Below are 56,753 nucleotides of genomic sequence, written 5' to 3'. Positions count from 1 at the left end.
CACGAACTCCGGCTTGGTGCGCATCTCCAGGATGCTGGTGCAGCCGGTGTAGCCCATGGAGGCGCGCAGGCCGCCCATCAGCTGGTGGACGATGGCGCTCATCACGCCCTTGTAGGGCACGCGGCCTTCGATGCCCTCCGGCACCAGCTTCTCGGCGCCGGCATCCTTGTCCTGGAAGTAGCGATCGGCGCTGCCCTGGCTCTGGGCCATGGCGCCCATCGAGCCCATGCCACGGTAGGCCTTGTAGGTACGGCCCTGGAACAGTTCGACCTCGCCCGGGGCTTCCTCGGTGCCGGCCAGCAGGCCGCCGACCATTACCGAGCTGGCGCCGGCGGCGATGGCCTTGGCCAGGTCGCCGGAGAAGCGCACGCCGCCGTCGGCGATCAGCGGGATGTCGTACTCCTTGAGCGCCTCGGCGACGTTGGAAACCGCGGTGATCTGCGGCACGCCGACGCCTGCCACCACGCGGGTGGTGCAGATGGAGCCGGGGCCGATGCCCACCTTGACGCCATCGGCGCCGGCTTCGGCCAGCGCGCGGGCGGCGGCGGCGGTGGCGATGTTGCCGCCGATCACCTGAATCTGCGGGAAGTGCTCCTTGACCCAGGCCACGCGGTCGATCACGCCCTTGGAGTGGCCGTGTGCGGTGTCGACGATGATGGCGTCGACGCCGGCTTCGGCCAGGGCGGCCACGCGGTCGGGCGTTTCCGGCCCGGTGCCCACGGCGGCGCCGACCAGCAGGCGGCCGTCGGCGTCCTTGGCGGCGTTGGGGAAGGTGCGTGCCTTCTCGATGTCCTTGAAGGTGACCAGGCCGCGCAGGTGGAAGGCATCGTTGACCACCAGCATCTTCTCGACCCGGTGTTCCTGCATCCTGGACTTGATCACGTCGAGTTCGGTGCCCTCGGGCACCGTCACCAGATGCTCGCGCGTCGTCATGATGTCGGAAACGCTATCGCCCTGGTTGGGCTGGAAGCGCATGTCGCGCTCGGTCACGATCCCCACCAGGGTCTCGCCCTCCACCACCGGGAAGCCGGAGAAGCCGTACTCCTGGGCCATGGAAAGCAGGTCCTCGAGCTTGGCTTTGGGCCCCACCGTTACCGGGTCCTTGACGATCACGCTCTCGTGTTTCTTGACCTTGCGCACCTCGGCCGCCTGGGCGGTGATGCTCATGTTCTTGTGGATGATGCCCATGCCGCCTTCCTGGGCCATGGCGATGGCCAGGCGCGCTTCGGTCACGGTATCCATGGCGGCGGAGACAAGGGGGATGTTGAGGTAGAGGTCGCGGGACAGGCGGGTCCGCAGGCTGACGTCCTTGGGCAGGACTTCCGAGTAGCCGGGTAGGAGTAATACGTCGTCGAACGTAAGAGCTTCTTGGGCCATACGTAGCATAGTCGGCAACACCCAGTGCTGGTGGGGGGAGTGGGGAAAGTAATCGACCATTATAGCGCCCCGGCCAAGGGGCGGGCAATGCGAGTACCGGCCGTGTCGATTTGTCAACGCCGCCTGAATTCGCGTCGCCAACGCTGCATGAAGGCATCGCGCCGCTGCGGGTCGACGAACGACAGCAGCGAGGCATCGATCGGGATGGGATAGAGCCGATCGCCGACCTGGTCGCGCAGGCGCTGGGCGGTATAGGGGCCGATCACGTCGGGGCGCACGCTGAACAGCGGCGTCTCGCCGGCGATCACCCGCTGGCCTTCGCGGCTGAGCAGGAAGTCGAGGAACTGCCGGGCCGCGGCGGGGTGCGGCGCATCGCGATGGATGAACGCCATGCGCATCATCACCAGCGAGTAGTCCTGGGGCACCTGGACGATCACTTCGGGATGCTCTTGGGCCCACACCATGGCGTAGGAGCCCAGCAGGTTGTAGCCCAGCCAGTAGCGGCCTTCACTGATGCCTTCGAGCATGTCGCGGGTGTTGGCTTCGAGCACCGCCTCGGCGTTGCCCATGGCGGCGACCAGGTCCCAGAAACGGGTGGTATAGCGGGCATCCTGCTGGAACAGCGTGTAGCCCACGCCGCTTTGGGACGGCGAGTAGGTGGCCACCCGCCCGCGCAGCAGATCCCACTGCTCGGTCAGCAGCGTGTGCAGGTCGGCATGGGTGGCCGGCGGCATCATGTGGCGCGACAGGTCGAGGCGGTAGGCCATGACGATCGGCTCGAAGGTGAAGCCGAACACTTCGTCGCGCCACTTGGCCCATTCAGGCCAAGCCCGCGCCTCGGCCGAATCCAGGCGGCTGGCGTAGCCTTCGTTGACGCGCGCCATCTGCCACGGCATGGCCGAGCTGATCACCACGTCCGGCGCCGGGGCGGCGCCGGCCACGCGCTCGTCGACCTCCAGCGTAGAGCGGTCGCGGAAGTCCAGGTCGATGTCGGGATGCGCTTGCTCGAAGGCTGCCAGCAGCGGTGCGACCACGTCCCTGTCGAGCGCCGCCTCGACCACGAGCGGATTCGCCGCCTGGCCCGGGGCCGCCGCCAGCAGGAGAGCGACGAACGCGAAGGCATTGCAATAGCGGGGCATCATGGCCGGTTCTCCAGGGGGAAGGAAACGCTGATTCGCAGCCCGCACGGCGTGTGCGGCGCTACCTTCAGGCGGGCATCGTGGCGCCGGGCGATGGAATCGACGATCGCCAGCCCCAACCCCGAGCCTTCGGTGTCCTGGCGTCCGCCACGCTCGAAGGGCTGGTGCAGGCGTTCCATCACCTCGGGGGCCACGCCGGGGCCGTCGTCCTCGATGTAGAGCTCCACTTCTCCATCGCGCTTCCCTTCTCCACAGCGCTTCACCAGGCCAAGGGTGATCACGCTATCCGGCGGCGTGTAGCGCAGGGCGTTATCGATCAGGTTGCCGAGCAGTTCCCGCAGCGCCCACGGCTCGCCGTTCACATAGAGCGGGGTCGCGGGAAGCTCGGCCAAGCCCAGGTCATGGTCCCGGGCGACGTCGCGCCCGGCCCAGTCGAATACGGTCTCGCGCAGCAGCGCCGTCAGGTCGAGCCGGTGCATCTCGCCGCCATCGGCGACGTGGCGCAGTCGCGCCAGGCTGAGAAGCTGGCTCGCCAGGCGGCTGGTGCGTTCGGCCCCCTGATGAACCGCCTCCAGCGCCCGGTGCCACTCTTCGGGCCGGGTGCTCTTCAAGGCCAGCTCGCTGGTGCTCTGCAGCCCCGAGAGGGGTGTCTTGAGCTGGTGGCTGGCATCGGCGGTGAAGCGCAGCAGCGCATCGCGGCTCTCGCGCTGGCGGGCGAACAGGGTATCGAGCGTTTCGGCCAGCTCGCGTAGCTCTTCGGGCACCCGCGCATCGAGCGGGCGCATGTCGTCGGCCTCGCGCTGGCGCAGCAGCTGGCGCAGCCGGCGCATGGGCTTCAACGCCACCCGCATCGCCAGCAGCATCAGCAACCCCGCCAGCAACACCATGACCAGGAAGCGGCTCACCGCGCCCTCGAACAGCTCGCCGGTCAAGGCCTGGCGTCCAGCCAGGGTATGGCCGACCCAGATCTGCACTGGGTCCTGGGTTTCCCAACCCGCGGAGTCGAACTCCCAGCCATGCAGGCGCCACTCAGCGCCGCTGTGCGCGGCGTTCGTCCACAGCGGCTGCTCGGCTACCTCGCTACGCCACTCGGCCGATATGGGGATATCCAGATTGGCCGAGACCCGCCGCCCTTCGGCGTCGAGCACGGCGTAGAAGACCCGCTCCTGATGGCGGGTGGCGATGATCTGCAGCGCCGCGGCGGGAATCTCCACCACCGGCTGCCCTTCCTGCCACTGCACGGCCTCGGCAATGGTCTGCGTCGCCGATTCGAGCTGGCTGTCGTAGGCGCGCTCGGCGGCGCGCTGCGAACTGAAGTAGGCCTCGACCAGCAGCAGCGCGCCCAGTGCAGTGACGGTGACGAACAGCCATACCGCGAGGCGCGACTTGAGGGTGCCGTCGACCTCGATCACTCGCGCTCTTCCTCGAGCCGATAGCCCAGGCCGCGAAAGGTGCGGATGCGCAGCCCGCTGTCCTTCAGCCGCTTGCGCAGGCGGCTGATGTAGACCTCCAGGGCATTGGAGCCCACCTCACCGAAACCGAACAGCCGGTTCTCGAGCATCTCGCGCGGGGTGATGCTGCCGGCATGCAGCAGCAGGTCTTCCAGCAGGCACAGCTCGCGACGCGGCAGCTCGAGGGGTTCGTCATGCAGCGTGGCGAGGCCCAGGGCCGGGTCGAAGCACAGCGCGCCCAGGCGCAGGCGGTTGTCGCTGCGCTGCTGGCTGCGCCGCAGCAGGGCGCGCACCCGCGCCTCGAGCTCGGCGAGCGAGAACGGCTTGGCCAGATAGTCGTCGGCGCCCAGGTCGAGCCCGCGCACCCGGTCGTCGATGCCGTCGCGGGCGGTGAGGATCAGCACCGGGGTGGTGTCGCCGCGTTCGCGCAGTTCGCCGAGCAGCGTCAGGCCGTCGCCGTCGGGCAGCCCCAGGTCGAGCAGGATCAGGTCGAAGCTATCGTGGCGCAGTGCCGCGCTGGCCTCGGCATGGCGCGCGAAGCCTTCGACAGTATTGCCCAGCGGTGTAAGGGCCTGGTGCAGCGAACGGGCGATGAGAGGATCGTCCTCGACGACGAGCAGGCGCATACGACCAAAGTCCCATGAGGCGGTGGCGAGATGACAGGTTGGTGAAAGGTTGCGCGCCTAGCATGGCCGTTCTGGCATCCACAGCGATGGCAGGCGGGGAAATCCCTCTCCGCGTTCACAGAACAAGAGAACAGGAGTTCGCCATGAAGATCAACAAGGCTTTCCGTCACTGCTCCGGGCTGGCCCTGCTGGGCGGCATGCTGGTCGCCGGCGGTGCGCAGGCCCAATCCGATTCCACCGAGTGTATCGCCCCGGCCAAGCCGGGCGGCGGCTACGACCTGACCTGCCGCCTGGCGGCCAACGGCCTGCAGGAAACCGGGCTGATCGACCAGCCGATGGTCGTCACCTACATGCCGGGCGGCATCGGTGCCGTGGCCTACAACCACGTCAACGGCGTGCGCACCGACGATCCCAACCTGATCGTGGCGGCCAGCACCGGCGCGGCGGTCAACCTGGCGCTGGGCAAGTTCGGCCAGTACGACGCTACCGAAGTCCGCTGGCTGGGCGCCCTGGGCGTCGACTACGGCGCCATCGTGGTCAATGCCGATGCGCCCTGGCAGGACCTCGACGAGCTGATGGCCGATCTGCGCGACAGCCCCGGCGAGATCGCCTTCGGCGCCGGCGGCACGATCGGCAGCCAGGACTGGATGAAGGCGGCGCTGACCGCCAAGTCCGCCGACATTGCCCCGCAAGACCTGCGTTACGTTGCCTTCGAGGGTGGCGGCGAAGCACTGGCGGCGCTGCTCGGCGACCATATCCAGGTCTTTACCGGTGACCTCTCCGAGCTCAAGTCGCAGCTCGAGAGCGGCAAGGTCCGCGTGCTGGCGGCGCTCTCCGAGGAGCGCATGGGCGGCCCCTACGCCGATATCCCCACCGCCGCCGAGCAGGGCTACGACGTGCAGTGGCCGATCTGGCGCGGCTATTACATGGGCCCTGAGGTCGACGATGAAGCCTACGCTGCCTGGGTCGAGCGGCTCACCGAACTGTCCGAGTCGGAGCAGTTCGCCGAGCTGCGAGAGGCCCGCGGACTGTTCCCGATGTCGCGCTTCGGGCCCGAGTTCGATAGCTACGTCCAGGAGCAGGTCGCGCAGTTCAAGTCACTGGCAGAAGAAGTGGGCCTGAGCCAATGAAGCTTGCCGCCGACCGAGTACTGGGCCTGTGCCTGATCGGTCTGGCGGCGTTCGTCGCCGTCCAGGCCGCCAGGCTTCACGTGCCTTTCAGCTACGACCCCGTGGGGCCCAAGGCCTTTCCACTGCTGCTGTCGATCCTGCTCGCCGGCCTGTCACTGGTGCTGGTGCTCAAGCCCGGCAGCAACGGCCACTGGCCCGACCGCTCCCTGGTCGTGAAGCTGCTGGCAGTGCTCGCCGCGCTGCTGGTCTACGCACTGCTGTTCACGCGGCTGGGCTTCATTGCCACCACTCTGCTGACGGCGTTCGCGCTGGCGCGGGCTTTCGCCGCTCCCTGGGGCAAGGCGCTGCTGACCGGCGTGCTGATGGCCGTGGGCAGCTATTACGTGTTCACCGCCGGGCTGGGGATCTCGCTGCCCAGCGGTGACTGGCTGCGCCCCTTCATCTAGAGGAACGTCATCATGTTTAGAGGAACGCCCTCATGTTCGATTTCCTGATCCAGGGCTTCGGCGTTGCGCTGAGCCCGCTGAATCTTGGGCTGGCCTTCCTCGGCGCCCTGCTCGGCACGCTGTTCGGCGCCCTGCCCGGCATCGGCCCGATCAACGGCATCGCCATCCTGATGCCGCTGGCCTACACCCTGGGCCTGCCGGCCGAGTCGGCGTTGATCCTGCTCGCCGGCATCTATACCGGGGCCGAATACGGCGGTCGCATGTCGAGCATCCTGCTCAACGTGCCCGGCGACGCCGGTGCGGTGATGACCACTCTCGACGGCCACCCGCTGGCCAAGCAGGGGCTCGCCGGCCCGGCGCTGGGTCTGTCGGCGGTCAGCTCCTTCGTCGGTGCGACCATCGCCATTCTCGGCCTGACGCTGTTCGCCCCGCTGCTGGCGGAAGTCGCGGTGATGTTCGGCCCCGCCGAGTTCTTCGCCTTGATGGTGTTCGCCTTTGCCTCGATGTCGGTGATGATGGGTAAGGACCCGACCAAGACCGCCATCGGCGCGGTGCTGGGCGTGCTGATCGGCACCGTCGGCGTCGATTCGGGTACCGGGGTGCTGCGCTACACCTTCGGCATGCCCGAACTCTACGACGGCATCGACTTCGTGGTGATGATCATCGGCCTGTTCGCCATCAGCGAGATCCTGCTGATGCTCGAGCATGCCAACCGCAAGGATTCCGACGGTGACATTCCCCCGCTGGGGCGGGTCTTCGTCACGCTCAAGGAAGTGCTCTTCTGCAAGGGCGCCATGCTGCGTTCGGGGCTGATCGGCTTCATCATCGGCGTGCTGCCCGGTACCGGGGCCTCGGTGGCCGGCGCGGTCTCCTACACCACCGAGAAGCGCCTCTCCGACAAGGAGGGCACCTTCGGCAACGGCGACATGCGCGGCCTGGCGGCCCCGGAGTCGGCCAACAATGCCGCGGCGGCGGGCTCGTTCGTGCCGATGCTGACCCTTGGCATTCCCGGTTCCGGCACCACCGCCGTGCTGCTCGGCGCGCTGATGCTCTACAACATCACTCCCGGTCCGATGATGTTCAGCGAACGCCCGGAGGTCGCCGGCGGCCTGATCGCTTCGTTGTATATCGGCAACCTGGTGCTGCTGGCGCTCAACCTGCCGCTCGCCGGGGTGTTCGCCCGGGTGTTGACCATCCCGCGCTGGGTGCTGGTGCCGGGCATCGCCATCCTGGCCTTCGTCGGCGTCTACCAGCTCCATTCCGACCTCACCGCGATCTACCTGATGCTGATCATCGGCGTGTTCGGCTACCTGCTGCGAAAGCTGGGTTTCTCGCTGGCCCCGGTGATTCTCGGCTACGTGCTGGGCGGGCTGATGGAGCAGAACCTGCGCCGCGCCCTGTCGATCAGCGGTGGCGACCTGGAGATCCTGTGGCGCTCCGGCATCTCGCTCGGCTTGTGGATTTCCGCCGCGGCACTGCTGATACTGCCCTGGCTGCTGCCCAAGCTGTTGAAAGCGCGCCTGGGGCGCGCCTGAACCCGGCCGGGGCCCAGCCCCGGCAATACTCCTTTTCTGATTGACTGATGGCCTGATGCGGATACCGCCCTTGCTCCTCTCGAAGCGAACCCGGTTCGACGCCCTGCGCGCTTTTCTCCCCACCCTGCTGCTGGGCCTGCTCGGCGGCAGCCTCGCTTATTGGGCTGGCCTGCCGCTGCCTTGGCTGCTGGGCGCCATGCTGGCGACGACCCTGCCCAGCCTGGCCGGAGTGCAGCTGCGCAGCCCGGGCTCGGCACGCAAGGCCGTGCTGGCGGTGATCGGCGTCATGTTGGGTTCGGCCTTCTCTCCCGATATGGCCGGCGACGTCATGCCATGGACGATCAGCCTCGCCATGATGCTGCTCGCCACTTCCGTGATGTGGGCCTTTTCGTTCTGGTTCGCGCATCGAGTGGCCGGGTACTCCGTCGAGACCGCCCTGTACGCCGGCATTCCCGGCGGCGTTTCGGCGGTCACCGCCATGGCCATGGAGTCGGGGGCGGATCTGCGTATCGTCGGCCTGACCCACGCCACCCGCATTTTGATCCTGCTGTTATCGATACCCCCGCTGCTGGATGTGCTGGGGCATGTCGAACTCGGCTTGCGCCCCGCAGGCTCCGCCTCCTGGCTGTGGCTTCCCTCCCTCTTCGATATCGCCTGGCTGCTGGGCTCCGGCGTGGTCGGCATCGGCCTGGGCCGCCTGCTGCGTTTGCCCAACGCCTTCCTGTTCGGTCCCGCGCTGGTGTCGGCGGCGCTTCATCTCACCGGCCTGACTCACGCGGTGGTTCCCCCTTCGGTATTGGCCATCGCCCAGGTCATCATCGGGGTATCGGTAGGCATCCGCTTCGGCGGAACGCCGCTTGCCGCAGTGGCCTTCAACCTGTGGATGGCGACGCTGCAAGCCGCGGTGCTGATGCTGATTGCCATCGCGGCGGCCTGGAGCATTCATGCGGTGACCGGGTACTCCATGGCGGCGGCGCTTTTGGCCAATATGCCCGGCGGTGCCCCGGAGCTGAGCCTGGTTGCCCTTTCGCTCGGCATCGACCCTGCCTTCGTGACGTCTCACCATCTGCTGCGTATCACGGCCTTGATGCTCCTGATGCCGCTCATGCTGCGTGCCTTCCGCCGCCTGCTGGCCTAATTACTCTTCGAAACAGTCCGAAACCGACTTTGACTTACAGCAGCAGTTCCGTGATCTAGCTTGTGAAGTACAAAACGGGTCCAACGACGGAAACGGTCGACTCACGGAAGGAGTGACGAGATGAACTGGGACCAGATCGAAGGTAAATGGAAGGAGTACATGGGCAAGGCCCGTGCCAGTTGGGGCGAGTTCAGCGATGAAGAACTCGATCAGATTGCCGGCAAGCGTGAGCAGCTGATCGGCAAGCTCCAGCAGCGTTATGGCCTGGAGCGTGAAGAAGCCGAACGCCAGGCCGATGAATGGGCGCGCAGCCTTTGAAGCCATTGATGAGCGCCCGTCTCAAAGCAAGATCCGAAACCAAGGAAAGGAGAACGATCATGCAAAAGCGCCTATTGACCATCGCAGTCGCCGCTGTCAGCGGTAGTTTGGCCTTCGGTAGCCAGGCGATCGCAGATCAGCATGAGAACGAGAACGGTCAGGACAACGGCCAGCAGCAGAACCAGCAGGAGTCGGTCCAAGCGCAGGGGCTCTACTCTGCTGAGGATCTGATGGATGCGGATGTCTATCTGAGAGACGACCCCGACGAGGATGTCGGCGAAGTCGAAGACATCCTGCTCGACGACGAACAGAAGGTCAGCGCCCTAGTGATCGAAACCGGTGAGATTCTGGGCATGGGCGGCCGTGAGATCGTGGCCGACATCAAGGATGTCCGCGTCGAGACCGACCGCGACGAGAACCGGGCATTCGGTGAAGGCTACGTGAGCCACCGCGTTCTGATCGATGCCAACTCCGAGGATCTAGAAAGTTTTCCGGAGTATGAGCAGAACTGGTTCGACGAGCAGAGCGAGGAGCTGCGCACCAACTTCACCGGGCGTAGCGCCTGGCAAGGTGAAGGTGTCGCTGGCGGCACCTGGGGCAAGGAAGGTGCCGCCGAGGATGATTCGTAGTTAGCTTTACCCCTCCCCATGATGTTTCTTGCGTCGGTTCCTGCCGGCGCTTTTTTTGTTAGAAGACTGCCCGCCTCTCCCACCGTCGCCATGCCGGCACGCTGCGGGCCATGCTAAAGTGCCGGCTTCGTCCGAAAACTGCGAGACCCTGCATGCCCCCACCCGACGCCACTGCCCTCTCCGTCAGTGAAGTGAACCGCCGCGCTCGTCAGCTGCTTGAGTCGGGCATCGGCGAGGTGTGGGTCGAGGGTGAGCTCTCCGGCGTATCGCGGCCAGCGTCGGGGCATGTCTATTTCACGTTGAAAGACGCTTCGGCGCAGCTGCGCGGCGCACTGTTTCGCAATCGCGCCCGCTTCGTCGCGGCGCCCATGCGCGACGGAGACCGGGTGCGGGTTCGCGGGCGGGTGTCGCTGTTCGAGCCGCGCGGCGACTACCAGTTGATCGCCGAGGCGGTGCAGCCGGCCGGCGAAGGCGAGCTGCTGCTTGCGCTGGAACGGCTCAAGCAGCGGCTCACCGCCGAAGGCGTCTTCGCCAATGCGCGGCCCCTGCCCTGCCCGCCGCGCCATCTGTTGGTGCTGACTTCGCCGACCGGCGCGGCGATACGCGACGTGCTGGCGGTGCTCGCGTCGCGCTGGCCGCTGGCACGGGTCACGCTGATCGCCGTGCCGGTGCAGGGCCGCGAGGCCGCCCCAGCGCTGATCGCCGCGCTGGGGCTGCTCAACCGGCAGCAGGCGCTCGATCCCGCGCAGGACGTGATCCTCATCACCCGCGGCGGTGGCAGCCTGGAGGACCTGTGGGCGTTCAACGACGAGCACCTGGCGCGGGCGATCTTTCATTCACGCCTACCGGTGATGTCGGCGGTGGGCCATGAGGTCGATACCACCCTGTCGGATCTGGCTGCCGACCGGCGTGCGCCTACCCCTTCCGCCGCGGCCGAGATACTGGTACCGGATGGCCGCGACCTGCAGCGCCGCCTGGTCGGTCTGGAGCGCCAGCTCGCACGCTGTACCCAGGCGCGACTGGAGCGCGACGCCCAGCGGCTCGATCACCTGCGCGCCCGGTTGCGTCACCCCGGGGAGGTGCTGGCCCAGGAGCGCCGGATCTTCGGTGAACTGGAAGCCCGACTACAGCGCGCCGTGCATGCACGGCTCGCCACCGAGCGCCAGCAGCTGGGCTACCTGCAGCGACGCATGAGCGCCTGCCATCCCCGGCGCGGGGTCGGGCAGGCCGGGGAACGCCTGGCGCTCGCCCGGGCCAGGCTCGAGCAGACCATGCAGCGCGACATGTCGCGCCGCCGCGAAGGCCTGGCCGGCCTGGCACGCCAGCTTCAGGCGGTGAGCCCGCTGGCGGTGCTGGGGCGGGGCTATGCCATCCTTCAGGACGACGAGGGCAAGGTGATACGACGCGCCGCCGATACCCAGCCGGGCCAGGCGCTGACCGCCCGCCTGGGCGAGGGTAGATTGAGCGTCGAGGTGAAGCGCCGCCTCAAGTAGGCGAAGGTATCAAACGCAGAAGAGCCCCGTTTTCGGCTCTCTGTAGTCAGGCCGAAAACGGGGCGCTTCTCGCATGCTGGCCGTGGGCCCGGCCCGCATCACTCGGGCTTGAAGGTGCTCGGCTCCAGCTCGTGACGGCTGAGCAGCTTGTAGAAGTCGGTGCGGTTGCGCCCGGCGATACGCGCCGCCTGGGTCACGTTGCCCTCGGTGATCTTGAGTACCTTGACCAGGTAGCTGCGTTCGAAGCCGGCGCGGGCGTCGTTGAAGGTCGGCAACGCACAGTCCTCCGCCGCCAGGGCCTGGGCCACCAGCGCTTCGGGAATCATCGGCGAGCGGGTCAGCGCCACGCACTGCTCCACCACGTTGACCAGTTGGCGCACGTTGCCGGGCCAGGCACTGGTGGCCAGCAGGTTGAGCGCTTCCGGCGAGAACCCCTTGACGAACGGCTTGTGGCGCTCTGCCGCCTGGGCCACCAGATGGCGCGCCAGCAGCGGCACGTCCTCGGCGCGGTCCTTCAGCGCCGGCAGCTTGAGGTTGACCACGTTGAGGCGATAGAAGAAGTCCTCGCGGAACTCGCCCTGATGCATCGCCTGGCTGAGGTCGCGATGGGTGGCGGAGAGAATGCGCACGTCGACCGGTATCGACTGGGTCGAACCCAGCGGGCGAATCTGGCGCTCCTGAAGCGCGCGCAGCAGCTTGACCTGCAGCGGCAGCGGCATGTCGCCGATCTCATCGAGGAACAGGGTACCGCCTTCGGCGGCCTGGAACAGGCCCTTATGGTCGCTGACGGCGCCGGTGAAGGCGCCCTTGGCGTGGCCGAAAAGCTCGCTTTCCAGCAGTTGCTCGGGCAGCGCACCACAGTTGATCGCCACGAATGGGTGGTTGGCGCGCGGGCTGGCATCGTGAATGGCTCGCGCCAGTAGCTCCTTGCCCGAACCGGAGGGGCCGGTGATCAGCACGCTGACGTCCGAGGAGGCCACCATGCGCGCCTGCTCCAGCACCCGCTCCAACTCGGGGCTACGGGTGATGATGCTGGCCCGCCAGGCCTCGCTGTCTTCGCCGCCACTGGTAGGCATGTGGGCCAGCGCCTCGTCGATGGCTTTGAACAGCTCATCGCGGTCCACCGGCTTGGTGAGGAAGCTGAACACCCCCTGCTGGGTGGCGTTCACGGCGTCGGGAATGGAACCGTGGGCGGTCAGGATGATGACCGGCAGCCCCGGCACCTCGCGCTGGATCGCCTGGAACAGGGCCATGCCATCCATTTCGTCCATGCGCAGGTCGGAGAGCACGATATCGGGACGTTCGGCCTCGAGCCTGCGCAGCGCCTCGGGGCCGCTCTCGGCGGTCGTCACCCGGTAACCGCGGCTTTCCAGACGCATACCGAGCAGACGCAACAGGCTGGCGTCGTCGTCGACCAGCAGAACGTGGGCGCTGCCTGACTTCGCACCCGACGTGCGTGCCGCCGCCGGCCTGCGAGCCTCATTCTTGCGCGTGTCGGTCACTCGAGCCGCTTCCATGACGTCATCTCCCGTGTTTCTCGTTCGCCCCTCAGGGCGATTGTTGTCGCAGGTTCATGTTCTGCTCGATGGCGGTGAGTGCTTCGAGCTTTTCGGAGAGTTCGGCGTTCTGCCGCTGCAGGGTGGCCACCTGGAAACGTGCATCCGCGCTCTGGTGGGCCAGGGCGCGCCGCCCTTCCAGTTCATTGCGCCAGTAAAGCAACAGTGGCTGCAGGTCGGCCGGGGCGGCATGCGTATGCTCCTCGTAGAGCTGCGCTGCCTGCCGCCATTCCCGTTCGCTACCCCAGGACAGTGCCACGGCACGTGCCAGCTCCCGTTCGGCTTCGCTCAATTCATAATCTGCGTCCAGCTCATTCTGCTTCTGCCGGCGCCACTCGGCATCACCGCGCTGCGAAGCCAGGCCGTAATTCACCCAACTGGGCAACAGGCAGGCCTCGTTCTCGAACGTCGGCTTCACCGCACGGCAAGCCGCCGCGCTGGGTGGCGCTTCCGGTGCCGAGCCGAGCATGCCTTGCTCGGGCAGGTACTGGCAGCCGCCCAGCAACAGGACAAGCCCGCCGGCAATGAAAGACGTTCTTGCATCTCGGATTCTTCTTACCCTCATCGTTCCTCGCTCCTTGCGCTGATGCCCACTTGGTAGGGCTCCATATTATTATTTTCTCGGGTGAGTGGCAGCGCCTGGCGCGGCAGCGTCAGGCGGAAACACACTTCGTATTCTCTATCTTCGACCAGCGCCAGCCCTCCGTTCTGGATGCGAGCGCAGTCAGCCGCTACCGAAAGTCCGATACCAGACCCCTTGAGCGGCCCCTTGCGCCTCGAGCGGCCCTGATAGAACGGTTCGAACAGGCGTGCGCGGTCGTGATCGTCGATGGGTTCACCGCTGTTTGCGACATCAAGTATCAGGTGCTCTCGCCCGGCATGCGCGCGAATCATCAGCTCGCCGCCGTCTTCGCCATAGGCAATGGCGTTCGACACCAGATTGTCGAGGATGCGCCCCACCGCGGTACGGTCGACCACCCACTCCAGCGGGCCATCGAAGGCGGTGACCTGCATGCCCTTGTTCTCCAGCGCCAGTCGGTGCTTGGCCAGCGTGGCCTTGACCAGCGTGGCCAGGTCCACCTGTTCGAGTGTGATGCGCTGGTTGTGCTGCAGCAAGTTGTAGTCGAGCAGTTGCTCGATCAGCCGTTGCAGCTCTCGGCCGCTGGCATCGATCAATGTCAAAATTTCGCGCTGGTGGGGGGTAAGCTCCCCGGCGACTTCGTCGGCCAGCAGTGCCGATCCCTCGCGCACGCTGGCCAGCGGGGTCTTGAGTTCGTGCGACATATGGCGCAGGAATTGCTGCTTCTGCGCTTCCAGATCGCTGAGCCGGGTCGACAGCCAGTCGAGCCGATCACCGAGCTGCACCAGTTCGGCGGGGCCCTGAATGGTGTCGCGATCGTTGGTCTCGATGCCACTGCCGATGCTGAGAATTCGGCGCTCGAGTTGGCGCACCGGGCGAATGATCAGCCAACTGAACAACAGCATGAGCAGCAAGCTGGCGGAGACCAGCGCCGTGGTCTGTAGCCACAGCCGCGACTGCACGGCTTCCGCCCGCGCACTGATCATTTCGATGCTGGCATCGATCTCGCGATTGGTGGCCCGGCGCATCGCCTCGGTATGCTCGGCGAACGGCACGAACAGCGACAGCCAGACATTCAGCGACTCGTCATTCGGCTCCGGCAATTGCGAGAGCAGCTCCAGTTGCTCCTCCAGCGCTTGCACATTGGGGTCGCCGGGCAGGAAGCGGCTCTGCCGGGCCAGCAGGTCCTTGAATTCCCTATGGCGCTCGGCATAGAGGTCGAGCAGGCTCTCCTGCTCCAGCACCGCATACTGACGCGCGCTACGCTCCATATCGACGGCCAGGTTGCTCAGCACCCTGGCTCGACGGCTCTCTTCTACCGCCTGGCGGGCACTGACATCCGCCAGATGAGACAATTCGGACAAGGCCTGGCCGGCCTGGTACATCAAGATTCCCAACGGCAGCATAACTACCAGGAATGCCAGCAGCACGAGCTGCAGCAATGAGCGCGGGCGCCAACGGCGCGAGACCCGTTTGGTCATGACCAATGTTCTATTCAGGAGAGGATAAGGAACCGCCATGGTACATTCCTGAAGGATAACAGAGTTCCACGCTCGACTACTGCTCGTCACCAACCCTGTTGAAAAAAAAGAGGCCGGCAGGTGCCGGCCCAATACGCAGGGAACTGAAGGGGTGAAAATATGGGCATCGTTCGCCTGGTCGAGCCATGTCCCATACTTTCAGCGGACCCGAGGGTCCCGAAGCCCCGTTGCCGACCCTTCTGCCACCAGGTGCGGTCGGTACGGGCAGGCGGCGAACCGCCCTGCTTCGTCCTTTGGTGCCAGTGCTAGGTGAGTCTCACCTAGCACTGGCCCGTAATTCGATCCCCCGAGGGGGATGAGGCATCCATGCCGGGGCATCCTTGCCCTTCTGGTACCGTTCCTTGCCTGTCGGCGGCACCCGTCTCATCGCAACCTAAGTTACACATCGCGGAGCGAACGCCGATCGTCGTGGTGCCCGGGGCGCACAGGGCATGGGGGGGTGGTGTTCCCCGAGCCTCTCGACGATCCGAAGTGATTCGAGCCGTTTGAATCACTTCTTCGTTGCTCGACTTGTATAGTGCGAGCTGCGTGCCAAAAAACCTATCAACCAATAAAAAACAATAACTTAAATACAATCAAAGCTTGGCATGCCGCCACCGTGCGGATAAACCGGGATAAAAACCGAGAGCCTGGGTCTTTTTTCGTCATCGTTCGGAGACACCGTTTTGATCTTCTTTTGTAATGCATTTAAAAACAATAATCTACGATGTCACTTTTTAGAGACAAGGTGATAGGCGGCGTTGCCCCAAAGCGACAGCCGCCACCTAGATGGATTCAGGGCAGCGGCTGACCGGGGGGTTGCGTAGGGCTTAGGACCAGGCTCTCACGAGAGGGACTTGACGAGAATCTTCGACTTGCGTGCGTGGTTATAGGTATCGCGCTTGAGCGGCGGCAAGGAGTCGATGTCGGATGCGCGAAAGCCGTGCTCGACGAACCAGTGCGCGGTGTGGGTCGTCAGCACGAACAGTGCACTGAGCCCAAGCCGCTTTGCACGACGCTCGACTCCCGAAAGCAGCAGCGTGCCGCGCGCCCCGCCGCGGTAGTCGACGTGAATTGCCAGGCAAGCCAGCTCGCCCATTTCTGCTTCGCCGAAGCGGTGCAGCGCCGCGCAGCCAATGATCATGCCGTCGCGTTCGATCACCAGGTAGTCGTCGATCTCGTGCTCCAGGCGTTCGCGCGAGCGAGGCACCAGCATGCCGCGCCGCTCCAGCGGCTCGAGCAGCTCCAGCAGACCGGCAATATCGCCGAGTTCGGCCGGTCGCAGCTGTTCGTAGCGATGCCGGGTGATCATGGTGCCCACCCCGTCGCGGGTGAACAGTTCGCCCAGCAGGGCGTCATGGTCTTGCCACGAAAGCAGGTGCGTGCGGGCCACGCCGTGGCGCGCGGCGGCGCAAGCAGCGGCGATATGGCGCGCCTGCTCGCAGCCCGGTTCGATCTGGCTCAGCAGCGGTTCGGCCTCGGCGGGGGTGAGCTGGCGCTGCATGGCGCCGTACTCGTCGTAGAGCCCTGCGGCCTCGCCCAGCAGGATCAGCTTGTCGGCGGCCAGCGCCATGGCCGCATGCTGAGCTACTTCGGCAGCGTCCAGGTCGAACACCTCGCCGGTACTGGTAAAGCCCAGCGGCGGCAGCAAGACCAGCGAACCCCGGTCGAGCAGCCCTTGCACGGCCGAAACCCGCACCCGGCGCACTTCGCCGCTGTGGTCGTAGTCGACCCCATCACGCACGCCCAGCGGCTTGGCCATGACCAGGTTGCCGGACACCACGGTCAGCTCGACCCCATGCAGCGGCGTGTTGGGCAGGCCCAGTGACAGCCGCGCCTCGAGCCACAGGCGTTGCTCGGCGGCCACCCGCTCGACACAGGCCATGATCGCCTCGTCGGCGACCCAGCGCCCTTCATGCCGCTGCGGCACGATGCCGGCTTCGCTCAACGCCTGATCCACCTGGGGGCGGATGCCGAACACCACCACCAGCCGCACGCCAAGGGTATGCAGCAGCGCCAGGTCCTGGATCAGCTGTTCGCCGCGCCCTCGCGCCATCGCCTCGCCCTCGATCAAGATCACGAAGGTTCGGCCCCGATGCGCATTGATATAGGGGGAGGAATTGCGGAACCAGTCGACGAAGGGGAAACGAGTGTCCAAGGCCGCTCTCCGGCAGCAGGTGAGAGGAAGGTGTATCGAGTTCGACTATATCAGAGCGACGAAAACGGCGGCACCATCAAGGTGCCGCCGCGTGCGGTTATAACCCCAGCCAGATTTACGTCGTGGGTGACTTAACCGAAAATGCCCTTGAACATGAAGAAGAACAGTATCGCCAGACCCGCACCTGCCGGTAGCGTGATCAGCCAGGACATCGCGATGGTGCCGATCACGCGCAGGTTGAGCGCCGCCATGCCCCGGGCCAGGCCAACACCGAGAATTGCACCGACCAGCGTATGCGTCGTGGAGATCGGCAGGCCTGTGCCCGAAGCGAGCACGACGGTCAGCGCCGCCGCCAGGGTGGCGGCGAAGCCGCGACTCGGGGTCAGCTCGGTAATGCCGGTGCCTACCGTGGCGATGACCTTGTGACCGTAGGTGACCAGGCCCACCACGATGCCGCCGCCGCCCAGTACCAGCACCCACCAGGGCACCAGTGCCGAACCTCCGATGGCGCCGCCGTTCTGAACGACGCTGATGACCGCCGCCAGCGGCCCCACCGCGTTGGCCACGTCGTTGGAGCCGTGGGCAAAAGCCATGGCGCAGGCGGTGAAGATCATCAGCACGCCGAATACGCGCTCCACCCCGGTGAAACCGAAATGATCGCTCTGACGGCTGCCGGCCTGCACGCGCCGCTCCATCCAGCCACCCAGGGCCATCATGCCCAGGCCGAACAGCGCCGACAGCAGCAGGTTGGTGCCGAAGCCCATATCCAGGCCAATGTGCTTGAGCCCCTTGGTCAGGGTGACCATGCAGATGGCGAAACCGACCAGCAGGATATAGAAGGGCACGTAGCGTTTGGCTGCGACGAAGGGATCGTCGGCCTCGAATATTAGATGCTGCACCGACTTGAACAGCGTGAAGGCGATGGTGCCGGCCAATAGCGGCGAAACGACCCAGCTGGCGGCGATCTGGCCGACCTTGGGCCAGCCCACGGCATCGATCCCCAGGCCCGCCAGGGCGAAGCCGACGATGGCACCGACGATGGAGTGAGTGGTCGATACCGGCCAGCCCTTCAAGGAGGCGATCAACAGCCAGGTGCCGGCAGCCAGCAGCGAGGCCAGCATGCCGTAGATCAACAGTTGGGGGTCACTCTCCAATGCGGCTGGGTCGATGATGCCCTTGCGGATGGTCTCGGTGACTTCGCCGCCGGCGAGCCAGGCGCCAAGAAACTCGAACACCACGGCGATGATTATCGCCTGCTTGATGGTGATCGCCTTGGAGCCGACCGAGGTACCCATGGCGTTGGCGACATCGTTGGCCCCGACCCCCCAGGCCATGAAGAAACCGAAGAGGCAGGCCAGGATGATGAAGGTATACGCGTGCTCTGCAATGATCGACATAGGGGCTTGGATCCTATGTGGCTGTCAGGTTGAAAGAACATTCCCCGGCTATGCCGGAAGGCGATGTCCTACCGGGCAGTGAGAATCTGGAGACGGCTGCCGACGCGCTCGGCGCGATCGGAGAGTTCGCCGACCCAGTCGATGATCTTGTAGAGAAAGACCACGTCCACCGGCTTGAGCTGATCTTCCAGGTCGAACAGCCGGCGCCGAATGTCGATCTGCTGCTGGTCGGCCTTCTGTTCGAGGATGTGCAGCTCGCGTATCAGGTTCTGCATCACGTCCGAGACATGCCGTCCGAAGCCCGATTCGAGCAGATCCTGGAGTTCTTCCAGTGCCTGACGCGCCTGGGCGACGCAGGCCACGGCGGTCTGCATGTAGTCGCGCATGGGCTGGGCCAGTTCCGCGGGCACCTGCATGCGGCGGCCGAGCATGATGCCGGTGATGTCGCGTACCTTGTTGGCGATCTTGTCCTGCACGCTGATCAGGTCGAGCAGGTCGGTACGGGAAACGGGCAGGAACAGCGTATTGGGCAGGTTGAGGCGAAGCTCGGTCTTGAGGCTGTCGGCGTCGTGCTCGAGCTGGGTGACAGTCTCGCGGACCTTGGCGGCCTCGTCCCAGTCACCGACAAGCGTGGCCTCGAAGAAAGGCAACAGCTGGTCGGCACACTCGTTGGACTTGGCGATGTGTGCCAGCAGTGGCTGGAACGGCGAGCGGCCGAACATTGCCGAAAAGGGGTTTGATTTGACCATGGCGTAAGATGCGCTTGTGAAATGGCGGCGTCAGTATAGAGAATGACTCCCTGTCACGTCATTGAAATATTCGTTTCCCTTGAATATCCAGGCGCATGGCAACCATCCAGGCCAGGAGCACGACACACATGAGCTACGAGATAGAGATGAAACTGGCACTGGGCGAAACGGGGCCGGAACGCCTGCTGCAGCACCCCCTCCTACGAGGCGGGGTGGATGGCGCCCAGCGCTTGGCCAATACCTACTACGATACGCCCAGGGGTGAGCTCGAGGCCGCGCGCATGGCGCTGCGCCTGCGTCGCCGCGACGACAGCTGGGTACAGACCCTCAAGACCAGCGGCGAAGGCAGCGGCGGCTACAGCCGGCGCCGCGAATGGGAATGGCCGGTGGAGGGAGGCAGCCTCGACCGCGCCGGGCTTGCCGAGCTGCCCCCCATGGCCGCACTGGGCACGGAGGTACTGGCGCAGCTGGAACCGCGCTTCACCACCGACTTCGAGCGCCGGCTGTGGTGCCTGGAACTGGCCGAAGCCACCATCGAGGTGGCGCTGGACCAGGGCGAGATTCGTGCCGCCGGCCGGCGCGTGACGATCTGCGAACTGGAACTGGAGCTCAAGGACGGCGACCCGCAGGCGCTGTGGAGCCTGGCGCTAGCCTTCGCCGAGACGGTGCCCCTGCGCCCCGCCGATGCCAGCAAGGCCGCCCGCGGCAGCGCTCTGCTGGGCGACCTATGGAAACTGCCGGAAGGGTCCGGTGAAAGCGAGTGGCTGCACCGTGCCATCCTGGCCCTGGATGCGCTGGCCGATACCGGTGACGACGGCTGGAAGGCAGCCGCCAGGGAAGCTTTGCAGACGCTTGGCGAACACGGCCACGACGAGGGCGGCCGGCTAGCCGCCATGCTGGATCATGACGACTGGCTCGGCGTTGATTTCGGCCGCACGGCATTGAAGCTGGCACACCGCCTGTCGGCCTGAACCCAGGCCTCGCGAGCAAGACGAACAAAAATATGTGTAAAGCGCTACAGGGAGTATGGCGATGAGCGAACCGTTTCGGCCGGGTGGCGATGGAATACGAACCCGCCTGTTCCAGATCATCTTCGAATCCGACACGCCGCTTGCCAAGGGCTTCGATATCGCCCTGATCGTGATGATACTGACCAGCGTGCTGGTGGTGATGCTCGATACCGTCGATCACCTCAGCGCGGCGTATGGCGAATGGTTCTACTGGCTGGAGTGGGGGTTCACCATCGCTTTCACCATCGAGCTACTGGTGCGCCTTTACATACTCGACAAGCCGCTGCGCTACCTGCGAAGCTTCTACGGCGTGATCGATGTAGTGGCAATTCTTCCCACCTGGCTGATGCTGGTGATACCAGGCGCCCAGACGCTGGCGATCGTGCGCCTGCTGCGGGTGCTGCGCATCTTCCGCGTGCTGCGCCTGATGCAGTTCGTCGGCGAGGGTCGCCTGCTGGTGGAGGCCCTACAGCGCAGCCTGCGCCAGATCTTCCTGTTCCTGTTCACCGTTTTCCTGCTGGTGACTCTCTTCGCCAGCCTGGTATACGTGATCGAGCCGATCGAGGCCGGCTTCACCAGCATTCCCAAGGCGATCTACTGGGCCATCGTCACCCTGACCACGGTCGGCTACGGTGACATCGTCCCCGTCACGCCCGTCGGCCAGGCAATCTCGGTGATGGTCATGCTGATCGGCTACTCGATCATCGCCATACCCACCGGGGTCTTCTCGGCCGAGGTGATCCGCTCGATCCGCGCCGACCGCTACTCCGATCAGGCCTGCCCCGGCTGCGGCCACGACCGTCACGAGAAGCGTGCGCTTTACTGTCTCAAATGCGGCACCTGGCTCGACGAGGAAACGCCCGACCCGCACCTCGCCGAACACGCGAGCGGCAAGCCCAGCAAGTAATCGGCAGCGGGACGCTCACTCCCGGAAGGGGCTGAGGTCGCCGCGCCCTTCGCGGACGATGGTCGGCGGCAGTTCGCGCAGGTCGATCACGCTGGTGGGCTCCAGGTGACAGGCGCCACCGTCGATGATCAGGTCCAGGTGGGCGACGTAGCGGTCGCGGATCTCCTCCGGATCGGTCATCGGCAGCTCCTCACCCACCGGAATCAGCGTCACGCTCATCAGCGGTTCACCCAGGGCCTCAAGCAGGGCCAGGGTGATGCGGTGGTCGGGCACGCGCACCCCGATGGAGCGCCGCTTGGGGTGCAGCAGCAGGCGCGGCACTTCGGAGGTGGCGTTGAGGATGAAGGTGTAGGGGCCCGGCGTGTTGGCCTTGAGCAGGCGGAACACGCTGTTGTCGACCTTGGCGTAGGTACCGATGTCGGAGAGGTCGGAGCACACCAGGGTGAAGTTGTGCTTGTCGTCCAGCGAACGCAGCCACTTGATCTTCTCGATCGCCTTCTTGTCCCCCAGATGGCAGCCCAGGGCATAGCCGGAATCGGTGGGATAGGCGATCACGCCACCCTGGCGGACGATCTGCACCGCCTGGTCGATCAAGCGCTTCTGCGGGTTTTCCGGGTGGATCTGGAAGAACTGACTCATGGTGAGATTTCCTGACGTTTTCGTTTTTCGCTGCCCACTATAGCGCGTCGGAGGCGGCCGCGTCGCAGCCCGCCGCGACAAAGCCGGCCAATCGCGGGTGGGTCCATACCGGGGGCACGACGGTGCGTGGTGGCGGGCTCATGCTACCCGGGGCCAAGTGGCCGCCGGGAAAATGAAAGTCGCTGCCGAGCGAAGCATACAGCTCCCGCTCGGCGAGCTGGCGGGCCAGGTCGCGGGTGACGTGGGCATTCTGGAAGCCGCTGACCAGCTCGGCGGCCTGGCCACCGGCGGCGGCGAAGTCGTCCAGCAATTGCCCCCGCTTGCGCCGGGTCAGGCCGTAGCGCAGGGGATGCGCCAGCACCGACACGCCGCCCGCCTCGACCACCCAGCCCACCACTTCGGCCAGTTCGGGCCAATGCGCCTTGACGTCGCCCGCCTTGCCGCTGCCAAGGTGCTTGCGAAACGCCGTGCCCACATCGGGTACCAGCCCCGCCGCCACCAGGGCACGGGCGAAGTCGGGCCGTCCTAGCGGGCGATAGGGCCCGGCCTGCTCGCGAGCCTTGGCCAGGGCGTCGTCGAGCCCGATTTTCTCCATGCGCTTGGCGATCACTTCGGCGCGCGCATCGCGCGCCCGAGCCTGCGCCTCGAGGCCTTCGCCAAGCGCACCGCGAGCCCCTTGCGGCAACAGCCCGACCACATGGATGCCGATGCCATGCCAGCGGGTCGAGAGTTCCGCCGCCGGCAGCAGGCCCACGCCCAGGCGTCTCGCCGCCTCGCTGGCCTCGGCCACGCCGGCCACGGTGTCGTGATCGGTCAATGCCATCAGCGCAACGCCGCGTTCGGCACACAGGGCCACGACCTCGGCGGGCGCCAGGGCGCCGTCCGAAGCGGTGGAATGCATGTGCAAATCGACTCCCAGGGGGGCGGGGTCACCGACGAAACGCTCGGGCAGGCAGGGCTTTGGCATGACGCAGGCAGGCAACTTTGTCAAAATGATGGCCCAATGGTGCGCGCCCGACGACGGTCGGTCAACGCACCTTGAGTCCGCGGTACTACCGTGCTTGCTAGAGGAAACGTTGCGATGCTGTACGCCATCATCAGTGAAGACGTGAAGAACAGCCTGGAGCGCCGCCTGGCCGCCCGCCCCGACCACCTGGCCCGCCTGGAGAAGCTGCGCGACGAGGGCCGCCTGGTGCTGGCCGGCCCGCATCCCGCGGTGGATGCCGAGAACCCCGGCGATGCCGGCTTCAGCGGCAGCCTGGTGGTGGCCGAGTTCGACAGCCTCGAAACCGCCCAGGCCTGGGCCGACGCCGACCCTTACATGATCGCCGGCGTCTATGCCAAGGCGACCGTGAAGCCGTTCAAGAAAGTGCTGCCCTGACGCCTCCTCCCGCCGAGACCCGATTATCCACAGGAGAGTTGCTCACAGCTTCTGTGGATAACGCTGTTGAAACGCCGCGGATGGCTTGCTCGATGCGCCATTCCACGCCGCCGTAAGAACATCGATCAATATTTGAGCAGCCGCGCCAGGCTCTGGAGAAGTTCGTGACCGTTAGTGCACTTCCGCCATTGGCCGGTCTCGAGTCCGCTCGACTCGACTGGCGCGGCGACGATACCGGCGAGAGTGCCCCGCTCTCGACGCAGTTCGATGACGTCTACTTCTCGCGCCATGACGGCCGGGCGGAAACCGAGCATGTCTTCATGCAGGCCAATGCTCTGCCCCAACGCCTCGCCGCCTGGACGGCCAGGCGCCCCTTCGTGATCGGCGAGACCGGTTTCGGCACCGGGCTCAACATGCTCTGCGCCTGGGCCTGCTTCGATGCACACGCACCGGCCGGGGCACGGCTGCACCTGATTTCCACCGAACGCTATCCGCTGCGCCGGGACGACCTGAGCCGCGCTCTGGCCGCCTGGCCGGACCTGGCCCCCCGTGCCGAACGGCTGGTGCACCAGTGGCCCCAACCGGTCGCGGGGGTACACCGGCTGTGGCTCGATGAGCGGGTCACGCTGGACCTGCACTTCGGCGATGCCGCCGAGCGCCTGGCGCTGCTCGAAGGCCAAGTCGATGCCTGGTTTCTCGACGGCTTCGCCCCGGCCAAGAATCCGGAGATGTGGCGCCCGGAACTGTTCGCTGCCATGGCGGCCCGCTCCAGGCCGGGAGCGACTTTCGCCACCTTCACCTGCGCCGGGGTGGTGAAGCGCGGGCTGGCCGAGGCCGGCTTCGCCTGGCGCAAGGTGCCGGGCTTCGGGCGCAAGCGCGAGATGCTGGCGGGCGAGATCGCCTCGCCGCCTGCCGACATGCGCCGCGAGCAGACGCCCTGGTTCAGCTCGTCGTCGGCACGGCCGCCACGCCACGTGGCGGTGATCGGTGCCGGCATCGCCGGTGCCAGCGCCGCCGCCGCCCTGGCCCGTCGCGGCGTAGAGGTGACGCTGATCGACCGCTTCGACCGGGCGGAGCTGGGCACCACTCACCTGCAGGGGGCGCTCTACGTCAAGCTGGCGGTCGAAACCAACCTGCAGAGTCGCGCTTACCTGGCCGGCCTGCTCCACAGCCGGCGCTGGCTGGAGCAGCTCGATCCCGATCGGACGCTATGGCAACCCAGTGGCGTGCTGCAGCTGGCCCTGAGCGAGAAGGAGCAGGTACGCCAGGCGCGTTTCCTGGCCAACCATTGCCTGCCGGAGAGCGTGGTGCGCGGGCTCGATGCCGAGGCGGCCAGCGCCGCCGCCGGCATTCGTATCGACACCCCTGCGCTCGACTATCCCGATGCCGCCTGGGTCAGGCCACTGGCGCTGTGCGTGCGTCTGGCCCGGACACCGGGCGTCAGCTTTCGCCTTGGCGAAGTGACGGCGCTGCAACCTCATGATGCGGGCTGGACCCTGGCGCTGGCCGACGGCGAATGCATCGAGGCCGACCAGGTGGTGGTCGCCGCCGCCAGCGAAGCGGCCAGGCTCACCCAAACCGCGGCGCTGCCCCTGCAGCCGGTGCGCGGCCAGGTCAGCCAGCTCGCGTTGCCGGAAGGAGCCCCGGCGCTGGGTCGCGTGGTGTGTGCCGGCGGTTACGTACCGCCGCCGGCGGACGGCGTGCTCAATTTCGGCGCCACCTTCGGACCGGGCGACACCGACACGGCGGAGCGCGAGGCCGACCACACCGCCAACCTGGCCGAACTGGAGCGGGGCCTGCCCCACTTCGCGGCGGCGCTGCGCGAGGCCGGTGCCGACTTGTCGCCCGGGCGGCTCACGGGACGCGTCGGCGTGCGCGCGGCAAGCCCCGACAAGTCGCCCTATGCCGGGCCGGTGCCCGACGTCGCCGCCTGGCGCGAGGATTACGCCGTGCTGACCAAGGACGCCACGCGGGTGCCGGCCATTGCCGGACGCCACCACCCCGGCCTGTGGATCAGCGCCGCCCACGGCTCGCGCGGCATGGCCAGCGCACCACTGTGCGCCGAGCTGATCGCCTCACACATCTGCGACGAACCGCTGCCGCTGGAGTGGCCGCTGGTGGATCACCTGCATCCGGGACGGCGGATTGTCCGCGAGCTGATCCAGGGCAAGTAGCGCGGCAAGGCGCGCCTACCTTTCGACGAGCACTTGCTGGAGGTGGGTAACGAAGCCAGGCCCCGGCCGGCCCAGATGGAAGCCCTGACCGAAGTCAATGCCGAGCGCCTTCACGGCGTCGAGCACGTCCTCGTCCTCGATGAACTCGGCGACCGTGCTCACGCCGAGGCTCTGGGCCAGAGTGACGATGCTCTTGACGAAGGCCATGTAGGTCTCGTCGTTGAGCATGTTGCGGATGAACTCGCCCTCGATCTTGATCACGTCGATGGGAAACTGCTTGAGATAGCGGAACGAGGAGTAGCCGGAGCCGAAGTCGTCGATGGCAAAATTGAAGCCTTCGAGCTTGAGGTCGAGGACGAATTTCTCCAGCAACTTGAGGTTGCTCACCGTCTCGCGCTCGGTCAGCTCGAAGACGATGCGCTCCGGCAGGATGTCGTAGTCGATCGCCAACTGGTGGATATGGCCGATGAACTCGCCGATGATCAGCGACTTGGGCGAGAGGTTGATGAACAGCATGCCCTCGTAGCCTTGCTCGCGGATCTGCGCGAAGGCCTTCTCGATCAGTTGGTAGTCCATCTTGTGAATCACGCCGATGCTCTCGGCGATATCGATGAATTCGCCGGCCGGCACCAGGCGGTCGTCATGCTGAATGCGCATCAGCAACTCGTGGATATTGACCTCGCCGGTACGTACGTTGGCGATGGGCTGGAAGTAGGGCACGATGCGCTGCTCCTCCAGCGCGCTGAGCACCATCTGGTTCTTTTCGCCGACTTCACGGAAGACTTCCGCCACCTCCTCCTGCGCCGGCACGGCCACGCAGTTCTTCCCCTTGCGCTTGGCCTTGTACATCATGTTGTCGGCCATCAGGAAGAGATCGTGAGGGTTGGTGGCATGGTTGGGATAGCTGGCGATGCCGATCGAGGTCGTCGCCCGTACCGTGCTGCCGTCCGGCGCGGTGAGCACCTGGCTCGCGAGGTTGCTGGCGATGCGCTGCGCCACCGAATAAGCCTGCTGCTCCTCGGTCTCGGGCAGGATCACGGTAAACTCGTCGCCGCCATAGCGGGCCAGGAAGTCGCCGGGGCGTACCGAGTGGCTCAAGGTGTCGGCCACGGCATTGAGGAACTGATCACCGAAGGCGTGGCCGTGGCGATCGTTGACCGTCTTGAAGTTGTCCAAGTCGAGCATCAGCAGGCTAAAGTGGTCCTGGTGACGTGTCGCCCGGCCCACCTCGTAGGTCAGCATGTCCTTGAAGATACGCTGGTTGTGCAGGTTGGTCAGGGGGTCGCGGGTGGCGTAGAACTCGAGATCCTGGGTGTACTTGTAGATCGCCTTGACCGAGCCCACCAGATTGAGCAGCGTCGACAGGATGCCGTCGATGACAATATGGCGAATGGGGTCCTGGGCCAGGTCGGATTGCACGCCGATGCCGACGATGCCGCCGATCTTGGGCGCCTCGAGCAGCAGGGACTTGGTCTGCAGGCGAATGTCCTCCGGCGAGAGGTCGGCTACCGCCTCGCCGCCACCGGCGCCGGCAACCATTACCGTATGGTGATGCACCTTGAGCACGCTGCCCCCCGGCTGCCCCTCCGGCTTGTTCTCCAGCAGTTGGGTCAGCAACGCCTCGAAGGTGGTGCGGGTTTCAGGCGCCACCTCGCGGTACCAGAACACCTCCAGTTCGTAGCCCTCGTCTTCCACCTGAAAGATCGTCACCAGGGTATGCGCCTGGATGATGGTATTGATGTCCGCCAGCAGTTCCTTGATGAACTCGCGCCAGTCGCGCACGACTTCCGAAGTGATGATGAACTTGCTCAGCAGGCGGATCTCGAACTCGAGGATGTCCTTGTCCACCGCCACGTTCCTGAGCCGGTCGACCAGGGCATTGACCTGCTGCATGGCGGCATTGAGCTCATTGAAGCCGACCTGGGTGTGGCTGACATCGAGTTTGCGAAAGTCCTCGACGGAGTTGACCGCGCTCAGGCGCTTGCGGAACTGATCGAGAGTGCCCTGAATACGTGCGGCGAAGAGCTTCGACATACCCAGCGCCAGCAGCAGGATCAGCATGGCGGCGACAATGAACAGGGCCAGGTAGTTGAACCGCATCTCGCGGCTGATCGGCGCCAGGTCGTGCTGGATGTCGATCACGCCGAGCACGTCGCCGGTCGCGGCATTCTGGTGGCACGCCAGACAATCGGGGCGTGCTACCAGCGGCATGATGCGGCGTACCGTGCCGTCCTCGCGCCATACCCGCTCATTGCCCGACTCCAGAGCGGAGCGGATGACGATGTCCATGGCGGGCTGGTCGATCGGCCCGAAGCGCTCCGAGACCCGTTCGCCACGATAGAACTGGAAGCGATAGCCGGAGCCTTCGTGAGCGTGACGGGTCTCTTCGATGAAGGCTTCCATCTGCTCGCGGGTCCAGCCCTGGCGCATCACCTGCAGCATGGCGTTGAAGCTCTGCCGGGCGAGGGTCTCGGAGGTCTGCTCGGCCTGGCGCGCGAGAATGTTCTCGTAGAGCAGCGAGGACACTGCGGAGACCCCCAGGAAGACAGTCAGCGAGGCGGAAATGATCGCTACCAGCACGAACCCCTGCAGGGATTTCAGGCAAGCGAGAAAAGCGCGGGCGTAGGTCAGCATTACGATACTCGACAGGCGCGACGTGAGGCGCCAGCCCGTCCCTAGAGGAGCCGCCGTCAGCGGAAGAATCAGAAAACTCATTCTTGCCGCATGGGGTTTCTCAGCCTCTGACCTGGATCAATTTCCCGTTACATTTACGCTCGGCCACTGTTGGACATTGGTAGTGCAGCGCAGCATTCGCGCCGAAACTCCACCGCACCGGTTTCTGCCTAGCCCTCCTCCTCGTCGTCGGCCAGGTCGCGCCCGAAGGCGCGCCACTGGACCAGCGTCATCACTTCGGTGGTCTCGGTCTGCAGGTCGTGGGCGATGAGCAGCTCGCCACGCTCGAGCTGCTGCTTGAGCTGGGCGACCCAGCCACGCATGCCCTCGCCGGTGTCGGTGGTGTCATAGCCCTGGCGGGTGACGAAGGCCTCGAGCAGGCTGTCCAGGGTCTCGCCCGGCAGCATGCGGTAGGGCACCTCGATAAAGCGGCCATCGTTCATTGCCCCTCCTTACTGTTCGCTTCACTGCCTTCACCGCTTTCCCAGGCTTCGAGGCGCTTCAAGAAGCCCTCCTCGCCGAGCACTTCCACGCCGAGCTCCTGGGCCTTGGCCAGCTTGCTGCCGGCGGCCTCGCCGGCGACCACCGCGGCGGTCTTCTTCGATACACTGCCGGCCACCTTGGCGCCCAGTGCCTGCAAGCGCGCCTTGCCCTCGTCGCGGGTCATGCCCTCGAGGGTGCCGGTGAGCACCCAGGTCTGGCCGGCCAGCGGCTGCGGGCGCTCGCCGACGCTCTCCTCGGCCCAGGTCACGCCCAGCTCGCGCAACGCCTCGATGGTCTCGCGGTTGTGCTCCTGACGGAAGAAGGTGTGCACGTGGGCGGCCACCACCGGCCCGACGTCTTCCACCGCCTCGAGTTCGGCCAGTTCGGCTTCCATCAGCGCATCCAGGGTGCCGAAGTGGCGTGCCAGGTTGGCCGCCGTGGCCTCGCCCACCTCGCGGATGCCCAGTGCGAAGATGAAGCGCGGCAGCGTGGTTCTTTTGGCCTTCTCCAGCGCGGCCACCAGTTTCTCGGAAGATTTCCGGGCCATGCGCGGAAGCTCCGCCAGGCGCTCGGCATCGAGCCGGAACAGGTCGGCCGGGGTCTTGACCCAATCGAGTTCGACCAGTTGATCGATCAGCTTCTCGCCCAGGCCGTCGATATCCATGGCCCGGCGCGAGGCGAAGTACTTGAGCGCCTCCTTGCGCTGGGCGGGGCAGTAGAGTCCGCCGGAGCAGCGCGCCACCACTTCGCCTTCGAGACGCTCGATCTCGGAGTCGCACACCGGGCAGCGGCCGGGGAAGACGATCTCGCGAGCATCCGCGGGGCGCTGCTGCTCCAGTACCCGCACCACCTGGGGGATGACGTCGCCGGCCCGGCGAATCGCCACGGTATCGCCGATCTTCACGCCGAGACGCGCGATCTCGTCGGCGTTGTGCAGGCTGGCGTTGGAGACGGTGACCCCGGCCACCGAGACCGGCTCCAGCCGCGCCACCGGGGTAATCGCCCCGGTGCGGCCGACCTGGAACTCGACGTCGTTGAGCCGCGTGGTCTCCTCCTGGGCGGGGAACTTGAAGGCGATGGCCCAGCGCGGCGCGCGGGCAACGAAGCCCAGCTCGCGTTGCCGGCGCAGGTCGTCGACCTTGATCACCACGCCGTCGATGTCGTAGCCGAGGCCGTCGCGCCGCTCGCCCAACCGACGGCAGTAGTCGATAACCCCCTGGCTGCCCGTGACTACCTGGAGTTCGGCGCTGCTGCGAAAACCGAAGATCTTGAGATGTGCCATCAGCTCGCTGTGGCTGGCATCGCCCGGAGCCGGCTCGATGCGTGCCACCTGGTAGGCGCTGAACTCGAGCGGGCGGGTGGCGGTGACGCTGGGGTCGAGCTGACGCAGGCTGCCCGCCGCGGCGTTGCGCGGGTTGGCGAATACCTTGCCGCCCTCCTCACGGGCACGGTCATTCAACCGCTCGAAGCCGGCGTGGCTCATGATGACCTCACCGCGCACCTCGATCAGCTCGGGCACGTCGCCGCGCAGCTTGAGCGGGATCGAGCGCAGCGTGCGCAAGTTGGAGGTAATGCCTTCGCCGGTGCGGCCATCGCCACGGGTCGCACCGCTTATCAGCACGCCCTGCTCGTAGACCAGCGACACGGCGGCGCCGTCGAGCTTGGGTTCGCAGCAGAATCGAATCGTCTCGCCGTCGGTTTCCAGCCGCTCGGCCACCCGCTTGATGAAGGCTTCAACCTCCCCCTCGTTCAAGGCGTTGTCGAGCGACAGCATGGGCACCGCGTGTTCAACCTCGGGAAAGCCGGCGTCGGGTGGTGTCCCGACCCGCTGGGTCGGCGAGTCGGGCGTCACCAGTTCGGGGTAATGGGTTTCCAGCTCCTGCAGGCGGCGCAGCTTGCGGTCGTAGTCGGCATCGGTGAGCTGCGGCTCGTCGAGCACGTAGTAGCGGTAGTTGGCGTCGTCGAGCTCGGCGCGCAGCTTGGCGACTTCATCGAGAGTTTTCTGTTCGGGCTGGCTCATGCGTCTGTCTGTCTCGAAGAGGATTTCTACCGCCCTCAACACGACAACCCCGTGATCGCTCACGGGGTTGTCGACGGGTGCGGCATGGCACGCGGTCAGGCGTCAGTTCACCTGGTAACGGTTGAGGCGGTTACGACGTTCGAACTCCTGCACGCGCTGGCGGGCGAACTCCACGGTCTGCGCGGTCATCACGCTGCGGTTCTCGTCCTTCAGCTCGCCGCCCAGGTTGCGCACGATGACCATGGCGGTCTCGACCATTGCCTCGAAGGCGGCGGCCGTATCCAGCGCTCCGGGGAGCGGCATCAGCAGGGTGATGCCCGGCGTGCGGAACTCGTCCATCGCTTCGATCGGGAAGGTGCCCGGCTTGACCACGTTGAGCATCGAGAATTGCAGCTCGCTGTCGGGGTCCTCGGTCTCGAAGCGGTGGAAGATGCCCATGTCGCTGCTGTAGCGCAGGCCGCAGGCCAGCATCAGATTGAGCAGCGCCTCTCCCGAGAAGCCTTCCTCGTCGCGCGACAGCACACTGATGACGATGATCTCGTCGGCCTGGCTCAGAGTGTCGCGGGCGCGCTCGGCGTTGACGTTGTGGCGCAGCGCCCGGGCCAGTGTGGGATGGGTGCGAACCACGTCGTCGTCGTTGATCGCCTCGGCTGCCGCGGTCGTCGGTTCGCCATGATCGGACGCCGCCGGCTCGGCATAGGCCGAGCGGTCGCGCTCTGCCGCCCGTGAGCGCGGCGGCGCGAACAGCGGGTCGTCGTCGTCGGCCAGCTCGATGGCCTCGGCTTCCAGGCGCTGGCGCTCGGCCTCTCTGGCGGCCTGGGCCTCGGCGGCCTCGCGGCGCTGATTAGCTTCACGCGCGGTCTTCTCGGCACGTGCCTGCTCGCGGCGCTCCTTCTCCTCGCGCTTCTGCTCGCGGCGTTTGGCCATGCGCTGCTGCATGGAGAGCCCGAAACGCTGAACCGACTCGCCCATGCGGCGAGAACCGCTCTTGAACGAATCGCCCATGCCCTCGAGATCGACCAGCCGATAGCGCTCGTCGTCGTCATGGTGGGGATCGTGGTCGGCGGGATCGGCAGCCAACGGCTCGGTCTCGGCGACCGGTGCCTCTTCCTCCAGAGCGGAAAGGGTCGGCTCTTGGCGCGCCTGTGGTTCGTCCTGTGGCGGCGAAGCTGCTGCGGGCGCTTCCTCTACATCCCTTCCTTCATCTCTTCCACTCGCCTGAGCAGTGACGGGCTCGGCCGAGGGCGACTCTTGCGGCATGGCTGAAGCCACCGGACGCGTCGTCGCGGTGGCACCGGAGTCGGGGTTCGGCATAGGCCTGGGCTCGATACTGCCACCCTTCAGACCAGCGAGCACCCGCGAAGGCCCGGGATGTTCCTGGCGTTCGAGCTTGGGTTTCGCTTGCACCTGGGTGTAGCTGGCAGGCTTGACGATACGGGCGCCGCCATTGGGCAACTCCGGGTTGTCGTTGCCTTCAGCATCGGCCACTGCCTGGCCATTACCTGGATTGTTGTTATCCCCTACCTGGTCCAGGCGGGGCACTCGGCGCTGACGCTTGAGGCGACGCACACCATCTATCACGATGAGCGTTACCAGGGCCAGCCCCAGAATGATCAGCCATTCTCTAAGTTCCATGGGTCGTATTGCCTATCACTAGGGCGCCATGCCGGATGGATGTTCGTGAACAGCATAGCGCGATTGGCAGAAAAAGGGCCACTTTTTTTGTTTGTCAAGCCCCGGCATTATCGCCTGAGAGTCAAATCGACCCTGCGCCTTTCCCTGTCAATTCGCTTTTTTAATCTGCGGTATGACCGTGATGTGCCTTCTGATATCGCGTTTGTCGCCCGCTTGCAAGTCCTTTCAAGCCTCGGCCAGCGCCGCCGCCTCTTCTACACCGACGGCTACCAGACGCGAGACCCCGGGTTCTTGCATGGTGACCCCCATTAGTCTTTCGGCGGCCTCCATGGCGATCTTGTTATGGGTGATATAGATGAACTGCACCGACTCGGACATGTCCTTCACCAGTTTGGCATAGCGTCCGACATTGGCATCATCAAGCGGTGCATCGACTTCGTCGAGCATGCAGAAAGGCGCCGGATTGAGCTGGAAGATAGCGAAGACCAGCGACAGAGCCGTCAATGCCTTTTCCCCACCGGAGAGAAGATGAATGGTGCTGTTCTTCTTTCCAGGAGGGCGCGCCATGATCGCGACCCCGGTGTCGAGCAAATCCTCACCGGTCAGCGTCAACCATGCGGTTCCACCACCGAAGACTCGCGGAAAAAGCGACTGCAGGCCTTGGTTGACTCGCTCGAAGGTGTCGCGGAAACGGGTACGGGTCTCCTGGTCGATGCGACGTATAGCCCGCTCCAGCGTATCCAGCGCCTCGTTGAGTTCCGACTGCTGCGCCTCGAGATAGTTGCGTCGCTCGGCCTGCTGGTCGTACTCCTCGATCGCCGCGAGGTTGATGGCGCCGAGGCGGCGGATGCGCTCGCCGACTTCCTCCAGGCGGGTCTGCCAGGCCGATTCGGTGGCGTTGAGATCCAGGTTCTCTTCCAGCGTCGCGGCCTGATGACCCAGCTCGGCGAGCTGCTCGTCCTGGGTCTCGGCCTTGAGCGCCAGCGCCTGCACCTGCATGCGCGCCTCCTGCAGGCGCTCGCGGATACCCTCCAGGTTGCGCTCGTGGTTCTGCCGCGCCAGCTCGTCCTCGCGCAGCCGCTCCACCAGTTCGGCGGCACGCGCCTTGGCCTCGTTGAGCGAGCGTTCGTCACCTTCGCGCCGGTGTAGCAGCTCGTCGAGTTTCTCGCGCTGCTCCTCGTCGGGCTCGCGCAGTTGCTCGAGGGTCTCGGTCAGCTCCTCGCAGCGCACCAACAGACGCTCGCGGACATCACCACTGCGCCCCTGCTGCTCGGCCAGGCCGGCGCGCTCGGTCGAGAGCCGCTGATGCTCCAGCGCCAGCTGCTGCACCCGTTCGTTCAGCGGGCGCTGCCGCGCGCGCAGGCCGGCCAGGCGTTCGCGAGCTTCACTTCGCGCCCGCTCCAGCCGCTCGCGCTGCTCGGCGCCCTCCTCCAGCCGCGCCATGGCCTGCTGCCACTGCTCGCGCGCCTCTTCGATGGTCAGTCGCGCCTCCTCGCGGGCCTCGTCCAACCCCGCCAGCTCCTCGGCCAGCTCTCCGGCCCGGCTCTGCAGATGCTCCAGACGGCTGCCCAGGCCGCTGTCCTGCACCGCCAGTTGCTGCTGTTCGCCGGCCAGGTGTCGCTCCTCCTGACGTATGGCATCGAGTTCGCGCTCGGCTTGCTCGGCGCGTTCGCGTTCCACTTCGATCGCCTGATCGCGTGCTGCCAGGCGAGTCTCGATCTCGTCGAGCTCGAGCGCCGCCTCCTCGAATCGGCGACGGCTGACCAGCAGTGCATCGGGCCCGGCCCCCTGGCCGCGATGGCGCACCCAGTCGCGCCCCAGCCACAGCCCCTGCGGCGTGATCAGGCTCTCGCCGGCCGCCAGGCTTCCACGCTCGGCCCAGGCCTGCCGGTCTTCGTCCACGCAGCGAATCGGCGCCAGCCAGGCCGCGGCGGCGCCGGCACCGCGCACCCGGGCGGCCAGGCTGTGTGGCTGGAATTCGGCCGTGCCATCGGGTGACAGCGCGCCCAGCTCGGCGGGCGGCATGGCGCTGGCCTCGCGGGCTCTATCGGGGTCGGCGAGGCGCGCCTTGAGCCAGAGTGCCAGCACCCAGGAGACGCTGGTTTCCCAGCCGGGGTCGACGTCGAGTGCCTCGCCCAGCCGCGGCGCCTCGCCCAGGCCATGGGTCTGCAGATGCTCCGCCAGCGCTTCGTCGGGATCGGTGAGTGCGGCCTGGATCAGCGCCTCGAGCGAGGCCAGTTCGCCCTGCAGCGTGCTCCGCCGGGCGCGCTCGGTTTCGCGCTCACGCTCCAGCGTGGCCGCCGTCTCGCGGGCGCTGTCGCGACTGCTCTGGAGCTGCTCACGGCGGGCTTCGACGCTCTCCTGCTCGAGAGCGAACTCGGCCAGGCGCTCCTTGAGCTCGTCGCGCCTGGCGGTCAGCTCGCCCAGGTCCGGCAGTTCTTGCTGCTGTTGGCGGCGACGCTGGGCATCGGCCTCGAGCCGGGCCAGGCGGTTCTCGAGTTCGCGCAGGCGGTCCTGACTGCGCTCGGCGTCGCGGCTGGCCTCGCGCCAGCCTTCGCTGAAGGTCTCGAAGGCCTGTTCGGCCTCCTCGGCGGTAGGCTCGGCCTCTTCCAGCATCGCTTCCAGCTCGGCGAGCTGTTCGGCAAGCTCTTCCTGCTCCGGCACCAGGGTCTCGAGCCGTTCGTCGAGCCGCACCAGGCGTTCACGGTCGTCCTCGCCCAGGCGGTCGAGCTCGGCAAGTTCACGCTGGGCGCTCTCCAGGTCGCGGGCCAGTTGCCACTCGCGACTGCGTGCGTGCTCCAGGCTCTGCTCCAGCCGGGCGATGGCGCCCGAGGTCTCGAAGAAGCGCGCCTGGCGCGCCTCCAGGGTCTCGGCCAGCTTGTCGTGATCGGCGCGCGCCTCCTCGAGGCGGGTCTCGCACTGGCGCAGGCCAAGGATCTCGCGCTCGACGGCGGTTTCCAGCTCGCGAACGCGATGCTCCTCCTCACGCTGGCGGGCGCGCAGGGCTCGGCCGCGCAACAGGGCCAGCTCGCCCTTGAGTCGGTGCTCCTCTTCCTTGAGGGTCTGGTAACGCCGCGCGGCCTCGGCCTGGCGGCGGAGGCGTTCGAGCTGCTTGTCGAGCTCCTCGCGAATGTCATCCAGGCGCTCGAGGTTCTCACGGGTGCGGCGCATGCGGTTTTCGGTCTCGCGGCGGCGCTCCTTGTACTTGGAGATGCCGGCGGCCTCTTCGAGGGTGGCGCGCAGCTCCTCCGGACGCGCCTCGATCAGCCGCGAGATCATGCCCTGGCCGATGATGGCATAGGAGCGCGGGCCGAGACCGGTGCCGAGGAAGAGATCGGCGATGTCGCGACGGCGGCACTTCTGGCCGTTGAAGAAGTAGTTGGACTGGCCGTCGCGGCTGACCTGACGCTTGACCGCGATCTCGGCGTACTGGGCGTAGATACCGCCCATGGTGCCGTCGCTGTTGTCGAAGCGCAGCTCGATGGCGGCCTGCCCCACCGGCTTGCGCGCGGTGGAGCCGTTGAAGATGACGTCGGTCATAGATTCGCCGCGCAGGGTCTTGGCCGAGGATTCGCCCATGACCCAGCGCACGGCGTCGATGATGTTCGACTTGCCGCAGCCGTTGGGACCGACGATGGCGGTCATGTTGCCGTCGAAGGGCACCGTGACCGGGTCGACGAAGGATTTGAAGCCGCTCAGACGGATCGAGGTGAGTCGCATCCCGGCTATTCTATGACACGGTCGACCACGACCTGCACGGGTTCCTGATCCTCGACGTCACCGACCGGCACGCCTTCCTTGTCGCCGTACATGTCGCCGGTCTCGGGCGTGGCCCCGCCGCTCTTGGTCACGCGCACGATCAAGCGCACCTCGCTGGCCTGGGACAGGCTGGCGGCATCGGACATGGCGTGGCGGTCGTCGAGCACCAGCGTGGTCGGCAGGTCGCCGAGCGTCATCCGGGCGACCGCCAGCGGCGGCAACTCGCCCGCCATATCGCGGGCCACGACGAACACGCGAGTGTCCTCGTCGAGCAAGCCCTCGAGGCTTTCATCGAGGCTGACGCGCACTCGCACACCGGGCCCTTGGGCAACCGCCTCCTGCTCGTCGGGAGAGACGCCGAGGCGTTGCTGGGCGACCTGGATACCTTGGCGCAGCGCCTGCGCGGAACCGGAGTCGGACATGCCGGCGATGGCCCGACGCCAGTGTTCGATGGCCTGCTCGTAGTCGCCCCTGTCGAAGGCGTGCACGCCCAGCATGCCGAAGATGGTCGGTTCCCGGGAGTCGCGTTCGACGACTTCGTCGACCAGCGCCTGGACCTCGTCGGTGAGGGTGCGGTCGGCCATGAAGAACATCAGCTGGGCCTTCTGTGCCAGCAGCGAGGGTACCCGCCCCTCGAGTGCGATCAGGCGGTCCAGCGCTTCGATGGCGGCTTCGCCCTGGCCCGAGTCGCGATAGAGCGGGTAGAGCGAGGCCCACACGTTGGCGTTGTCCGGCTGACGCTGGGCCTCATGCTCGAGACGCTCCAGCAGGGCCGGCAGCGAGTCGCTCTGCTGGTACGCGTCGAACAGGCGCAGGTCGCCCTCGGCGCCTTCGTGCTGGTACCACAGCATGGCCGAGATCACCAACGCCAGCGCCACGACAGGCACTGCGAAGCGCCCGGCCGTGGGCGAATGCAGCGGGGGGCGAGACAGGTTCTCGGTATCCTCGAGCAGGCTGCGGTCGAGTTCGAGGCGATCTTCGTCGAACTGCGCGCGGTCTATGTCGCCACGCTCCAACGCCGCCTCCAGCGATGCCAGCCGGCGCCGATAGATCGCCACGTTCTGCTCGGCTGCGCGGTCGTTGGCTTCGAAGCTGGCCTGGGCGTCGTGTACCAGACGCGCTCGCCTGAGCGGCGCCACCAGCAGCCACAGTGCCGGCAGCAGCAGCAGGCCGAAGGCTAACCACAATGCAATCATTGGTCATTTCCCCGGTTGATCAGCGATTCCAGGCGCCGGCGCTCGTTGTCGTCCAGGGCGCGCACCGAGGCGTTGCGCCGCGCACGTACCAGCAGCATCACCAGGATACCGCCGGCCACGACCAGAGCGGCAGGCAGCCCCCACAGCAGGTAGGTGCGACCTTCCAGGCGCGGGTTATAGAGCACATAGTCGCCGAAACGCTGCACCATGTGGTTGCGAATCTCGATGTCCGAGCGGCCATCCTGCAGCATGGCATAGACCCGCTCGCGCATGTCCTTGGAGATCGGGGAGTCGGAATCGTCGATCGCCTGGTTCTGGCATTTAGGGCAGCGCATCGAGGCCGTCAGGCTCTGGTAGCGCTGTTCGAGTACCGGATTGCTGAACTCGCGTACCTCGACGGCACCGCCATGAGCCATGCCGGCGGCCAGGAGCAGCATCACGAAGAGCAGTCGTATCACTGCCATTTATCCACCTCCGGCAGAATCACGTCGTGAACATCTTCCGGCTTGATGTAACCGGTATGGTGATAGCGGATCACGCCATCCCGATCGACCAGGAAGGTTTCCGGTGCGCCATAGACCCCCAGATCAAAACCCAGGGTGCCCTCGGCATCGAAAACATTGACTTCGAACGGGTTGCCGAATTCGGCGAGGAATTCCTCCCCCTTCTCGCGGGTGTCCTTGTAGTCGACACCGACCAGACGCACGCCGCGATCGGCCAGGTCGAGCAACTGCGGCATCTCCTGCTTGCAGGTCGGACACCACTCGCCCCAGACGTTGACCAGCGTCACTTCGCCCTTGAGCAGGGACTCGTCCACGACTCGCTCGGGGTCCTCCAGGGTGGGGAGCTCGAAAGCGGGAAACTCCCGCGCCATCAACGCCGATTCGCGTTCAAAGGGATTCAATGACAGGCCCTGATAGAGAAACGCGCCCAGCACCAGGAAGCCGATGAGCGGCAGCATCAACAGCAGGCGACGCTTCATGCCGTGGCCTCCCGTTTCGCGCCTTCGCGGGAACTGTCCTCGGGGTCGCGTGACGTGGCCAGACGCCGGTAGCGCCGGTCGACCACGGCGAGTACGCCGCCGATCGCCATCAGCAGAGCACCGAGCCACAGCCAGCGCACGAACGGCTTGTACTGCACGCGCATGGCCCAGCTGTCGTCTCCCAGGTCCTCGCCCATGGCGACGTAGAGGTCGCGGAACAGGCCGGGGCTCAGCGCCACCTGGCTCATGGGCATGCCACGTGCAATGTAAACGCGCTTTTCCGGATTCATAAAGAAGCTGCGCCGGCTGTCGCCGCGGCGCACCTCGATCTCGGCGCCGTCGGCAATGTAGTTGGGCCCGCGGCGGCTGGTCAGCTCGTTCATGGTGAAGGTGTAACCGGCGACTTCGACGCTGTCGCCGGGCGCCATGCGCACGTTGCGCTCGATCTCGAAGTTGGACACCACCGCCACGCCGATGATGGTGACCGCTACACCCAGGTGACCGAGTTGCATGCCCCAGTAGGCCAGCGACAGCTTGCGCAGCCCGGCGCCGAACGACTCGGCGCGGCGGGTCTTGTCGTAGAGATCGCGCAGCGTCGGCAGCACGATCCACATCGCTGCCACCAGGCCGAGGGCGACCCAGGCGTTCCACTCCCCGCCGATGACGAACGGCATGACCGCCGCAATGACCAGTGCCACCACGCCGGCGAGCCACAGCCGCTTGATCAGCAGGCGCGGGTCGGTCTGCTTCCAGCGTGCCGTCGGCCCCATGCCCATGAACACGCACATGATCACCGTGAGCGGTACGAACAGGGCGTTGAAGTACGGCGGGCCCACGCTGATCTTGCCCAGGTCGAGGGCGTCGAGCAGCAGCGGATAGACGGTACCCATCAGCACGGTGACGGTCATGATCACCAGCATAATGTTGTTGATCAGCAACAGGGCATCGCGCGACAGCCAGTTGAAGCCGGTACGGTGGCTGACGCGCGGCGCACGCAGGGCGAAGATCAGCAGCGACAGCCCCACGGTGATGCCCAGCAAGATCAGGATGAAGAAGCCACGCGCAGGGTCGTTGGCGAAGGCGTGCACCGAGGTCAGCACGCCGGAGCGCACCAGGAAGGTGCCCAGCAGCGACAGCGAGAAGGTGAAGATCGCCAGCAGCACGGTCCAGCTCTTGAACGAGCCGCGCTTCTCGGTAACCGCCAGCGAATGCATCAGTGCAGTGCCCGTCAGCCAGGGCAGCAGCGAGGCGTTCTCGACCGGATCCCAGAACCACCAGCCGCCCCAGCCCAGCTCGTAGTAGGCCCACCAGCTACCCAGCGCGATACCCACGGTGAGAAAGGCCCAGGCCAGGTTGGTCCAGGGTCGCGCCCAGCGGGTCCAGGCCGCATCGAGACGGCCACCGAGCAGGGCGGCAATGGCGAAGGCGAAGACCACCGAGAAGCCCACGTAGCCCATGTAGAGCATCGGCGGGTGCAGGATCAGGCCGATGTCCTGTAGCAGCGGGTTGAGATCGGCGCCGTCGCTCGGCACGTTCGGCAGCAGGCGCTCGAAGGGGTTTGAGGTGACCAGCACGAATGCCAGAAAGCCCACCCCGACCAGGCCCAGCACACCGACCACGCGCGCCACCATGTCGCGCGGCAGCTCGCGGGAAAAGCTCGCTGCCATGAACCCCCAGCCGGCCAGCATCAGGCTCCACAGCAACACCGAGCCCTCATGGTTGCCCCACACGGCACTGAGCTTGAAGTACCACGGCAGCATCGAGTTGGAGTTGTTGGCCACGTTGGCCACGCTGAAGTCGTCGAACAGATAGCTCGCCGTGAGGCACAGGTAGGCGATGACCACGAACAGGAACTGACCGGCGGCCATGGGCCGGGCATAGGCCATCCACAGCGGCCGGCGCAGCGCGGCGCCGGCCAGCGGCATGACGCCCTGCACCGCCGCCATCAGCATGGCGACGACCAGGGCGAAATGGCCGATTTCAGGGATCAAGCGAATGAACATGTCGTCTCCGGATCAATTCTGGCTGGCGCCGTCCCGCTCTTCGACGCGCTCGGCCACCTCGGCGGCCTTGGCCTGGTAGTCGGCGGGCGAGTAGCCGGCCGCTTCGAGCGCCTCGGACACCTCGGGGGGCATGTAGTTCTCATCGTGGCGCGCCAGTACCTGGTCGGCCCTAATGTAACCGTCGCGCTGCAGCTGGCCGACCACCACCACGCCCTGCCCTTCGCGGAACAGGTCGGGAAGGATGCCACTGTAATGCACGCGTACCTCTTCGACATAGTCGGTCACGGTAAACTCGACATCGAGACTGTCGGGGTTACGCCGTACGCTACCCTCCTTGACCATGCCGCCGGCACGCAGCTGGCGTTCGAAAGGGGCATCTCCGGCAACGATCTGAATCGGGCTGAAGAACAGATTGATATTGGCCCGCAGCGCATAGAGCGTCAGCCCCACGGCAATCGCTGCGAGGGATACCAGGCCCAGGGCCATGAACAGCTTCTGTTTACGTTTAGGCCTCATTGGTGTTTCTACCCCTGCTAGTTTGAATCGGTTGGGCCCCGGCATTGTGCCCGGCCTGATGGGCCTCGCGGCGCACGCGACGGCGCAGCTGGCGCAGTACCTGGCGGCGCTCGAAGCGGGCGTGCAGTACGGCACCCAGCAGCAGCACGGCGGTCAGGCCCCAGGCCGACCAGACGTAAGTGGCGTGTCCGCCCATGGCGAGTAATTCACGGAAGGTCTCGAACGCCATCAGTTCGCCTCCTCGGCCAGCTCACGCACCCAGCGCTTGCTGGATTCGCGACGCAAGATCTCGCTGCGCGTGCGCATCAGGGTCAGGGCGATGAAGAAGCAGTAAAAGCCCAGCACCATGATCAGCAGCGGCAGCCACATCTCCATCGGCATGGCGGCACGCCCGGTGACGGTGAAGGTGGCGGGCTGGTGCAGGGTGTACCACCAGTCCACAGAGTACTTGATGATCGGGATGTTGATGACCCCGACCATGGCCAGCACCGAGGCGGCGCGCGAGGCGCTGTCGCGGCTGGCGAAGGCGCCGCGCAGGGCGATGACGCCGAGGTAGAGGAACAGCAGGATCAGCATCGAGGTCAGACGTGCGTCCCACATCCACCAGGTGCCCCAGGTGGGCACGCCCCACACCGCCCCGGAGAACAGCGCGACAAAGGTCATGGCGGCGCCCAGCGGCGCCATCACGGTGGCCGCCATGTCGGCGATCTTGATCTTCCATACCATGAACACCAGGCCCGTCACTGCCAGCGAGACGAAGATCGACTGGGCCAGGAAGGCGGCCGGAACGTGCACGTAGATGATGCGGAAGCTGTTGCCCTGCTGGTAGTCGGCCGGGGCGAAGGCGAGTCCCCAGATGGTACCGGTCACGATCAGGATCAGCGCCGCCAACCAGAACCAGGGTTGCAGGCGTGCACTGATGGCGTAGAACCACTTGGGGGAACGCAGCTTGTTAATGAAAGCCCACATGCCTCGTCAACCTCTCAACCATTGATGCTGATGCGCAGCGATGCCGCGATTGCCAGCGGCGCCAGGATCAGGGCCAGCGCCAGCAGCGCGCCGAGAATCGCCAGATGCGCCAGTACGCCATCCCCGTAGATGGCCGCCTGGACGGCCCCGGCGCCGAAGATCAGCACCGGGATGTAAAGGGGAAGCACCAGCAGCGACAGCAGCACGCCGCCACGCGAGAGCCCCACCGTCAGCGCCGCTCCGATGGCACCAATCAGACTGAGACTGGCACTGCCCAGTGCCAGCGAGACGCCCAAGATGACATAGCTACCCGCCGGCAACGCCAGCATGATTCCCAGCACGGGAGCCATCAGCGCCAGGGGCAGGCCGGTGAGCAGCCAGTGCACTGCCACCTTGGCCAGGGCCAGCAGCGCCAGCGGCTGCGGCGTCAGCAGCAATTGCTCCAGCGAGCCATCGTCATAATCGGCGCGGAACAGGCTATCCAGCGACAGCAGGGCCGCCAGCAGCGCCGCCACCCACAGCAGACCGGGGGCGATGGCCGCCAGTAACGCGGGATCGGGGGAAATACCGATCGGAAACAGGGTAATGACGATGGCGAAGAATACCAGGGGGTTCAGTACTTCGCTGCGGCGGCGCAGCAACAATACCAGATCCCGCTTCAGCGTTGCCCACACTGCGACAGCGAGACCGCCTCGAGGTTCCTCGCGAGCCACCTCGACCTCCTCGCTCAGCGAGCCTTCAGATGCCGGCATCCCCCCCTCCCCCGCCGAGGCGAACGCGGCGCAGTTCGGCACACGGCGTCAGTTCGTGATGGGTAGTGACCAGCACGCAGCCGCCGCCGCGGGCGTGTTCGATCAACCGCCGCTCCAGCGCCGCAACACCGTCGCGGTCGATGGCGGTGAAGGGCTCGTCGAGCACCCACAGCGGACGCGGTGTGAGCACCAGCCTGGCCAACGCCACACGACGCTGCTGCCCGGCGGAGAGTTGTCCGGCCGGCACGTCTTCGAAGCCGACCAGGCCGACCTCTTCCAGGGCTCTGAAGCGTGCCGCTTCGCCCCCCGACTGACCGGCCAGCGCCTGGTACCAGGTCAGGTTCTCCAGTGGCGTGAGGGCGGCCTTCACGCCGGGCGCATGGCCCATATAGAGCAGGCTCGCGAGAAAGGAGTCGCGCGCCTTGCGCATCGGCCGTTCATCCCAGAACAGTTCGCCCTCGTAATCGGCCAGCTGGCCGGAGAGGATCTTAAGCAGAGTGGTCTTGCCACTGCCGTTGGGGCCTTCCACACGCACGATCTCGCCCGCACGAATATCCAGATCCAACCCCCGGAACAGCCAGCGGTCATCACGTTCGCAGGCCAGGCTTTGCGCTTGCAGACGCAGGCTCAACGGCACTCTCCAGAAAGGCTGAATTCGACGGAAATGCTACACGGAAAGGCTTGTAGCCGCTAGCGAACCGGGTGCGTCACGGCGCCACCCTTGCCACAGGTCAAGGCGAAGATACGTCTGCAAAACTTGCCACTCGCCGTTCGCTTGGTATGATGCAAGATACCTGTACATTTCAACAGGGTCGCAAAGAGGGGGGAACGACAATGCCAACGCCTTCCATGCAGTACCTGTACCGACGCCCCAACCTGCCCATCGCCACCTCCTGGGCCAGCGTGGATGCCACCGATCTCACCGAGATTCCCTTGCTGGGAGACGTTTCGGCGGGCCTACCGATCGAAGCCTGCCCCAGCGGCGGCACCGTTTATGCCCCCGCCTGCATGGTCCGGCGTAATACTTATGCCCTGCGAGTACGCGGCGACTCGATGATCGACTGCAATATCTTCGATGGTGACGTGATCATCATTGAGCGCCAGGAGAGTGCGGAGAACGGCGAAACCGCCGTGGTGCTGATCAACCAGCAGGAGGTCACGCTGAAGAAGCTCTACATCGAGAAGAGTGGCGTCCGCCTGCAGCCGGCCAATGAGAACATGGCGCCCATCTATCTCAAGAACAGCGACATTCAGGTACTCGGCATGGTAATGGGCGTGGTGCGCCAGCAGGATCGGCACGAGCTGACCCACTGATGCGCTATCCGGTGCCCGATCTGCCACCCGGCCAGTGGTGGGAAAGCGTCACCGAAGTGGAGAAGAGCCGCTTCATCGCCTGGCTCTGCCACGTCCCGGATGCGGCCGCCTTCGAGGCGGTCCTGGCCGAGGCCCGGCGTACCCACCCCAACGCCAGCCATCACTGCAGCGCCTTCATCGCCGGCCCGCCGGGGGAGCAGAACGCCATCGGCTTTTCCGACGACGGCGAACCGGGCGGCACCGCGGGGCGCCCCATGTTCCAAGTACTGGCGGGCGCCGGGCTGGGCCAGGTGGGCTGCGTGGTGACGCGCTATTTCGGCGGCACCAAGCTCGGCACCGGCGGCCTGGCCCGCGCCTACGCCCAGGCCGTAAGCCAAGGACTGGAAACCCTGCCCCGTCGCGAGGTAGTCGAGCGCTACTCGCTGCGCCTCAGGGTCGACTTCGCCGGCGAGGCAGAAGCCCGCGCCTGGTTGGAGAGCCATGACGTGCCGGTCGAAGCGGTCGACTACGCAAGCGATGGGGTGCTGCTCACCGTGGGCTGGCCAAGTAACGTCGTGGTCGACGTGGCACCGTTGGAGGCCCGCCTGCGCGGCAGGCTTGCCTTGATCGAAGACTAGCCCCGGCCCGGGCCACCCTACCATTTGCGCGTCACTGAGCGAGTAGGGTAGACCTTCCGAAGCAACGACCATGCACTTCGTCCCCGTGAATGAGGAGTCTCCATGACGCCGCCTGCCAAGGCGCCACTCGGCGCCCTGTTCTGGGCTTTCGCCCGCATCGGCCTGTTCGGCTTCGGCGGCGGCCCGGCGATGATCCCCCTGGTGCAGCAGGAGGTGGTCAAGCGTCACGCCTGGCTCAGCGACGAGGAGTTCGCCGACATCCTGGCCATTGCCAACACCCTGCCCGGCCCCATCGCCACCAAGATGCCCGGCTATATCGGCTTTCGGCTGGCCGGCACGCTCGGCTGCGCGGTTGCTGTCGGCGCCGTGATCCTGCCCATGATCGTGGCGATGATCGTTTTGCTCACTACCCTGAACCGCTATCGCGACGTGGCCTGGATCCGAGGCATGGGTCAGGCGGTCGTGCCGGTGGTGATGGTCATGATGGGCCAATTGACGCTGGATTTCTGGAACAAGTCGCGGCTCGCCCTGGGCTGGATCGCCAGCCTGGTCATGGCGGCGGTGGCCGCCACCTTGATCTATCTGGCAGGAGTTCACCCCGGTCTGATCATCGGCGCACTGCTGGCGGTTGCCCTGCTCTGCCCGCTGCCCAAGCGCCAGGCAAAGCACAAGGAGACGAGCCCTTGATCTACTGGCAGCTGTTCCTCGCCTTCTTCATTCCCAACATCGTAGGCTACGGTGGCGGCCCGGCGATCATTCCCTTGATCGAAGCGGAAGTGGTGGGCCGCTATGGCTGGATGAACGCCCAGGAGTTTGCCGAAACCCTGGCCTTGGGAAACACCCTGCCGAGTCCCATCGCCACCAAGATGGCCGGCTATGTGGGCTACGACGTGGCCGGCGTCGGCGGCGCCCTGATCGCCGTGCTGGCCACCGTGGTGCCATCGCTGCTGCTGATGCTGGGGGCGCTTGGGCTGCTCTATCGCCATCGCGACTCGCCGCGCGTCAAGCGCATGAGCCAGTGGGTACGCCCGGTCATCGCCGTGATGATGGCCTGGCTGACCTGGAGCTTCTTCAGTACAGGACTGGAAGGTGCCGGTCCGCTGCACACGCTGCTGATCGCCGCGGTGGCCGCTATCGGCCTGCTGCGCTTTCGCACCCACCCTGCCTTCGTGATCCTGGCCGCACTGGTCTATGGCGGCCTCTTTCTCGGCTGACCCGGTGCCGGGGCGGCGCTGGCATAGCGTTTCGGCAAGCTGGCCTTCGCCGACCTGCTGGCCCCGGCTATCGCCTTGGCAGAACAAGGCTTCCCCGTCTCGCCGACCGTCAGCCGCATGTGGGAAGACGCCTTCGAGGCCTATCGCAGCAGCAACGATTCCGCCCTGCGTCCCTGGTTCGATACCTTTGTCCCCGACGGCCGCGCACCTCGGGCCGGCGAGCGCTGGGCGGCACCCGACCACGCCGACTCCCTGCGCGCCATCGCCGCAACCCACGCTGAAGCGTTCTATCGCGGCGAACTGGCCGAGCGCATCGATACCTTCATGCGGCAGCATGGCGGCCTGCTGCGGCGCGAGGATCTGGCCGCCTTCGAACCCGAGTGGATCGAACCGATCGGTACGCGGTACCGGGGTTACGATATCTAGGAGCTCCCGCCCAACGGCTGCGGGCTGATCGCGCTGCAGGCGCTGGGCATGCTCGAGCGCCTGGACGAGGAGGGGCGCGACCCGGTCGAGACCCTGCACCGGCGCATCGAGGCCACCAAGCTGGGCTACGTCGACGGGCTGCGCTATGTCACCGAGCGCAAGGCCATGGGGCCGAGCGTGGAGCAACTGCTGGCCGACGATTATCTCCAGGCCCGCGCGGGCACCGGCATCAGCCTGCAGAATCGCGGCTTCTCGTTCTCCCTCGAACCCGGCCATGCCAATGCGCTGGCGCCGGGCAAGCGTACCTACCACACCATCATTCCGGGCTTCATCACCCGCGACGGCGTGGCAGTGGGGCCGTTCGGCGTGATGGGCGGCTTCATGCAGCCGCAGGGGCACGTTCAGGTGGTCACCGCCATGATCGACGATCGCCTCAACCCCCAAGCGGCTCGACCTGCCGCGCTGGAAGTGGGCCCGGGGCAGGACCGTCGAGGTCGAGCCGCACTTCCCCGACCACCTCGCTCAGGCCTTGGCGCGGCGCGGCCACCGCATCGTCAAGCGCACCGACTCGCTGAGCTTCGGCCGTGGCCAGGTGATCCTGCGCGACTGCGACAGCGGCGTGCTATGCGGCGGCACCGAGCCGCGTACCGACGGCGCCGTGCTGGCCTGGTAGCGATGTCCTGCCCGTAAATACCAACGGCGCCCCGTGGGGCGCCGTTGGAGTTCTCAGCCTTCTCTCGCTTAGCTGAGGTACTTGATCATCACCCCCGCGGCCACCGCCGAACCGATCACCCCGGCGACGTTGGGCCCCATGGCGTGCATCAGCAGGAAGTTGTGCGGGTTGGCCTCGAGCCCCACCTTGTTGGAGACCCGCGCCGCCATCGGCACCGCCGAGACGCCGGCCGAACCGATCAGCGGGTTGATCGGCATGTGGCTGACCAGGTTCATCAGCTTGGCCATCAGCACCCCGGCCGCGGTACCGATGCCGAAGGCCACGATCCCCAGCCCCAGGATGCCCAGCGTCTCTACCGCCAGGAAGCTCTCGGCCATCAGCTTGGAGCCCACCGAGAGACCGAGGAAGATGGTGACGATGTTGATCAGCGCATTCTGCGCGGTATCGGAGAGGCGCTCGACCACACCGCACTCACGCATCAGGTTACCGAAGCAGAACATGCCCAGCAGCGGCGCGGCGTCGGGCAGGAACAGCGCCACCAGCAGCAGCAGCGATACCGGGAAGACGATTTTCTCGAGCTTGGACACTGGGCGCAGCTGCGTCATGGCGATCTCACGCTCGCGCTGGGTGGTGAGCAAGCGCATGATCGGCGGCTGAATCAGCGGCACCAATGCCATGTAAGCGTAGGCCGCCACGGCGATGGCCCCCAGCAATTCCGGCGCCAGCACGCTCGACACATAGATCGAGGTGGGGCCGTCGGCGCCGCCGATGATGCCGATGGCGGCGGCCTGGTTGAGCGAGAAGTCCATCCAGCCGAGCGCCGAGAGCCCGACTGCACCGAGCAGGGTGGCGAAGATGCCGAACTGCGCCGCCGCCCCCAGGAACAGTGTCCGCGGGTTGGCCAGCAGCGGGCCAAAATCGGTCATCGCCCCGACACCCATGAAGATCACCAGCGGTGCGATGCCGGAGGCGATCGCCACACTGTAGAACTGGTACAGCATGCCGTTGACGTAGCCGGCGTCCAGCGCCACGTCGCTGGCCGCCCGATAGGCCTGGGGCGTGATATCGCCATGCAGTGCCGCGCTGATGGCATGGCGCCAGGCGTCGATGGAGGCGCCGGTGGTCAGCTCCACGTCGAGCACTGCGGCTAGTTGCTCCAACACGCCGGGGCGTGCCAGGTGCGCCGCCTGTTCGGCCGCCGACAGCGCCAGCCCGGCCTCGGGGATGTTGGCCAGGATGCCGCCGAAGCCGATCGGCACCAGCAGCAGCGGCTCGAACTTCTTGTAGATGGCCAGGTAGAGCAGCAGCAGGCCCACCACGAGCATGACCGCCTGGCCCAGCGTCAGGTTGTAGAGGCCGGAGCCCTCCCACAGGGTCACTAGCTTGTCCATTGGTATCGACCCTTAGAGAACGATCAGTGTGTCGCCGACGGTGACGCTGTCACCTTCGCCAACCTTGACGTCGGAGACGGTCCCGGCACTCGCCGACCGCACCTCGGTCTCCATCTTCATGGCCTCGAGGATGATCACCACATCCCCCTCCTTGACCGTATCGCCGGGGCGCACGTTGACCTTGAAGATATTCCCGGCCAGCGGTGCGGCGATCGTCGCCCCGGATGAGGCCGGGGCGCTCTCGACAGGCTGGGCAGCCGGCTGGCCTGGCTGCTCGGTCACGGCGCCGATCTCGCCACCTTCGGCGACCTCGACCACGTACTGCTTGCCGTTGACCTTGACGGTATAGGTCTCGGGGCCGGCAGGTGCTGCGGCCTGTGCCACCGGCGCCTTGGCCTCGGCCCCACCCGCCACCGGCAGGCCGGCACTGGCCGTCTCCTTGCCCGGCGCCTGGGGCGCCGGCTCGAAGGCGTCGGGGTTGTCACGATTCTTGAGGAATTTCAGCCCGATTTGCGGGAAGAGCGCGTAGGTCAAGACGTCGTCGATCTCACGCTCGCCCTCGGCGAGGCGGATGCCGTCGGCCTTGGCCTTCTCCTTGAGCTCGACCGTCAAGCGCTCCATCTCGGGCTCGAGCAGATCGGCGGGGCGGCATGTAATCGGTTCGCCGCCCTCGAGCACGCGGTTCTGCAACTCCTTGTTGAACGGTGCCGGGGCAGAGCCGTACTCGCCCTTGAGCAGCGCCTGGACCTCCTTGGAGATCGACTTGTAACGCTCGCCCATCATCACGTTCATTACCGCCTGGGTGCCGACGATCTGCGACGTCGGCGTGACCAGCGGGATGAAGCCCAGGTCCTCGCGGACGCGCGGTATCTCGCTGAGCACGTCATCGAGCTTGTCGCCGGCGCCCTGCTCCTTGAGCTGGCCTTCCATGTTGGTGAGCATGCCACCCGGCACCTGGGCGATCAGGATCCGCGAGTCGATGCCCTTCAGCGAGCCTTCGAAGGCGGCATATTTCTTGCGCACCTCGCGGAAATACCCGGCAATGTCTTCGAGCAGTTCGAGGTCGAGATTGGTGTCGCGCTCGGTGCCCTTGAGGATCGCCACTACCGATTCGGTGGGGCTGTGGCCGTAGGTCATCGACATCGAGGAGATGGCAGTATCGACGTTGTCGATGCCGGCCTCGACCGCCTTGAGGATGGTAGCGGTGGACATGCCGGTGGTGGCGTGGCACTGCATATGGATGGGAATCGACAGCGCTTTCTTCAGCCGCGAGACCAGCTCGAAGGCGTCATAGGGCGCCAGCAGCCCGGCCATGTCCTTGATCGCCAGCGAATCGGCGCCCATGTCGGCGACGGTCTCGGCGAGCTCCACCCAGCTATCCAGCGTGTGCACCGGACTCACGGTGTAGGAGATGGTGCCTTGGGCATGACCGCCCGCCTTGCGCACGGCCTTGATCGCCCGCTCCAGGTTGCGCGGGTCGTTCATGGCGTCGAACACACGGAACACGTCGACGCCGTTGGTCCTGGCGCGCTCGACGAAGCGGTCGACCACGTCGTCGGCATAATGACGGTAGCCGAGCAGGTTCTGGCCGCGCAGCAGCATCTGTTGGGGCGTGTTGGGCATGGCCTCCTTCAACGCCCGTATCCGCTCCCACGGGTCTTCGCCGAGGTAGCGGATACAAGCGTCGAAGGTAGCGCCGCCCCAGGATTCCAGCGACCAAAAACCGACGCGGTCGAGCTTCTCGGCGATCGGCAGCATATCGTCGAGCCGCATGCGGGTGGCGAACAGCGACTGGTGGGCGTCGCGCAGTACGACGTCGGTGATGCCCAGCGGGCGCTTGGTCTCACTCATGAAGATGACCCCGTAGATGGCGTGTTGTGTAGTAGTATTACCCTTCGCGGCGCCGGTCAGCGGCGATGGCGACGGCGATAGCGATGGACGGCGGCGCTGATGACGGCCGTAAGCTGGGCGTCATCCGCTGTGCCGGAGGAAGTCGATGTCGGCATGGGGGCCGGAGGCACGGGAGCTGGCGCGAAGCGGCAGACGATCCTCGACATCAGAGTCGTGATCAGCACGAGAATCGTAAGAAAAACAAAAACGAACCCCATGCCGACCCCCATCAGGGCCAGGCCGTCGAGTAGCAACTGCTTGTCCTGCATGCTCACTCCTTCTTCATCCTTCGCGACCTGCCTGCGAAATGACGCAAACATGTCGCCAAGCGGTAAATGTCGGCCATATAAACTGCCACACTCTGGATATATTGCAAGCGCGTCATGGTGGAAGACAAAGTTGTTGTTTTACTACAAGGTCGGATCGGACTCGCCCCCATGGAGGGGGTGATTGATGCCCATACCCGCGATCTGCTGACCCGTCGCCCCGGCTTCGACTGGACGGTGACAGAGTTCGTCCGCGTCGTCGATGCGCAACTGCCGCCGCGCGTTTTCCTGCGCCACTGCCCCGAGCTCGACCAGGACGTGACGACGCCCTCAGGCGTTCCGGTGGCATTGCAGCTGCTGGGCAGTGACCCGGCGGCGCTGGCAGCCAACGCCGAGCAAGCACTGCGTCTCGGTGCCCGCGAGATCGATCTCAATTTCGGCTGCCCGGCCAAGCTGGTCAACCGTCATGACGGTGGTGCTTCGCTATTGCGCGACCCGCGCCGCGTCCAGGCTGCCGTGTCGGCCGTTTACGATGCCGTGGGCAACCAGGTACCGGTCACGGCCAAGATCCGCCTAGGCTTCTCCCATCGACGCCTGGCACTGGACTGCGCCAAAGCCGCGGAAGACGGCGGCGCTTCGCGACTGGCCGTGCACGCGCGCACCCGCGACGAGGGCTATCGCCCTCCGGCCCACTGGGAGTGGATCGGCCGCATCCGCCGGCACCTGCGCATCCCCATCGTCGCAAACGGCGACATCTGGAGCCTCGAGGACTATTGGAAAGCCCGCACTCTCTCCGGCTGCCGCGACGTCATGCTAGGGCGCGGCGCTCTCGCCGACCCATGGCTGGCACCGCGCATACGCCACTGGTTGGCGACCGGAGAGTCACTTCCTGCCACGCCGTGGCAGGCACGCGCCGCCATTCTGAGCGAATTTGCTGCATTGCAGCGTATCACAATTCCCGACCGGGTTGTCACGTCCCTGATCAAGCAATGGCTGAATCACATGCGCCAGCGAGATGCCGAGGCGGCCAGACGCTTCCAGGCGATCAAGCGCATCAATGAGCTTGAGGCACTGCTGGCCGGGCTTGGCTCCGAGCGGTCGGAATGCAAGCACTACAGCCTCGAACCCGCCTGAGGCCAACTACGCAGTAAGGCGACGACAGCTCCGAACAGACAGGCCAGAAGGACAGAAGGATAGGCCAAAAAAAGGTGCCCATCGATTCGCGAGGGCACCCAAACGATCGCACGACCGGCACCATCCATGCCGGCTCGGCTAGTCGATACGCATGCCCCAGCGAAAAAGCGCAGGGCCCAAAGCAGAAGACCCGCCCTCGAAACGAGGACGGGTCGCAATCTGGCGCGCCCGGGAGGATTCGAACCTCCGACCACCTGATTCGTAGTCAGGTACTCTATCCAGCTGAGCTACGGGCGCTGACGACAAGAACGACGTTCTTGCTATTGATGCCTTGCTTCGAATCGCATGACGAGAACCCACACATCCAAACTCGAACGTACATGTTCACTTCGTCATTCGTGGCGCGCCCGGGAGGATTCGAACCTCCGACCACCTGATTCGTAGTCAGGTACTCTATCCAGCTGAGCTACGGGCGCATCATCACGCTTCGAACTATCCCACGCTTTTAACCACTTCGCGCTTCGAATTACGGCAACGTGTCGCATGGCGGAGAGGGAGGGATTCGAACCCTCGATGGGGCTATAAACCCCATACTCCCTTAGCAGGGGAGCGCCTTCAGCCACTCGGCCACCTCTCCCTCAACGACACGGCGCATATCCTATCGTTTTCGTGCCCCTTTGTCCAGCGTATTCAGCTATTTGTTTCTCTACACCAAACGACTGCAAGCGGGCACGTACTCACGTAGAGGAGCTGTTGCCCCCCTCTCCCTCGGACTTCTCACGCTGAATGCGCTGGTAGATCTCTTCTCGATGTACGGCGACATCCTTGGGCGCATTGACCCCAATGCGGACCTGATTGCCCTTGACGCCAAGGACGGTCACGGTGATGTCATCACCGATCATCAGCGTTTCACCGACTCGGCGGGTCAGGATGAGCATGACTGATCTCCTTCTCAGACGACTAGCAACGGGATGCGCGTCGATCCCCGACGCTTAGTTGCTGCTTGCATTATGTAACATTTAGGCCACCGTGCACCACCACCAACCCCACCATGACATCATGACAGCGTTGAAGGGAAGCCGGGCCGCTCAGCGTAGCGGACTTCCCCCAGCGTAGAACAGGCATCCGCGGCTAGTCGTCCCTACATTGTTAAAATACTTGTTGATTCCCTATTCGCTTTCGATGTCGCTCTTGTCCAGACCGAAAGCGGTATGCAGGGCACGCACGGCGAGTTCCATCTGCTTTTCGTCGATCACTACGGATATCTTGATTTCCGAGGTGGAGACCATGCGGATGTTGATGTTCTCGTCCGCCAGGACGCGGAACATCTTGGAGGCGACGCCTGCATGCGAGCGCATTCCGACGCCGACCAGCGAAACCTTGGCGATGTTGTCGTCGCCGTTGACCTCGCCACCACCCAGGTCGGGGATCACCTGCTCCTCGAGGATCTTCAAAGTCTTCTTGTAGTCGCCCTTGGCCACGGTGAAGGTGAAATCGGTGTAATCACCGGCCGGCGCCACGTTCTGCACGATCATGTCGACTTCGATGTTGGCATCGGCGATCGGGCCGAGAATACGCGAGGCGACACCCGGCACATCCGGCGTATTGAGCAGGGTCAGCTTGGCTTCGTTGGCGGTGAAGGCGATGCCTGAGATCAGCGGTTCTTCCATGGAGTCCTCGTCTTGGTCGGATTCAGCAACGATCAGGGTGCCGGGGCCATCCTGAAAACTGGACAGCACACGCAGCGGGACATTGTACTTGCCGGCGAACTCCACCGAGCGGATCTGCAGCACCTTGGAGCCGAGACTCGCCAGCTCAAGCATCTCTTCGACGGTGATGCTGTCGAGGCGCTGGGCCTTGGAGCACACGCGAGGATCGGTGGTGTAGACGCCATCCACATCGGTGTAGATCTGGCACTCGTCGGCGCCCAGCGCGGCGGCCAGCGCCACCCCGGTAGTATCGGAGCCGCCGCGACCGAGGGTGGTGATGTTGCCCTCCTCGTCGACGCCCTGGAAACCGGCCACCACCACCACCTTGCCTTCGTCCAGATCGTCGCGCATCTCGTCGGTCTCGATACGCTGGATACGCGCCTTGGTGTGGGCGCTGTCGGTGAGGATGCCGACTTGGGAGCCGGTATAGGAGGTCGCCGGCACGCCGAGCTTGTGCAGGGCGAGCGCCAGCAGCGAGATGGTCACCTGCTCGCCGGTGGAAACCAGCATGTCCATCTCGCGCGGCGTAGGCTCGTCGTTGATCTCGTTGGCCATGCCAATCAGGCGGTTGGTCTCGCCGCTCATGGCGGAAACCACGACCACGACCTGATGGCCATCGTCACGGAAGCCCTTGACCTTCTCGGCTACGGCCTTGATGCGCTCCACGGAGCCCACCGAGGTGCCGCCGAATTTCTGTACGTATAGTGCCATCTACGGTTTTCCCTCGCTTGTCGAGCGAAGCACGCTCGTATGAGTGAAAGTCGTCCAAAGTCGAAGGGCCGGGACATGTCGGTCGCCGGCCCTGCATCGCCTTACTGCAGCTGCTGTTCGACCCAGGCGGGAACGCTCTCCAGCGCTGCCGGCAGGGCCGCGGCGTCACTGCCCCCGGCCTGGGCCATGTCGGGGCGACCGCCACCCTTGCCGCCGACCTGGGAGGCCACGTGGTTGACCAGCTCGCCGGCCTTGACCCTGGCGGTCAGGTCGTCGGTGACACCCGCGATCAAACTTACCTTGCCGGTCTCCTTGTCGCTCACGCCGAGCACCACGATGCCCGACCCAAGCTTGTTCTTGAGCTGGTCCAGCACGCCGCGCAGCTCCTTGGCGGAAACGCCCTCGAGCCGCGTGGCCAGCACCTTGACGCCGCCCACTTCGCGCGCCTGGCTGAGCATGTCACTGCCGGCGGCACTGGCCAGCTTGGCCTTGAGCCGCTCCAGCTCCTTCTCCAGGCTGCGGTTACGCTCCACCAGCGACTCGACACGCTCCTCGACCTGCTCCGGCTTGGCCCTGAGGCGCTCACCGACGCGTACCAGGCGAGCCTCCTGTTCGTGGAACCAGGCCAGCGCGCCCTCGCCGGTAATCGCCTCGATGCGGCGCACGCCCGCGGCGATACCCTGCTCGCTGACGATGTGGAAGCAGCCGATGTCGCCGCTGCGGGCGACATGGGTGCCACCGCACAGCTCGATGGAGAAGTCGTCGGCGCCGATGGTCAGCACCCGCACGCTGTCGGCGTACTTGGCCTCGAACAGCGCCGCCGCGCCCTTGGCCTTTGCCTGGTCGAGAGTCATCTGCTCGATACGCGTCGGCGCATTGGCGAGTACCTGTTCGTTGACCAGGCGCTCGACTTCTGCCAGCTGCTCGGGGGTCATCGCCTCGAAATGGCTGAAATCGAAGCGCAACCGCTCGGGCGTGACCAGCGAGCCCTTCTGCTGCACGTGATCGCCCAGCACCAGGCGCAGTGCCTTGTGCATCAGGTGGGTCGCGGAGTGGTTGCGCAGGGTGGCCCCACGCAGTTTGGCGTCGACCTGGGGACGCACCTCGGCACCTACGTCGAGGCGGCCTTCCAGCAGCACACCATGGTGCAGGTGGTGGCCACCCTGCTTCTGGGTATCGGTGACCAGGAAGCGGCCGCCCTCGAGGTGCAAGTAACCGGTGTCGCCTACCTGGCCGCCCGATTCGCCGTAGAAGGGCGTGCGGTCGAGCACCACGATGCCTCGCTGCTCGGGCTCGAGCGCCACCAGGGCATTGCCTTCGCGGTCGACGATGGCGGTGACGGTGGCGCTATCCTCGAGCTTGTCATAGCCGGTGAAGGTGGTCTCGCCCTCGAGCTCCAGCGCTGCAGCGTAGTCGGCGCCGAATTGGCTGGCGGCCCGGGCGCGCTCGCGCTGGGCCTCGAGTTCACGCTCAAAACCCGCTTCGTCGAGAGTCACGCCGCGCTCACGGCAGACGTCGGCGGTCAGGTCATAGGGGAAGCCGTAGGTGTCGTAGAGCTTGAACACCGTCTCGCCCGGCAGCACGTCGCCGGCGAGAGCGGCAAGCGCCTCCTCGAGCAGACCCATGCCGTGCTCGAGGGTGCGGGCGAACTGCTCCTCCTCCTTGAGCAGAATGCGCTCGATCTGGTGGCGTGCCTCGCGCAGCTCGGGATAGGCATCGCCCATCTCGGCGTCGAGCGCCCCGACGAGCTTGTGAAAGAAGCTGCCCTGGGCGCCCAGCTTGTGACCGTGGCGAATGGCGCGCCGGATGATTCGGCGCAGCACATAGCCGCGCCCCTCGTTGGAAGGCAGCACGCCGTCGGCGATGAGGAAGGCGCAGGAGCGAATATGGTCGGCGATGACGCGCAACGAGGGCGCGGTGGTATCGCCATGACCGGTGTGACGGGCCGCCGCCTCGAGCAGGTTCTGGAACAGGTCGATCTCGTAGTTCGAATGCACGCCCTGCATCACCGCGGAGACCCGCTCGAGGCCCATCCCGGTATCGATCGAGGGCTTTGGCAGCGGGTTCAGCTTGCCGGTGGCATCGCGGTCGAACTGCATGAATACCAGGTTCCAGATCTCGATGTAGCGATCGCCATCCTCCTCGGGGCTGCCGGGAGGCCCACCCCATACCTCGGGACCATGATCGTAGAAGATCTCCGAGCTCGGCCCGCAGGGACCGGTATCGCCCATCTGCCAGAAGTTGTCCTCGTCGAGCTTGGAGAAGCGCTGCGGGTCGACGCCGATCTCCTCTTTCCAGATTTTCTCCGCTTCGTCGTCGCTGACGTGCACCGTGACCCACAGCTTTTCGGCCGGCAGACCCAGGCGTTGGGTCAGGAACTCCCAGGCAAAACGGATGGCATCTTGCTTGAAGTAGTCGCCGAAGCTGAAGTTGCCCAGCATCTCGAAGAAGGTGTGATGGCGGGCGGTGTAGCCGACGTTGTCCAGATCGTTGTGCTTGCCTCCAGCGCGCACGCAGCGCTGTGCCGAGGTGGCACGCACGTAGGGGCGCGGGTCACGGCCGAGGAAGACATCCTTGAACGGCACCATGCCGGCATTGGTGAACAACAGCGTCGGGTCGTTGCCCGGCACCAGGGAGCTCGACGGCACGATGGTGTGGCCGTGCTCTTCGAAGTAACTCAGAAAGGCCTGTCTGATGTCTGCGCTTTTCATGGCATATCCGTGGCGATGAGCGTGGTCACCCGATGGGCAGGCGCGCTCGGCGTCGCTTCGCATGGCCGAAATCGCACGCCTTGGCGTGTCAGGAGCGCCACCAAGGGCGTTCGCAAAGGGAGGCATTATAGCGCAGTTGTCAAGCGACTAAAGGGGAAGCACTCAAGCTGGGATTCATTCTTCAGCGCCGAGACGCTCCAGAGCATGGCGAATCTGCTCGAAAGCGAAGCCGCGAGAGGCCAGGAAGCGCTCGCGGCGGGCGCGCTCGCGCGGGGAGTCACCGGGATGTGTGAAGCGCCGGGACAGTGCCTCGGCAGCCAGTTCGAACCAGTCGACCTCGCCTGCCTGCTCGGCCT

The 56,753-nt window shown here is 65.7% G+C and carries 49 protein-coding genes, 3 tRNA genes and 1 pseudogene (2 of these 53 cut by a window edge); 17 read left to right on the top strand and 36 right to left on the bottom strand.

The window, feature by feature from the left end; all coding sequences use genetic code 11:
• The 4 genes from guaB to HNO52_RS03135 all read right to left on the bottom strand — a co-directional run.
• Positions 1-1,386 carry the 5' portion of an IMP dehydrogenase gene (gene guaB / locus HNO52_RS03150; RefSeq protein ID WP_197567694.1) on the bottom strand. Its footprint begins 84 nt before the window's first position, so 1,386 of the gene's 1,470 nt are visible here — the first part of the coding sequence; it begins with the start codon at positions 1,384-1,386; the stop codon falls past the left edge of the window.
• Between the two features lie 104 nt (positions 1,387-1,490).
• Positions 1,491-2,519 carry an ABC transporter substrate-binding protein gene (locus HNO52_RS03145; RefSeq protein ID WP_232090499.1) on the bottom strand — a complete coding sequence of 343 codons (1,029 nt, stop codon included), beginning with the start codon at positions 2,517-2,519 and terminating at the stop codon, positions 1,491-1,493.
• Positions 2,516-3,928 (bottom strand): sensor histidine kinase, encoded by a 1,413-nt coding sequence (locus HNO52_RS03140; protein ID WP_197567684.1) that lies wholly within the window; start codon positions 3,926-3,928, stop codon positions 2,516-2,518. Before HNO52_RS03140 ends, HNO52_RS03145 begins: the two co-directional genes overlap by 4 nt.
• Positions 3,925-4,593, bottom strand: coding sequence for a response regulator (locus tag HNO52_RS03135; protein ID WP_197567682.1), 669 nt, complete (start codon positions 4,591-4,593; stop codon positions 3,925-3,927). The genes HNO52_RS03140 and HNO52_RS03135 overlap by 4 nt, the downstream gene beginning before the upstream one ends.
• 143 nt (positions 4,594-4,736) lie before the next feature.
• Between HNO52_RS03135 and HNO52_RS03130 the strand changes: the two genes are divergently transcribed.
• From HNO52_RS03130 to xseA, 7 genes are all read left to right on the top strand, one after another.
• The gene (locus HNO52_RS03130) at positions 4,737-5,723 is read left to right on the top strand and encodes a Bug family tripartite tricarboxylate transporter substrate binding protein (RefSeq protein ID WP_197567680.1); all 987 of its coding nucleotides are present in this window, start codon (positions 4,737-4,739) and stop codon (positions 5,721-5,723) included.
• Entirely contained in the window at positions 5,720-6,169 is a 450-nt protein-coding gene (locus tag HNO52_RS03125; protein ID WP_197567678.1) for a tripartite tricarboxylate transporter TctB family protein, read from the top strand. The genes HNO52_RS03130 and HNO52_RS03125 overlap by 4 nt, the downstream gene beginning before the upstream one ends.
• A gap of 32 nt (positions 6,170-6,201) precedes the next feature.
• A complete protein-coding gene (locus HNO52_RS03120) occupies positions 6,202-7,704 on the top strand; it encodes a tripartite tricarboxylate transporter permease (protein WP_197567676.1) in 1,503 nt (500 codons plus the stop codon).
• 70 nt (positions 7,705-7,774) lie between these two features.
• Positions 7,775-8,842, top strand: coding sequence for an AbrB family transcriptional regulator (locus HNO52_RS03115; protein WP_232090498.1), 1,068 nt, complete (start codon positions 7,775-7,777; stop codon positions 8,840-8,842).
• A 120-nt stretch (positions 8,843-8,962) separates the two neighbouring features.
• On the top strand, positions 8,963-9,160 hold the full coding sequence (locus tag HNO52_RS03110; protein WP_197567666.1) for a CsbD family protein: 198 nt from the start codon (positions 8,963-8,965) through the stop codon (positions 9,158-9,160).
• Positions 9,161-9,219: 59 nt separating this feature from the next.
• Entirely contained in the window at positions 9,220-9,789 is a 570-nt protein-coding gene (locus HNO52_RS03105; protein WP_197567664.1) for a PRC-barrel domain-containing protein, read from the top strand.
• A 152-nt stretch (positions 9,790-9,941) separates the two neighbouring features.
• Positions 9,942-11,282, top strand: a complete 1,341-nt coding sequence (gene xseA, locus HNO52_RS03100) for an exodeoxyribonuclease VII large subunit (protein ID WP_197567662.1) — start codon at positions 9,942-9,944, stop codon at positions 11,280-11,282.
• 98 nt (positions 11,283-11,380) lie between these two features.
• On the opposite strand, the gene glrR is transcribed toward xseA, so the two are convergent.
• The 6 genes from glrR to HNO52_RS03070 all read right to left on the bottom strand — a co-directional run bounded on the left by glrR (position 11,381) and on the right by HNO52_RS03070 (position 19,242).
• On the bottom strand, positions 11,381-12,661 hold the full coding sequence (glrR, locus tag HNO52_RS03095; RefSeq protein ID WP_232090739.1) for a two-component system response regulator GlrR: 1,281 nt from the start codon (positions 12,659-12,661) through the stop codon (positions 11,381-11,383).
• Between the two features lie 169 nt (positions 12,662-12,830).
• Entirely contained in the window at positions 12,831-13,403 is a 573-nt protein-coding gene (locus tag HNO52_RS03090) for a hypothetical protein (protein ID WP_197567660.1), read from the bottom strand.
• Positions 13,400-14,899 carry a sensor histidine kinase gene (locus HNO52_RS03085; protein WP_197567658.1) on the bottom strand — a complete coding sequence of 500 codons (1,500 nt, stop codon included), beginning with the start codon at positions 14,897-14,899 and terminating at the stop codon, positions 13,400-13,402. Before HNO52_RS03085 ends, HNO52_RS03090 begins: the two co-directional genes overlap by 4 nt.
• A gap of 883 nt (positions 14,900-15,782) precedes the next feature.
• The gene (gene argA, locus HNO52_RS03080) at positions 15,783-17,096 is read right to left on the bottom strand and encodes an amino-acid N-acetyltransferase (RefSeq protein WP_197567656.1); all 1,314 of its coding nucleotides are present in this window, start codon (positions 17,094-17,096) and stop codon (positions 15,783-15,785) included.
• A gap of 131 nt (positions 17,097-17,227) precedes the next feature.
• Positions 17,228-18,493, bottom strand: a complete 1,266-nt coding sequence (locus HNO52_RS03075; RefSeq protein ID WP_197567654.1) for an inorganic phosphate transporter — start codon at positions 18,491-18,493, stop codon at positions 17,228-17,230.
• A gap of 68 nt (positions 18,494-18,561) precedes the next feature.
• Positions 18,562-19,242, bottom strand: a complete 681-nt coding sequence (locus HNO52_RS03070) for a TIGR00153 family protein (RefSeq protein WP_197567652.1) — start codon at positions 19,240-19,242, stop codon at positions 18,562-18,564.
• Positions 19,243-19,370: 128 nt separating this feature from the next.
• On the opposite strand from HNO52_RS03070, the gene HNO52_RS03065 reads away from it, so the two are divergent.
• Positions 19,371-20,213 (top strand): CYTH domain-containing protein, encoded by an 843-nt coding sequence (locus HNO52_RS03065; RefSeq protein ID WP_197567645.1) that lies wholly within the window; start codon positions 19,371-19,373, stop codon positions 20,211-20,213.
• Positions 20,214-20,274: 61 nt separating this feature from the next.
• Entirely contained in the window at positions 20,275-21,159 is an 885-nt protein-coding gene (locus HNO52_RS03060; protein ID WP_197567643.1) for an ion transporter, read from the top strand.
• Positions 21,160-21,174: 15 nt separating this feature from the next.
• Here the strand turns inward: HNO52_RS03060 and HNO52_RS03055 are convergent, their stop codons facing one another.
• Positions 21,175-21,798 carry an L-threonylcarbamoyladenylate synthase gene (locus HNO52_RS03055; RefSeq protein WP_197567641.1) on the bottom strand — a complete coding sequence of 208 codons (624 nt, stop codon included), beginning with the start codon at positions 21,796-21,798 and terminating at the stop codon, positions 21,175-21,177.
• A 37-nt stretch (positions 21,799-21,835) separates the two neighbouring features.
• Positions 21,836-22,765 (bottom strand): PHP domain-containing protein, encoded by a 930-nt coding sequence (locus HNO52_RS03050; protein ID WP_197567633.1) that lies wholly within the window; start codon positions 22,763-22,765, stop codon positions 21,836-21,838.
• 114 nt (positions 22,766-22,879) lie between these two features.
• Here HNO52_RS03050 and HNO52_RS03045 point away from each other — a divergent pair, with 114 nt between their 5' ends.
• Together HNO52_RS03045 and mnmC are read left to right on the top strand one after the other, a co-directional pair.
• Complete coding sequence (locus HNO52_RS03045; protein WP_111412979.1) at positions 22,880-23,179, top strand: YciI family protein; 300 nt, start codon at positions 22,880-22,882, stop codon at positions 23,177-23,179.
• A gap of 164 nt (positions 23,180-23,343) precedes the next feature.
• On the top strand, positions 23,344-25,353 hold the full coding sequence (gene mnmC / locus HNO52_RS03040; protein WP_197567631.1) for a bifunctional tRNA (5-methylaminomethyl-2-thiouridine)(34)-methyltransferase MnmC2/FAD-dependent 5-carboxymethylaminomethyl-2-thiouridine(34) oxidoreductase MnmC1: 2,010 nt from the start codon (positions 23,344-23,346) through the stop codon (positions 25,351-25,353).
• A 15-nt stretch (positions 25,354-25,368) separates the two neighbouring features.
• Here the strand turns inward: mnmC and HNO52_RS03035 are convergent, their stop codons facing one another.
• The 14 genes from HNO52_RS03035 to ccmA form a co-directional block, all read right to left on the bottom strand.
• Positions 25,369-28,068: a putative bifunctional diguanylate cyclase/phosphodiesterase gene (locus tag HNO52_RS03035; protein WP_232090497.1), complete on the bottom strand. Its 2,700-nt coding sequence runs from the start codon at positions 28,066-28,068 to the stop codon at positions 25,369-25,371.
• 128 nt (positions 28,069-28,196) lie between these two features.
• The gene (locus tag HNO52_RS03030) at positions 28,197-28,469 is read right to left on the bottom strand and encodes a YheU family protein (protein ID WP_197567629.1); all 273 of its coding nucleotides are present in this window, start codon (positions 28,467-28,469) and stop codon (positions 28,197-28,199) included.
• Positions 28,466-30,529, bottom strand: coding sequence for an NAD-dependent DNA ligase LigA (ligA, locus tag HNO52_RS03025; RefSeq protein WP_197567627.1), 2,064 nt, complete (start codon positions 30,527-30,529; stop codon positions 28,466-28,468). Before ligA ends, HNO52_RS03030 begins: the two co-directional genes overlap by 4 nt.
• A 102-nt stretch (positions 30,530-30,631) precedes the next feature.
• Positions 30,632-32,164: a cell division protein ZipA gene (gene zipA / locus HNO52_RS03020; protein ID WP_197567625.1), complete on the bottom strand. Its 1,533-nt coding sequence runs from the start codon at positions 32,162-32,164 to the stop codon at positions 30,632-30,634.
• A 225-nt stretch (positions 32,165-32,389) separates the two neighbouring features.
• Entirely contained in the window at positions 32,390-35,884 is a 3,495-nt protein-coding gene (gene smc / locus HNO52_RS03015; RefSeq protein ID WP_197567623.1) for a chromosome segregation protein SMC, read from the bottom strand.
• Positions 35,885-35,889: 5 nt separating this feature from the next.
• Positions 35,890-37,119, bottom strand: coding sequence for a c-type cytochrome biogenesis protein CcmI (ccmI, locus tag HNO52_RS03010; RefSeq protein ID WP_197567616.1), 1,230 nt, complete (start codon positions 37,117-37,119; stop codon positions 35,890-35,892).
• Positions 37,116-37,583 carry a cytochrome c-type biogenesis protein gene (locus tag HNO52_RS03005; protein WP_197567609.1) on the bottom strand — a complete coding sequence of 156 codons (468 nt, stop codon included), beginning with the start codon at positions 37,581-37,583 and terminating at the stop codon, positions 37,116-37,118. The genes ccmI and HNO52_RS03005 overlap by 4 nt, the downstream gene beginning before the upstream one ends.
• A complete protein-coding gene (locus HNO52_RS03000) occupies positions 37,574-38,101 on the bottom strand; it encodes a DsbE family thiol:disulfide interchange protein (protein WP_197567607.1) in 528 nt (175 codons plus the stop codon). Before HNO52_RS03000 ends, HNO52_RS03005 begins: the two co-directional genes overlap by 10 nt.
• On the bottom strand, positions 38,098-40,104 hold the full coding sequence (locus HNO52_RS02995) for a heme lyase CcmF/NrfE family subunit (RefSeq protein ID WP_197567605.1): 2,007 nt from the start codon (positions 40,102-40,104) through the stop codon (positions 38,098-38,100). Before HNO52_RS02995 ends, HNO52_RS03000 begins: the two co-directional genes overlap by 4 nt.
• 12 nt (positions 40,105-40,116) lie before the next feature.
• Positions 40,117-40,620, bottom strand: coding sequence for a cytochrome c maturation protein CcmE (gene ccmE, locus HNO52_RS02990; RefSeq protein WP_197567603.1), 504 nt, complete (start codon positions 40,618-40,620; stop codon positions 40,117-40,119).
• A complete protein-coding gene (gene ccmD / locus HNO52_RS02985) occupies positions 40,610-40,849 on the bottom strand; it encodes a heme exporter protein CcmD (protein ID WP_197567601.1) in 240 nt (79 codons plus the stop codon). Before ccmD ends, ccmE begins: the two co-directional genes overlap by 11 nt.
• Complete coding sequence (locus HNO52_RS02980) at positions 40,849-41,589, bottom strand: heme ABC transporter permease (RefSeq protein WP_197567599.1); 741 nt, start codon at positions 41,587-41,589, stop codon at positions 40,849-40,851. The genes ccmD and HNO52_RS02980 overlap by 1 nt, the downstream gene beginning before the upstream one ends.
• A 14-nt stretch (positions 41,590-41,603) precedes the next feature.
• A complete protein-coding gene (gene ccmB, locus HNO52_RS02975) occupies positions 41,604-42,341 on the bottom strand; it encodes a heme exporter protein CcmB (RefSeq protein ID WP_167112238.1) in 738 nt (245 codons plus the stop codon).
• Positions 42,328-42,972 (bottom strand): cytochrome c biogenesis heme-transporting ATPase CcmA, encoded by a 645-nt coding sequence (gene ccmA, locus HNO52_RS02970; RefSeq protein WP_197567597.1) that lies wholly within the window; start codon positions 42,970-42,972, stop codon positions 42,328-42,330. Before ccmA ends, ccmB begins: the two co-directional genes overlap by 14 nt.
• A gap of 203 nt (positions 42,973-43,175) precedes the next feature.
• On the opposite strand from ccmA, the gene HNO52_RS02965 reads away from it, so the two are divergent.
• The 5 genes and pseudogenes from HNO52_RS02965 to HNO52_RS02945 form a co-directional block, all read left to right on the top strand.
• Complete coding sequence (locus HNO52_RS02965) at positions 43,176-43,655, top strand: LexA family protein (RefSeq protein ID WP_232090495.1); 480 nt, start codon at positions 43,176-43,178, stop codon at positions 43,653-43,655.
• Positions 43,655-44,272 (top strand): IMPACT family protein, encoded by a 618-nt coding sequence (locus HNO52_RS02960; protein ID WP_197567596.1) that lies wholly within the window; start codon positions 43,655-43,657, stop codon positions 44,270-44,272. Before HNO52_RS02965 ends, HNO52_RS02960 begins: the two co-directional genes overlap by 1 nt.
• 102 nt (positions 44,273-44,374) lie before the next feature.
• Complete coding sequence (locus HNO52_RS02955) at positions 44,375-44,959, top strand: chromate transporter (RefSeq protein ID WP_197567595.1); 585 nt, start codon at positions 44,375-44,377, stop codon at positions 44,957-44,959.
• Complete coding sequence (locus HNO52_RS02950; RefSeq protein WP_197567594.1) at positions 44,956-45,486, top strand: chromate transporter; 531 nt, start codon at positions 44,956-44,958, stop codon at positions 45,484-45,486. The genes HNO52_RS02955 and HNO52_RS02950 overlap by 4 nt, the downstream gene beginning before the upstream one ends.
• A gap of 27 nt (positions 45,487-45,513) precedes the next feature.
• A pseudogene (locus HNO52_RS02945) lies at positions 45,514-46,585 on the top strand (gamma-glutamyltransferase family protein); the annotation flags it as partial.
• Positions 46,586-46,653: 68 nt separating this feature from the next.
• Here HNO52_RS02945 and HNO52_RS02940 read toward each other — a convergent pair.
• Genes HNO52_RS02940 through HNO52_RS02930 form a run of 3 tightly spaced genes read right to left on the bottom strand, consistent with a single transcriptional unit; the run spans position 46,654 to position 50,135 of the window.
• Positions 46,654-47,976 carry a sodium ion-translocating decarboxylase subunit beta gene (locus HNO52_RS02940; RefSeq protein WP_197567593.1) on the bottom strand — a complete coding sequence of 441 codons (1,323 nt, stop codon included), beginning with the start codon at positions 47,974-47,976 and terminating at the stop codon, positions 46,654-46,656.
• 12 nt (positions 47,977-47,988) lie between these two features.
• Positions 47,989-49,827: a sodium-extruding oxaloacetate decarboxylase subunit alpha gene (gene oadA / locus HNO52_RS02935; RefSeq protein WP_197567592.1), complete on the bottom strand. Its 1,839-nt coding sequence runs from the start codon at positions 49,825-49,827 to the stop codon at positions 47,989-47,991.
• A 56-nt stretch (positions 49,828-49,883) separates the two neighbouring features.
• Positions 49,884-50,135 (bottom strand): OadG family protein, encoded by a 252-nt coding sequence (locus HNO52_RS02930; protein ID WP_197567586.1) that lies wholly within the window; start codon positions 50,133-50,135, stop codon positions 49,884-49,886.
• A gap of 168 nt (positions 50,136-50,303) precedes the next feature.
• Between HNO52_RS02930 and HNO52_RS02925 the strand changes: the two genes are divergently transcribed.
• On the top strand, positions 50,304-51,266 hold the full coding sequence (locus HNO52_RS02925) for a tRNA dihydrouridine synthase (protein ID WP_197567584.1): 963 nt from the start codon (positions 50,304-50,306) through the stop codon (positions 51,264-51,266).
• Between the two features lie 220 nt (positions 51,267-51,486).
• Here the strand turns inward: HNO52_RS02925 and HNO52_RS02920 are convergent.
• The 7 genes from HNO52_RS02920 to HNO52_RS02890 all read right to left on the bottom strand — a co-directional run.
• Positions 51,487-51,563 (bottom strand) — tRNA-Arg (locus HNO52_RS02920).
• Between the two features lie 102 nt (positions 51,564-51,665).
• Positions 51,666-51,742 (bottom strand) — tRNA-Arg (locus HNO52_RS02915).
• A gap of 68 nt (positions 51,743-51,810) precedes the next feature.
• Positions 51,811-51,903 (bottom strand) — tRNA-Ser (locus tag HNO52_RS02910).
• Between the two features lie 100 nt (positions 51,904-52,003).
• Entirely contained in the window at positions 52,004-52,204 is a 201-nt protein-coding gene (csrA, locus tag HNO52_RS02905; protein WP_197567582.1) for a carbon storage regulator CsrA, read from the bottom strand.
• A gap of 231 nt (positions 52,205-52,435) precedes the next feature.
• Positions 52,436-53,686, bottom strand: coding sequence for an aspartate kinase (locus tag HNO52_RS02900; protein ID WP_167112299.1), 1,251 nt, complete (start codon positions 53,684-53,686; stop codon positions 52,436-52,438).
• A 101-nt stretch (positions 53,687-53,787) separates the two neighbouring features.
• A complete protein-coding gene (gene alaS, locus HNO52_RS02895) occupies positions 53,788-56,397 on the bottom strand; it encodes an alanine--tRNA ligase (protein ID WP_197567580.1) in 2,610 nt (869 codons plus the stop codon).
• Positions 56,398-56,571: 174 nt separating this feature from the next.
• A protein-coding gene (locus HNO52_RS02890; RefSeq protein WP_197567574.1) for a regulatory protein RecX crosses the window boundary here: on the bottom strand, positions 56,572-56,753 show its 3' end. Its footprint extends 298 nt past the window's final position; the window shows 182 of its 480 coding nt (coding positions 299-480); the start codon falls outside the window, past its right edge; the stop codon is at positions 56,572-56,574.

This window comes from Halomonas sp. MCCC 1A13316 (assembly GCF_014931605.1).
GTDB lineage: Bacteria > Pseudomonadota > Gammaproteobacteria > Pseudomonadales > Halomonadaceae > Halomonas.
The sequence above is the reverse complement of the archived record's forward strand: the minus strand, read 5'-3'. Positions and strand labels throughout refer to the sequence as shown.

What these genes read in the sequence shown, in the direction of transcription:
- HNO52_RS03135 (WP_197567682.1), bottom strand. Translation starts at nt 4,593, where the DNA reads ATGCGCCTGCTCGTCGTCGAGGACGATCCTCTCATCGCCCGTTCGCTG.
- xseA (WP_197567662.1), top strand. Translation starts at nt 9,942, where the DNA reads ATGCCCCCACCCGACGCCACTGCCCTCTCCGTCAGTGAAGTGAACCGC.
- HNO52_RS03055 (WP_197567641.1), bottom strand. Translation starts at nt 21,798, where the DNA reads ATGAGTCAGTTCTTCCAGATCCACCCGGAAAACCCGCAGAAGCGCTTG.
- HNO52_RS03145 (WP_232090499.1), bottom strand. Translation starts at nt 2,519, where the DNA reads ATGATGCCCCGCTATTGCAATGCCTTCGCGTTCGTCGCTCTCCTGCTG.
- oadA (WP_197567592.1), bottom strand. Translation starts at nt 49,827, where the DNA reads ATGAGTGAGACCAAGCGCCCGCTGGGCATCACCGACGTCGTACTGCGC.
- HNO52_RS03060 (WP_197567643.1), top strand. Translation starts at nt 20,275, where the DNA reads ATGAGCGAACCGTTTCGGCCGGGTGGCGATGGAATACGAACCCGCCTG.
- smc (WP_197567623.1), bottom strand. Translation starts at nt 35,884, where the DNA reads ATGCGACTCACCTCGATCCGTCTGAGCGGCTTCAAATCCTTCGTCGAC.
- HNO52_RS03000 (WP_197567607.1), bottom strand. Translation starts at nt 38,101, where the DNA reads ATGAAGCGTCGCCTGCTGTTGATGCTGCCGCTCATCGGCTTCCTGGTG.
- HNO52_RS02900 (WP_167112299.1), bottom strand. Translation starts at nt 53,686, where the DNA reads ATGGCACTATACGTACAGAAATTCGGCGGCACCTCGGTGGGCTCCGTG.
- HNO52_RS03035 (WP_232090497.1), bottom strand. Translation starts at nt 28,068, where the DNA reads ATGAGTTTTCTGATTCTTCCGCTGACGGCGGCTCCTCTAGGGACGGGC.
- zipA (WP_197567625.1), bottom strand. Translation starts at nt 32,164, where the DNA reads ATGGAACTTAGAGAATGGCTGATCATTCTGGGGCTGGCCCTGGTAACG.
- HNO52_RS02930 (WP_197567586.1), bottom strand. Translation starts at nt 50,135, where the DNA reads ATGCAGGACAAGCAGTTGCTACTCGACGGCCTGGCCCTGATGGGGGTC.
- HNO52_RS03030 (WP_197567629.1), bottom strand. Translation starts at nt 28,469, where the DNA reads ATGAACGATGGCCGCTTTATCGAGGTGCCCTACCGCATGCTGCCGGGC.
- HNO52_RS02995 (WP_197567605.1), bottom strand. Translation starts at nt 40,104, where the DNA reads ATGTTCATTCGCTTGATCCCTGAAATCGGCCATTTCGCCCTGGTCGTC.
- ccmI (WP_197567616.1), bottom strand. Translation starts at nt 37,119, where the DNA reads ATGATTGCATTGTGGTTAGCCTTCGGCCTGCTGCTGCTGCCGGCACTG.
- HNO52_RS03070 (WP_197567652.1), bottom strand. Translation starts at nt 19,242, where the DNA reads ATGGTCAAATCAAACCCCTTTTCGGCAATGTTCGGCCGCTCGCCGTTC.
- HNO52_RS03045 (WP_111412979.1), top strand. Translation starts at nt 22,880, where the DNA reads ATGCTGTACGCCATCATCAGTGAAGACGTGAAGAACAGCCTGGAGCGC.
- HNO52_RS03125 (WP_197567678.1), top strand. Translation starts at nt 5,720, where the DNA reads ATGAAGCTTGCCGCCGACCGAGTACTGGGCCTGTGCCTGATCGGTCTG.
- alaS (WP_197567580.1), bottom strand. Translation starts at nt 56,397, where the DNA reads ATGAAAAGCGCAGACATCAGACAGGCCTTTCTGAGTTACTTCGAAGAG.
- HNO52_RS03075 (WP_197567654.1), bottom strand. Translation starts at nt 18,493, where the DNA reads ATGTCGATCATTGCAGAGCACGCGTATACCTTCATCATCCTGGCCTGC.
- ligA (WP_197567627.1), bottom strand. Translation starts at nt 30,529, where the DNA reads ATGAGCCAGCCCGAACAGAAAACTCTCGATGAAGTCGCCAAGCTGCGC.
- HNO52_RS03105 (WP_197567664.1), top strand. Translation starts at nt 9,220, where the DNA reads ATGCAAAAGCGCCTATTGACCATCGCAGTCGCCGCTGTCAGCGGTAGT.
- HNO52_RS03005 (WP_197567609.1), bottom strand. Translation starts at nt 37,583, where the DNA reads ATGGCAGTGATACGACTGCTCTTCGTGATGCTGCTCCTGGCCGCCGGC.
- HNO52_RS02955 (WP_197567595.1), top strand. Translation starts at nt 44,375, where the DNA reads ATGACGCCGCCTGCCAAGGCGCCACTCGGCGCCCTGTTCTGGGCTTTC.
- glrR (WP_232090739.1), bottom strand. Translation starts at nt 12,661, where the DNA reads ATGCGTCTGGAAAGCCGCGGTTACCGGGTGACGACCGCCGAGAGCGGC.
- HNO52_RS02940 (WP_197567593.1), bottom strand. Translation starts at nt 47,976, where the DNA reads ATGGACAAGCTAGTGACCCTGTGGGAGGGCTCCGGCCTCTACAACCTG.
- ccmB (WP_167112238.1), bottom strand. Translation starts at nt 42,341, where the DNA reads ATGCCGGCATCTGAAGGCTCGCTGAGCGAGGAGGTCGAGGTGGCTCGC.
- HNO52_RS03090 (WP_197567660.1), bottom strand. Translation starts at nt 13,403, where the DNA reads ATGAGGGTAAGAAGAATCCGAGATGCAAGAACGTCTTTCATTGCCGGC.
- csrA (WP_197567582.1), bottom strand. Translation starts at nt 52,204, where the DNA reads ATGCTCATCCTGACCCGCCGAGTCGGTGAAACGCTGATGATCGGTGAT.
- HNO52_RS02925 (WP_197567584.1), top strand. Translation starts at nt 50,304, where the DNA reads ATGGAGGGGGTGATTGATGCCCATACCCGCGATCTGCTGACCCGTCGC.
- HNO52_RS03065 (WP_197567645.1), top strand. Translation starts at nt 19,371, where the DNA reads ATGAGCTACGAGATAGAGATGAAACTGGCACTGGGCGAAACGGGGCCG.
- ccmD (WP_197567601.1), bottom strand. Translation starts at nt 40,849, where the DNA reads ATGGCGTTCGAGACCTTCCGTGAATTACTCGCCATGGGCGGACACGCC.
- HNO52_RS03120 (WP_197567676.1), top strand. Translation starts at nt 6,202, where the DNA reads ATGTTCGATTTCCTGATCCAGGGCTTCGGCGTTGCGCTGAGCCCGCTG.
- HNO52_RS03085 (WP_197567658.1), bottom strand. Translation starts at nt 14,899, where the DNA reads ATGACCAAACGGGTCTCGCGCCGTTGGCGCCCGCGCTCATTGCTGCAG.
- ccmE (WP_197567603.1), bottom strand. Translation starts at nt 40,620, where the DNA reads ATGAGGCCTAAACGTAAACAGAAGCTGTTCATGGCCCTGGGCCTGGTA.
- HNO52_RS03050 (WP_197567633.1), bottom strand. Translation starts at nt 22,765, where the DNA reads ATGCCAAAGCCCTGCCTGCCCGAGCGTTTCGTCGGTGACCCCGCCCCC.
- HNO52_RS03130 (WP_197567680.1), top strand. Translation starts at nt 4,737, where the DNA reads ATGAAGATCAACAAGGCTTTCCGTCACTGCTCCGGGCTGGCCCTGCTG.
- HNO52_RS02980 (WP_197567599.1), bottom strand. Translation starts at nt 41,589, where the DNA reads ATGTGGGCTTTCATTAACAAGCTGCGTTCCCCCAAGTGGTTCTACGCC.
- HNO52_RS02960 (WP_197567596.1), top strand. Translation starts at nt 43,655, where the DNA reads ATGCGCTATCCGGTGCCCGATCTGCCACCCGGCCAGTGGTGGGAAAGC.
- HNO52_RS02965 (WP_232090495.1), top strand. Translation starts at nt 43,176, where the DNA reads ATGCCAACGCCTTCCATGCAGTACCTGTACCGACGCCCCAACCTGCCC.
- HNO52_RS03110 (WP_197567666.1), top strand. Translation starts at nt 8,963, where the DNA reads ATGAACTGGGACCAGATCGAAGGTAAATGGAAGGAGTACATGGGCAAG.